This window comes from Streptomyces sp. NPDC006393 (genome assembly GCF_040628575.1).
Lineage (GTDB): Bacteria > Actinomycetota > Actinomycetes > Streptomycetales > Streptomycetaceae > Streptomyces.
Genome location: NZ_JBEXZD010000029.1, coordinates 1 through 57009, shown reverse-complemented (window position 1 = coordinate 57009; position 57009 = coordinate 1). Strand labels below are relative to the sequence as shown.

Sequence of the window (57009 nt, the reverse complement as noted above, 5' to 3'; positions counted from 1 at the left end):
CCGCCGGCCGAGGCCGAGGAGGAGCCCGGGTGCGTCGCGGTCCCGCCCGGGGCGGTGGCGGTGTCGCTCGGCGCGCTGCCCGGTGCGGTGCTCGTGGCGGGCGTGCCGGTCGTCGGGCCGCCGGTCGCGGGCGCGGCGGTGCCGGGCACCTTCTGCGGAGGACTCGCCGTACCGGTGCCGTTGCCGCAGGCGGTCAGCAGGCCCAGCACGGCGACCGAGCCCGCGAGCAGCGCCGTGCGGTGGCGGGAGGGGGAGGTGTACGCCATGTTCCACGCTCCTGGAGTTCGTCGCACGCGGTCGGGCGTGCGTCCGGCGCCTGGTGCGCCGACATGGTGTCCGATGCACGGTCGCGGCGGAAAGTTCGCGGTGTGCCGCGCATTTCCCCCGTGGACCCGACTCCTGCGCCGGGCACCTGATGCATTCCCGTTTCCGTGCCGGGTGGCGTTCACCCGTATGGGGGTCAGGTAGCCGCCGGACTCCCTATGGTGCCGGACTCCCTATGGTGCCGGAGACCCGCCGGACCCCTGCGGTGCGGGGGACCCGCGGGACCCCAGCGGTGAGGGGGACCCGCCGGACCACAGCGGGGGGATGTGCCGGGCTCCCCTGCGGTGCCGGGTGCCCCGCACGCCCGTCCGGCAGTCAGGTGACCCGCAGGGAGCGGAGGACGCGGTCGGTGGCGTCGCCGCCGCCGTGCTGACGGATCTGCACGTACACCTCGGGCTGCCGGGCGCCGGAGCCGGCCGGGACCAGGGCGGTCTCGGTGAGCCGGCCGCCGCCGGGGCAGCCGGTCCAGGTACGGATCCGGCCGTCCCAGCGCGGGCTGCTCCAGGCGCGGCTGCCGTCGTAGTGGCAGCCGGGGTGGTCCACGGCGTTCACCCGGGCCGTGACGTCGCCGTGCTCGCTCAGGCCGACGAACACGCCGCGCACGTCGGCGCCGAGGTCCTGCCACCGGGACAGGTCGTCGGCGACGGCGAGCCCCGGCTCGTGCCCGGCGGGCAGCCCCAGGGCGCGCGGGTCCCAGCCCGAGTCCCGCAGCTCCCGCCCCCAGCCGTCGGGCACCTCCACAGCGACCCGGCCGGTGGCGTCCGCGACCCGCACGCTCGAGGCCGGGGACGGCCACAGGGTCAGCGCCAGCGCCACACCCGCCGCGGCGACCACCGCCACCGCCGCCGCTGCCGCGACCCCCCTGCCGCGCCGGCGGGGCCGGACGCCGGACGGCCCGGCGGCGGCCAGCCGCTCCAGCTCCTCGGCGAACGCCTCCGCGCTGGGCCAGCGCCGCTCGCGCTCCGGTTCCAGCGCGCGCATCAGCGCCCGCGCCACGCCGGGGTCCACATCCGGCCGCAGCCGCTGAAGCGGCACGACCCTGCCCGGCGCGGCCGGGACGGTGCCCGTGACCAGCTGGTAGCCGACCGCGCCCAGGCTGTAGACGTCGGCCCGCGCGTCGATGCCCGCGCCCGGCTCGGCCTGCTCCGGCGGCCGGTACCCGGCCGAGCCCGCGGCCAGCGTCAGCCCCGAGGCCTCCGCCAGGCTCTTGGCGAGCCCGAGGTCGGCGAGCAGCACCCGCCGGGTGCCGTCCGGCGCCGTGCGCAGCAGGATGTTGCTCGGCTTGACGTCCCGGTGCACGACGCCGGCCTCGTGCAGGGCCTGCGCGCCGCGGGCGGCGAGCGCGGTCAGCCGCAGCGCCTCCGGCACGGGCGGCGGATCCGCGGCGAGCAGGTCGGCGAGGGTGCCGCCGTCGGCGTACTCCATGACGAAGTAGGGTCTGCCGTCGGGCAGTCCACCGATGTCGTGGACCTGCGCCACCAGCGGCGAGCCCGCCTTGCGCAGCAGCCGCGCCTCGGACAGGAACCGCTCCCGCACGTCGAGGCGGTGCGACCAGTTCTCGGCGAGGACCTTGACGGCCACCGGGGCCTGGAGCTCGTCGTCGTGGGCCAGCCACACCGTGCCGAAGGCCCCGGTGCCCAGGCGTCGTTCGACCCGGTAGCGGCCGATCCGCTCGACGGAGTGCATGCGACTATCATGCCTGCCCTGAGATCGACTCCAAGGGGGCCTGCCGTGCCGGACCCGGCGGTGACCGACGACCTCGCCCGGCGCGCCGCCGCGGGCGATGCCACGGCGCTGGAGGAACTGCTTCAGGAGATCCGTCCCGAGGTGCTGCGGCGCTGCGGACGCTTCCTGCCCTGCCGGGAGGACGCGGAGGAGGCCGCACAGGACGTCCTGCTCCAGGTCGCGCGGCGGATCTCCACGTTCCAGGGCCGCAGCCGCTTCTCCACATGGCTCTACACGGTCGTCGCCAACTGCTGTCGCCAGAAGTACCGGGAGCTGAAGCGGCGCGCCGCGGAGCAGCCCGCCCCGATCGAGCCCGCGCAGTTCGCCGACCCGCGCACCACCAGCGTCATCGCGGGCTCCCGCGTCGATCTCCTGGAGGCGCTGGACCGGCTGGAGCGGGAGCATCCGCACCTGGTGGCGCCGCTGGTGTACCGGGACATCTGCCAGCTGGAGTACGTGGAGGCCGCCGAGCGGGCCGGTGTGCCGCTGGGCACGTTCAAGTCGCGGCTGCACGAGGCGCGCCGCCAGGTCAGGCCCTGGCTGACCGGCGCGCCGTGAGCGCGAGTGAGCCCCTCACACCCCAGTGAGCCCTCACTCCTCCTCCAGCAGGCTCAGCTCCGCCCAGATGGTCTTGCCCTCGGCGGTGTGCCTGCTGCCCCACCGCTGGGTGAGCTGGGCGACCAGCAGCAGTCCGCGGCCGCCCTCGTCCCAGGTCCGGGCGCGGCGCAGGTGCGGGGCGGTGCTGCTGGTGTCGGACACCTCGCAGATCAGATGGGCGTCGTCGTGGATCAGACGCAGCCGTATGGGCGGGGTCCCGTACCGGATGGCGTTGGTGACCAGCTCGCTGACCACCAGTTCCGTGGTGAACGCCGCCAGGCTCAGACGCCAGTCGTCGAGCTGGTCGAGGACCTGCTTGCGGATCGGGGCCACCAGCGAGGGATCGGCGGGAATGTCCCAGGTGGACACCTGGGAGGCGGGCAGTCCACGGGTGCGGGCGAGCAGCAGGGCCACGTCGTCGGCGAAGCCGCCCGTCGGCACCACCGAGTGCAGCACGCGGTCGCAGGCCGCGTCCAGCGAGCCCGCACGCTCGGCCAGCGCCTCGCACAGCAGCCGGTGACCGGCGTCGGCGTCGCGCGCGCGGTTCTCGATCAGCCCGTCGGTGTAGAAGGCGAGCACACTGCCCTCGCGCAGGTCGAGCTCGGCCGACTCGAACGGCAGTCCGCCCAGGCCCAGCGGCGGACCCGGCGGCAGCTCGATCCGGCGCGGCGGGCCGTCGGGCGGGAGCAGCACGGGGGAGGGGTGTCCGGCGCGGGCGAGGACGCAGCGCCGTGAGACGGGGTCGTACACCGCGTACAGGCAGCTCGCGCCGACCTCGGCGGGGCGGCCCTCGCCCTCGGCGTCCGCCTCGCCCGACATCCGGGCGACGACGTCGTCGAGGTGGGTGAGCAGCTCGTCGGGGGCGAGGTCGATGTCGGCGAGGGTGCGCACGGCGGTGCGCAGCCGGCCCATGGTGGCCGAGGCCCGCACGCCGTGCCCGAGGACGTCCCCGACGACCAGCGCGACCCGCATCCCGGACAGCGGGATCACGTCGAACCAGTCGCCGCCCACCCCGGCGCCCGCCGCCGGAAGGTAGCGGGAGGCCGCCCGCACGGCGGCCGTGCGCGGCAGGGTGCGCGGCAGCAGGCTGCGCTGAAGGGCGAGGGCGGTCTCCCGCTCGCGCGAGTAGCGGCGGGCGTTGTCGATGCAGACGGCGGCCCGCGCCGTGACCTCCTCGGCCAGCAGCACGTCGTCCGGCATGAAGGCGGCGGGCTGGTCGAACCGGGTGAAGACGGCCACCCCGAGGGTCACACCCCGGGCGCGGATCGGCACGGACATGACGGCGTGGATGCCGAGCCGCTCCACGCGCCGGCCGAGCTCCGGATGCCAGGCGAGCCATTTCCCCAGGTCGCCCGAGGCCTTGGCGACGACGATCGGCTGCCCCGACAGCAGGGACGCGCCCTGGGGCGAGGCCGCCGGGTAGACCTCGCACTGCCCGGCCGGGATCACCGGGTCGGGGTCGCCCGGCCGTACGGAGCGGTGGGCGACGCGGCGCAGGGCGGCCGGCACGGTGAGCGGCCCGATGGGCAGTTCGCCGCCGTCCTCGGGCGGGTCCACCAGGTCGACGCTGACGAAGTCGGCGAGGGCCGGGACGCAGACGTCGGCGAGTTCCTGAGCCGTCACGGTGACGTCCAGGGTGGTGCCGATGCGCACGCTGGCCTCGTTGACCAGTTGCAGCCGCTCCCGCGCCCGGTACTGCTCGGTGAAGTCGTGGGCGGCGACGCACACCCCGCGCACCCGTCCCTCGTCGTCGGTGATCGGGGAGATCCGGGCCAGCCACGCGTGCCTGCGGCCGTCGCCGCCCATCGGGATGTACGACTGCACGTCCTGTTCCCGGCCGGTTCTGAGCACCCGGAGCATGCGCGCCTCGATGTCCGCGCTCTGCGGCCGCCCGCCGATCTCGGACGGGCGCAGGCCCCGCGGCGGCTCCTTGGGGACGCCGAGCGCCTCGGCCATGGCGTCGTTCATCGAGTGCAGGCGCAGCCGCTCGTCGTAGATCGCGACCGCACAGGGGGACTGGGTGAGCAGCACCCGGTCCAGCGGGGCGTCGTCCTGGGCCGGGGGAGGGCCACCCCGCACCGGCGTGACCAGGAGCCAGTCGCCGTCCTCCTCCGGGCGACGGCGGTGCGCAAGGACCCAGACGGAGACGGTGTGCCCGTCGCGGTGGCGCAGGGCGACTGTGCCGCCGGAGCGGTCGTCCCCGGGGAGGGCGAGGCGCGCGCCGCCCGCGAGCAGGGTCGCGGCGGGCTTGGACACGACCTCTTCCGGCGCCCAGCCGAGCAGTCGGCGCGCGCCCTCGTTCCACTCGACGAGGACGCCGTGCGCGTCGACGACCGCCCGTGCCGTGGCGGCCTCGTCGAACGGATACGCCGGACTCATCGTCGCCACTCCATCGCGCACACTCACGGTGATCAGGTGTGTCACTCGCGTTCCAGCCTAGTGCGTACCGGCTCCGCGTGGTCGGGCGACCCCGGCCGGAACGGGCGGGGGCCGCCTGCCGGGTGCCCGGGGAGCGCGCGATGGGTGCGCGTTGAGTGCGCGGCGAGCGCACAAGCGCTTTCCACACCCCTTGACGAGCGCATGTGCCGTCACGTCAGAATCTGTTCGTTCACGAGCAATTCTGAGTGCTTCTGAGTCCCGTGTGGGGAATGAAGGAGAGCCGCCATGACGGTCACGCGCAGATCGGTCCTGATCGCCGGTACGGCGGCCCCGGCCGCGGGAGGGCTGCTGGGCGGTCCCGCCGCCCTCGGCGCCCACGCCGCGGACACCGCGGGACACATCCCCGGGCGCCGCACCGTGGCCCTGCGCGACGGCTGGCGCTTCGCGCTGGTCGACCCGGACGGCAGCACCGACGACCCCACCGGCGCCTACGCCGACGCCGCCGCCCCCGGCTTCGACGACTCCGCCTGGCGCCAGGTGGCCGTCCCGCACGACTGGAGCATCGAGCAGACGCCCACCACCGAGCACTCCACCACCGGCGGCACCGGCTTCCTCCCCGGCGGCCTCGGCTGGTACCGCCTCGCGCTCACCCTGCCGGCCGCCTGCACCGGCAAGCGGATCTCGATCGAGTTCGACGGCGTCTACATGGACTCCCACGTCTACTGCAACGGCACCGAGGCCGGCCGTCACCCCTACGGCTACACCGGTTTCGCCTTCGACCTCACCGACCTGCTGCACACCGACGGCACGACCGAGAACGTCATCGCGGTCCAGGTGCGCAACCGGCTCCCCAGCAGCCGCTGGTACTCCGGCAGCGGCATCTACCGCGAGGCCCGCCTGGTGATCACCGAGCCGGTGCACGTGGCCCGCTGGGGCACGTACGTCACCACGCCGGAGGTCACCGCCGAGCGGGCGGTGGTCCGGGTGCGCACCTCGGTGGCCAACGACTCCGGCGCGCCCGCCGAGGTGGAGGTCGCCTCCAGCGTCGTCGACCCCGACGGCCGCACCGTCGCCCGGACCGCCTCCACGGTCACGGCCGGCCCGCAGGGCGGCACCGAGACCCACGAACTGCCGGTCACCCGCCCCCGGCTGTGGGATTTCACCACCCCGCACCACCGCTACACGCTCCGCACCGAACTGCGCGTAGGCGGCAGGACCGTGGACACCCACGACACCGGCTTCGGCATCCGCACCGTCCGCTTCGACCCGGACGAGGGCTTCTTCCTCAACGGCACCCACGCCAAGATCAAGGGCGTCGACCTGCACCACGACCAGGGCGCGCTCGGCGCCGCGGTCAGCGTCGACGCCGTGCGCCGGCAGATGACCATCATGAAGTCGATGGGGGTCAACGCCTTCCGCACCTCCCACAACCCGCCCTCCCCGCAGATGATCCAGGTCTGCGAGGAACTCGGCATCGTGATGATGGTGGAGGCCTTCGACTGCTGGCGCACCGGCAAGACGACGTACGACTACGGCCGGTTCTTCGACGAGTGGTGCGAGAAGGACGCCACCGAGATGGTGCTCGCCGCCCGCAACTCGCCCGCCGTCGTCCTGTGGTCCATCGGCAACGAGATCCCCGACTCGACCTCCACCGCGGGACTCGCCATGGCCGACCGGATCATCGCCGCCGTCAGGGCCGCCGACGACACCCGCCCGCTCGTCATCGGCTCCGACAAGTACCGCGGCCTGCCGAAGAAGGGCTCCGCGGCCGACCTGATGCTCGCCAAGCTCGACGGGCTGGGCCTGAACTACAACACCGCCAAGTCCGTCGACGCCCTGCACGCCGCCTACCCGCACCTGTTCCTGTTCGAGTCCGAGTCGTCCTCGGAGACCTCCACGCGCGGCGCCTACCAGGAGCCGGAGCACCTGAACACGGGCGAGAACCACACCCCGGGCCGGCGGGAGACCTCCTCGTACGACAACAACCTCGCCTCCTGGACCATGAGCGGCGAGTACGGCCTCAAGAAGGACCGCGACCGCCCGTGGTTCGCCGGGCAGTTCCTGTGGTCGGGCATCGACTACATCGGGGAGCCCACGCCGTACAACGTGTTCCCGGTGAAGGCGTCCTTCTTCGGCGCCGTCGACACCGCCGGCTTCCCCAAGGACATGTACCACCTGTTCCGGAGCCAGTGGACGGCCGAACCCATGGTCCACCTGGTGCCCATGACCTGGAACCACGAGGAGGGCGACGTCGTCGAGGTCTGGGCCTACGCCAACGTCGAGTCGGTCGAGCTGTTCCTCGACGGAGAGTCCCTGGGCATACGGACGTTCGACGTGAAGAGGACCACCGACGGCCGCGCCTACCTGGAGACCACCGAGGCCCCCGGCGACGACAAGACCTTCACCGACGGGCCCTACCCCGGCAGTTACACGAGCCCCAACGGCAGCGCCGGCAAGCTCCATCTGACCTGGAAGGTGCCGTACCGGCCGGGTGAGCTGAAGGCGGTGGCCCGGCGGGACGGCAAGGTGGTGGCCACCGACGTCCTGCGTACCGCCGGCGCGCCGCACGCGGTGCGGCTCACGCCCGACCGCCGCTCGCTCGCGGCGGACGGCCGGTCACTGGTCTTCGTCACGGCCGACGTCGTCGACGCCCACGGCGTGATCGTGCCCGACGCGCAGCACCTGATCTCCTTCGACGTGCGGGGCGGCTCGCTCGCCGGTGTCGACAACGGACGGCAGGAGAGCGCCGAGCGCTACCAGGCGAGCACCCGCACCGCCTTCCACGGCAAGGCGCTCGCGATCGTCCGCTCCGGCACGAAGGCGGGCACGCTGCGGGTGACCGCCCGCGCCGACGGCCTGCGCACCGGCACGGCGACGGTACGCACCACAGCGGCCGGCCCGGCCGCGACCACGCCGCCCGCCGGCTTCGCGCCGGACCTGCCGGCCCCGCCCGCCCTCCCGTACGCGGACGCGAGCTACTCCGGCCGCCCCGACACGCTGCCCGCCGCCATGCTCGACGGCGACCCGGCCACCGGCTGGTCCAACGCCTTCAGCAAGGCGGCCACCGCCCTGCTGCCCGCCTTCTCCGGGGCCCGCCCGAAGGACTGGGTGTCCCTGGACTGGGGCCGGACCCGCACCGTCGACCGCGTCACCGTCTCCTTCACCGTGGACGCCACGCACAGCCTCCCGGCCGCGGTCGAGGTGGCGGTCTTCCGCGACGGCGCCTGGACACCGGTGCGCGGTGCGCGCACCGCCTGGGCCGACACCTCCGACGCCCCCACCGTGATCACCTTCGACGCGGTGCGCGGCTCCCGGATCCGGCTCACCCTGACCAGCAGCCGCCCCGGACAGGCGCAGGGGGCGGTCCGCATCAGCAAGCTGGAGGCGTAGCGGCGTCAGTGGCGTCCGTGGCGTCCTCCGTGTCGTCGGGCCGCACGTGCCGCAGTTTGTCGGGGTTGGTGACGATGTAGACCCCGGACACCTGGTCGCCCTCGGGTGTGAGGTCCATGACCATCACCGCGAAGGGGGCGTCGCCCTGGAACAGCACCGCCGCGTCGTCGCCGTTGACGCGGCGGTGGCGGATCTCCAGCTCACGCGGAGTTCGCTGGGCGGCGTAGGAGGTGAGGAGACGGACGGCCTTGTCGCGCCCGTGCACCGGGCGGAGGCCGGCCTGCCGGCGCAGGCCGCCGCCGTCCGTCCACACCGTCACGTCCGGGGCGAGGATCTCCATCAGGGCGGCGATGTCCCCGCCGAGCGCGGCCCGCACGAACCGCTCGGTCGCCTCCCGCCGCACCCGCGGATGCGCCGGGTAGCGCGGGCGCCGGGCGTGCACATGGGCTCGAGCCCGGTGCGCGAGCTGGCGCACGGCGGCCGGCGTACGGCCGATGATCCCGGCGATCTCCCGGTGCGGGTACCCGAACACCTCGCCCAGCACGAACACCGCGCGCTCCAGCGGGGTCAGCGACTCCAGGACCACGAGCATCGCCATGGACACCGACTCGGCCCGCAGCGCCGGATCGCCGGCGTCCGAGGCCTGGTCCTCGACCAGCGGCTCGGGCAGCCACGGGCCGACGTACGTCTCACGGCGGCGGCTGATCGCGGCACGCCGCGCCAGCGCGTGGTTCACCGCGATCCGCACCAGGTACGCGCGCGGGTTGGCGACCCGCTCCACCGGGGCGCCGGTGCCCCGGGCGGTCCACGACAGCCAGGTCTCCTGGAGGACGTCCTCGGTGTCGGCGACGCTGCCGAGCATGGTGTAGACGACGCCGAACAGCAGCTCCCGGTGAGCGAGGAAGAGCTCGGTCGCCCGCTGCCGCGGGTCCTCGACGGATGTCTCCTCGGGGGTGTCCCCGGCGGGCGCGGGGGTGCTGTCGGACATGTGTGGGCCTCCCGGTGACGTGCTCACCACTGTGAGGAGGGTGAGGGGCCGGGGTGTGACACGGCACGGGTGAATGTGACATGAGTCACACATGGCTGGGTGTCCGGAGCGTGCACCCGCCGGGCCGTCCACCTGCCCGTGCGGCAGCCTTGCGTGTCCTGCTCGGCGGTACCGTCCCCTCACCCCTGTGACCTGCGGATATTTACGTGCAAGTACCCGAGCGGTACCGTATTGGTCATGCCAGCGCTCAATGTGGAGTTCAGCGACCGCGAGCTAGAGGACCTGCGGCAGATCGCCAAGGAACGCGGTACGTCGATGAAGGCGCTCGTGCGGGAGGCCGCCGCCGCCGACATAGCCAGGCACCGGGCCCTCCAGGAGGGTGCCGAGGCCTTCCGCCGGTTCTTCGCCGCCCACGCCGACGAGTTCGCCGCCGCCTTCCCCGACGACGAGCCGCCCACCAAGGGAGAGGGACGGGCCGCCTGACCGATGAGCCCCGTCATCCATATCGACGTGCCCTGGCTGCTCCAGCGCCATGAGGAAGTGCTGCCGGACCAGCCCACGGTCAACGACTTCTCGGCCCTGGTGGCCGCAGTGGCCCGCCATCGGGTGGACCCGCCGCGCCTGGGCGTGGACTCCGACCCCGCCTGGCGTGCCGCCGCGCTGCTGCACACCCTCGCCCTGCTCAAGCCCCTGCCCTCCGCCAACGCCCGCTTCGCCTGCGCGACGGCCGTGGCCTACATGTTCGTCAGCGGCGTGGGCATCGACCCGCCCTACGGCGCGCTCGTCGACCTCGCCCGCGATCTGATGAACGGCAAGACCGACGTCTACGGTGCCGCCGACCGGCTGCGCTCCTGGGAGATCTGACGGCGCGACCGCCCGCGTCATGCCCTCGGTCACCGTGGGGCCGCCCCCGGGCCGCCGACCGAGGGCGGGAGAAACGGGGTCGGCGGCCGTCGCGCGCAGGAGAGCCGCCGTCCTGCGCGGGGCCCCGGGCGACGGGGCCTGTTCCGAGGAGCCGACTCCAGTGCACCGCCCGGACGGCCGCGCCGGGAGCGTGCGCGGCCCGCCGATGCGTGCGCGTCCTTCACACGGGGGCGTGTCTTTCACACAGGCTCGCCTCGTTCACACGCCGGCGCGTCCTTCCCGCAGCGGCGCGGCCATCCTGCACGGCGCACGAACCGCACCGGCACCACCGGACGTCCCGGGCCCTCCCGTGCAGGCGACGGTCAGGCGGTGTCCTCCACCAGATCGGCGGCGCCGACGGTGGCCGGGCCGGCGTGCCCTGACAGGGCCAGAGTGAGGTCGAACTCCGCCAGCAGACAGCGGATCACGTGCTCCACGCCCGCCTGACCGTCCAGGCCGAGACCGTAGGCGTACGGCCGGCCCAGCAGCACCGCCCGGGCGCCCAGTGCGAGCGCCTTGAAGACGTCGTCGCCGGTGCGCACACCGCTGTCGAACAGTACGGTCAGCCGGTCACCGACCGCGTCCACCACCCCCGGCAGCGCGTCGGCGGCGGCGATGGAACCGGCCACCTGGCGGCCGCCGTGGTTGGACACCACCACGCCGTCCATCCCGGCCTGGGCCGCGCGGCGGGCGTCGTCCGGGTGCAGGACACCCTTCAGGACGATGGGGCCGTCCCAGTTCTCCCGCAGGAACGCCAGATCCGGCCAGGTCTTGCCGGGGTCGGCGAACATGCCGACGAAGTGCAGCACCGCCGCGTTCGGGTCCTCGTGCACCGGCTTGGCCAGGCCCGCGAGGAAGGCCGGATCGGAGAAGTAGTTGGCGGTGCCCACCCCGTGCAGGAAGGGCAGGTAGGCCTGGTCCAGGTCCCGGGGCCGCCACGCCAGCAGCGGGGTGTCCAGGGTGACCACCAGGACGGTGAACCCGGACGCCTTGGCCCGCTGGAGAAAACTCCGCGTCACCTCGCGATCCTTGGCCCAGTACAGCTGGAACCAGCGCTCGGCGTCCCCCATCGCCTCGGCGACCTGCTCCATGGGGGTGCTGGAGGCCGACGACAGGATGAACGGCACACCCTGCGCCGCGGCGGCCCGCGCGGCCGCCGGCTCCGCGTCCGGATGCATGATCGACAGCACCCCGACCGGCGCCAGGGCCAGCGGTGCGGGCAGCGTGCGGCCCAGCACCTCGACCGACAGATCGCGCTCGTGCACGTCCCGCAGCATCCGCGGGACGATCCGGCGCCGGTCCAGGGCCGCCCGGTTGGCGCGGGCCGTACTGCCGTTGCCCGCGCTCCCCGCCACGTAGCCCACCGGGCCCGGGCCGAGCCGCTGCTCCGTCAGCTCCTCCAGCCGGGTCAGATCGGTGGGCAGTCGCGGTACCGCGCCCGTCATCCCGTTCAGATAGATCTCGTACTGGAAGTCCGCCCAGTGCTTCGCCATCCGTGCCCTCCCGCGTCCCGCCACCGGTCCGGTCCTGCGCTGCACGCCGACCATACTGGCCGGTAGGCGCGGGCCGGCAGCCGGGGGAGGCCCGCGGGCCGCCTCCGTCCGGGCCTCGCGGGTGCGCTCCCGGATGTCCGGGAACTCCTGGAAGATGAACACAAGGGGTCGCGCAGGGGTCTGTCCGGAGCGGAAGCGGAGTGTTTCAGGCCGATTGACGAACGCAGGGAATTCGGCCAACCGGCCGGATTCCGTGATCGGCGGGCCCGTGGTTCGGGGGTTGGAACGTTCGAATTCCGTGACTTCGCGCCACTGATTCAATACGCAAGGTTACTGAAACACGTGGGTCCGATTGGGAGTTCGGCGGCGGACTCGGCAGACTCCCGCTCGCCGGTCCGGCTCCCGTCCGAGTCGGACACGGCGTCTCTCATCGAAACCTGCGGAAGGAAGCACACAATGCGGAACACCGCGCGCTGGGCCGCCACCCTCGGCCTGACGGCCACCGCCGTCTGCGGACCCCTCACCGGGGCCGCCCTCGCCACCCCGGCCGGCGCCACTGCCTCCCTGTACGCGCCGTCGGCCCTGGTGCTCACCGTGGGCCACGGGGACAGCGCCGCCACCGCGACGCCGGAACGTGCGGTCACCCTCGCCTGCGCCCCCTCGGCCTCCGGCACGCACCCGGCGGCCGTCGAGGCGTGCGCCGAACTGCGCGGCGCGAGCGGCGACTTCGACGCCCTGACGGCGGGCGGTGACGCGCTGTGCACCAAGGAGTACAACCCCGTGGTGGTCACCGCCGCCGGCGTCTGGCAGGGCAAGCGTGTCTCCTACGAGCGCACCTTCGCCAACGAGTGCGTGAAGAACGCTTCGGTCACCAGCGTCTTCGCGTTCTGACAGACCGGGATCGCGCGGTCCCCGCGCAGCGCTGAAGGGTCCCGTGACTGGGGAGTGCGGGCCCCGGCGCGGGGATCCGCGGCGATCTCGCACCAGGGGCCGGACGGGCGGAGTGGGGCCGCCCGCCGGCCCCTGGCATCTTCGGGACGGAACGTCGCGAGTGTGCTACGCCCGCTCGCGGTGGCTGGTGTCGCACCAGGGCCAGCGGCGGCTGCGGCGGCAGGTGCACAGCGCGACCCGGAACCGGTCGGAGCGGACCGTGGTGCCGTCCTCCAGCTCCACCTCGACCGGGCCCTCGACGAGGATCGGACCGCACCGCTGCATCGTCACCCGGCGAGGCGGGCGGGAGCGCCGCTCACCTCGCGGGGCCTCAGAGGGGACGTTCGGCACGGATGACCACCAGCTCTTCCTTCGCGTCGGCCGCGCCCAGCAGGCCCCGCTCCCGCAGCCATCCCTGCCGGGAGCGCAGCACCGGGCCGAACGCGATCCAGCGACGGCTCACCACGGCGGCCTTCAGGCCGGCCGCGCGCAGCAGCCACAGGCTGCGGCCGGGGCCGCTCAGCGCGGACTGGACGAGCAGCAGCACACCGCCGGGCCGCAGGAGTTCGGGTCCGTCCCGGCAGATCCTGTCCAGCACGAGACGCCCGTCGTCTCCGGCGTCCCAGGAGCGGGACCTGCCGTGGGGTGCGCGCCGGGCGCCGGGGGCCGGCACGTACGGCGGATTGGCGAGGACCATGTCGAAGGACAGCCCCCGCACCGGACCGAAGAGATTCCCCCTGAGGGTGCGGATGCGGACCCTCGCCCGCCAGGCGTTGAGGCGGGCCGTCCACACCGCCCGCCAGGACACGTCCACCGCGGTCACCTCGGCTCCCCGCCGCGCGGCCGCCAGCGCCAGCGCGCCGCTCCCGGTGCCCACGTCCAGGACCTGGGCGCCCGGCCGGAACGGCTCACCGGACAGAACCTCGGCCAGCAGCGCGGTGTCGTCCTGCGGGGCGTAGACACCGGGAAGCACCAGTTCACTCACGTCCCGCGAATACCCCGGGACTCAAGAGATATGGGCTCATTCACGAGAAATGAGCGACATGTTCCATCTGTGTGTCGAGCGCGACGCGCAGCGACGACCGGCCCGCCCGCCAGTCGGCGAGCAGCCGGCCGCCGAAGCGGTCCTCCAGGTGTCCCGTCGCATCGATACCGAAGGTGACGTCCGGTGCCAGCTGCGGTTCCTCCTCGAGCAGCCCGGCGATCACCTCGTGGCGTACGACCTGCTCGTGCACGGCGTCGGCCTCGACGTGCTCGGTGTAGAAGAACTCGGCGGCCGGACCCGCGCCCGTGCGGCGCATCGCCTCGGCCAGCCGCCGGGAGCCGGGGGAGGAGGTGATCTCGACCGCGGCGAAGTGGCCCACCAGGGCGCCGCGCAGCTCGCGGTGCAGACCGAACAGGGACATCAGGTTCACGGTGGCCAGGGCCTCGGCCGTGGCCGCGTCCAGATAGCGGCCGTACGTCGTCTCCAGGCCCAGGTCGGCCATCAGGTCGGCGAACAGCCGGGCGTGCACCCCCTCGGCCCGACCGCCCCCGTACTCGTCGAACTCCACCGCCGCCATGGCCGCCTTGGCCCGGCCCCACAGCCGCGGCAGCACCCAGGCGTGCGGGTCCGCCTCCTTGAGGTGGTACAGGGAGCGCTGGGCCGCGTACTCGCGCAGCTGCCACAGCTCGCCCTCGTCCCGCAGGTAGTGCGAGACACCCGTGCCCCGGACCGGCTCCACCAGCAGTTCGGCGAGGGCGTCGTCGAGGCGGTCGTGCCCGGGGGTGTCCGCGTACAGGGCGGTGAGGAAGCGCTGCTCCATCGCCGCCCGCACCCGCAGCAGATCGGGGTCCCACTCGCGGTCCGGGGCGACGTCCGCGAAGCCGCGGTAGTGCAGCTCGTAACACAGGTACAGGGCGAGCTGGAGGTCGTCACCGTACGCCCGCGCGCCGGCGACGTCCTCGGCGCGGGGCGGCGGTCCGGCGCCCCGCAGGTACGCCGTCACGGCCGCGGAGAGCGGTCCCCGGCACGGCGGCAGTGCGGGCCCTCGGTGATCGTGCTGCATGTGACGCGGGTACCCCGGGGATTCCCCGCCATCCACCGCCGTCCACCGTGCCGGGTGCGGTGTCTACCGCTCTCGGTCGTCCCCGGCTTCCGCCAAGGACTCCTCCTGGGCGCGCTCGTTCGGAGTGATCGCCTCCGCGGCCTCGCCCGCATGCCGCCGCTTCCGGGAGCCGTCGACGTCCGTCTCGGCGTCCTCGATCTCGTGCAGGATCTCACCGGCCGCGCTGTCGGAGCGGTCCTGACGCCGCCCGCCGTGGTGCTCACCCATGACGCTCTCGTCTCCCTTCCGCCGTCTCCTGCGCACCGTGCCGGTGCGCACGGGCCGGTGGGTACCCGCTGCGGGATCGTCCACGCCATGCCGGGCTGAGCGGCCCCCGGCAGGGCTCAGGCGAACCTGCCGGGCGGGCCTCACGCCAGCTGCCGCCGCACCAGCTCGTGCAGCCGGCCTCCGGTGTCCGCGAGCAGTTGGGCGGGCGTGCCCTGCTGGACGACCCGGCCGTCCTCCATGACGACGACCCGGTCCGCGTCCAGCACCGTGGACAGGCGGTGCGCGATGACGACGCGCGTGGCGTTGAGCTTGCGGGTGCTCTCGATCACCGTGCGCTGCGTGTCGTTGTCCAGGGCACTGGTCGCCTCGTCGAGGAAGAGGATCCGGGGACGCCGTACCAGCGCCTGGGCGATCATCAGGCGCTGCCGCTGGCCGCCGGAGACCGCCGAGCCGCCCGAGACGATGGTGTGCAGACCCATCGGCATCCGACTGATGTCCTCGGCCAGCCCCGCCATCTCCGCCGCCGCCATCGCCTCCTCGGGCGAGCACGGCTCGGTGCCCCGGATGACGTCCAGGATCGAGCCGGTGAAGGGCTGGGCGTGCTGGAGCACCACCCCGCACTGCCGGCGCACCGCCGACTGGTCGAGCGCCCCCAGGTCCTGGCCGTCGTACAGCACACTGCCCGACAGCGGCCGGTCGAAGCCGATCAGCAGCCGCAGCAGCGTCGACTTGCCGCAGCCGCTGGGCCCCACGATCGCCACGAACTCGCCCGGCCGTACCTGGAACGACACGTCGTCCAGGACCAGCGGACCGTCGTCGGCGTACCGGAACGACAGCCGCCGCGCCTCGATCGCCCCGGACAGCGGCCCCGGCCGGGTGCTCGCCGTGCGCACCTCCGGTGCGGCGTCGAGCACCGGCCGGATCTCCTCGAACAGCGGCAGCGCGGCCACCGCCGAGACGAACGCGCCGGTCAGCTGGGTGACCGAGGTCAGCAGCATCGTCACCGAGGTGTTGAAGGTCAGGAAGGCCGCCGCCGACATGGAGCCGCGCGCCGGACCGGCCAGCAGCATGAACATCAGCAGGGTGCACACCGGCAGGTACACGGCGCCCAGCACCGTGGTGAGGTTCTTGATCCGGCCCACCTTCTGCTGGAGTTCGCGGCTGTCCGCGAACCGTTCGGCCCAGGCCGCGTACGCGTAGTTCTCGGCCGCCGCCACCCGCAGCTTCGGCAGCCCGCGCAGGGTCTGGAAGGCCTGGTTGTTCAGCTTGTTGCTGAGCACCACCAGCCGGCGCTGCCAGCGCACCTGCCACAGCCCGAGGCCCAGGAACACGGCCGCGATCACCACGAGCATGCCGATCGCCGCCAGCGCCATCGACGCGCTGTACCAGAACAGCAGCGCCAGGTTCATGGCGCCGACGGTCACCGACTGGGCGACGACCGGACCGACCCCCGCCAGCAGCCTGCGGATGGCGCTGATGCCCATGGCGGCACTGGCCAGCTCACCGGTGGACCGCTCGGTGAAGAACTTCGTCGGCAGCCGCAGCAGCCGGTCCCACACGGCCGGCTGGAGGGTCGCCTCGATCCGCCCCTCCAGCCGCAGGACGGTCAGGTTCTCCAGCAGCATGAAGGCCGCCGCCACCAGACCGCTGACCATCACCGCCAGACACACCCGTGTGATCGGACCCTGCTCGGCCCGCGGCACGAACTCACCCAGCACCTTGCCGGTCGCGATCGGCACCAGCGCCCCGATCGCGACCGTCACCAGCCCGCTGACCAGCAGGTTCAGTAGGTCACCGCGGGTGCCGCGCAGACTGAAGCGGAGCAGCCCGACGGGGCCGAGCCCGCCCTCGGGCAGCGGCCGGTAGAACATCACCGCACGCGGTTCGAACTCCTCCGCGTTCGCCTTCTCGATCGGCGTCTCCCGCCCGGTCGCGGGGTGCACGGCGACGTAGCCGCCGCGCCGCCACAGCAGTGCGACCGGCGCGCCCGACAGCGCACGGTGGCCCAGCAGTGGGCCGACGTTCTCCCGCCACCAGCTGCCGTGCAGACGTACGGCCCTGGTGCGCACCCGCGAGGCCAGGGCGACCCGCTCCACCGGATCCAGCCGGTCGCCGCCGGTGCCGGGCTGCGGCGGAGCGGCGAGCCGGATCCCGGCGGTGCGCGCGACCAGCTCGCAGGCCGCGTACGTGGCGTCCGCGTCCGCGGCCGTGACGCGCTTGCCCGAGGACCGGCCGATGGAGGCCAGCAGGGTCCGGTCGGCCTGGGCGCGGACCGCCTCACCGGCCTTGATGCCCGCCGCCGTCCGGGTCTCGTGGGTGCGCTCCAGCTCCTCGATCCAGCGGTCCAGCGAGGTCAGCAGCCGGTACTGCTGGTCCACCATGGACTGCCACAGGGCCGGATCCATCAGCAGGTCGGCCGCCGCCTCGGCGCCGTACAGCGCCCCGTACTGCACGCTGCCCGGCGGCACCTGCATCCAGAACACGTCGTCGTCCGCGGGCGCCGCCGACCGGTCCTCGGCCATCGGGGCCTGGAAGAGGACGGACAGGCTGCGGCCCACGCCCAGCGCGAGCGCGTACTCCAGCGGGCTGGTCGTGGGCGGCACGTACTGGGGGTTGCCGTACTCGTCGTACGACCAGGTCTGGGTGGCGGCCGGCTGGTACAGCTCGCGCAGCCCGATGCGGTGCACCACGCAGTCCCTGAGCGGGCGCGCCACCAGGGTGTGCCGGGGGCCCGCGACCGGCCCGAGGAGCAGCGAGCCCGCCTCCAGCCGGCCCAGGTGGTGCCAGTGGCCCTGCTGCGCCGCGTCCACCGCGAACAGGTCCACCGCGCCGGACGCGACCAGCCACAGCACCTGCGGCCCTTCCAGGTCGAGCCGGTTCAGGCCGGTGCAGTCCACCGGCGTGCCCAGGGACGCGAGCGCCCCGAGGACGAAATCGCCTTCGCCGACGGCCGTCATCTCACCGCTCCCTGACCAGTGCCGCGTACGCGCCGCCGCGCGCCACCAGCTCCTCGTGCCGTCCGCGTTCGACGACCGTGCCGTGCTGGAGCACCACGATCTCGTCGCTGTCGCGCACGGTGGACAGCCGGTGCGCGATCACCACGCAGGCGCAGCCGCGCCGCCGCAGATTGTCCATGACCACCTGCTCGGTCTCGGCGTCCAGCGCGCTCGTCACCTCGTCCAGCACGAGGATGCTGGGCCGGCGCACCAGCGCCCGCGCGATCTCCAGGCGCTGGCGCTGCCCGCCGGAGAAGTTCCGGCCGTCCTGCTCGACCCGGCTGTGGATGCCGCCGGGGCGGCGCACCACCACGTCGTACAGGGCGGCGTCGCGCAGCGCCTCCACCACGGCGTCGTCCGGGATCGACGGATCCCACAGGGCCACGTTGTCGCGGACGGTGCCCTCGAAGAGGAACACGTCCTGGTCGACGAAGGACACGGAGGCGGCCAGGGCGCCCCGGGGAATGTCCTCCAGCCGCTGCCCGTCGATGCGGATCACACCCTCCCACGGCGTGTACAGACCCGAGATCAGCCGCGACACCGTCGACTTGCCGCTGCCCGAACCGCCCACCAGCGCCACCTGCTGCCCCGGACCGACGGCCAGGTCGAAGCCCGTCAGCAGCGGCTTGTCCAGCGGGCTGTAGCCGAAGGAGATGTTCTGCAACTCCACATGGCCGTGCAGCCGGCGGGTGGAGTCGCCGCCGCCGGGACGGGCGTAGAGCGGGTCCGTGCGGAAGTTCTCCACGTCCTTGAGGCGGGCCACGTCGGCCGCGAAGTCCTGGATGCGGCCCGCGACACCGTTGAGGCGGGTCAGCGGCGCGGTGAACCGGGTCACCAGCGCCTGGAACGCGACCAGCAGACCGACCGAGATGTGTCCCTCGATCGCCCGCATGCCGCCGATCCACAGGATCAGCGCGCTGTTCAGCGTGGCCAGCGTCGGCGCGACCACGCCCAGCCAGGCGCTCGGCACCCCCAGCCGCTGCTGCTCCTCCAGCGTGGTGGCGTGCTGCCCGGCCCAGGTGCGGAAGTAGCCGTCCTCACCGCCGGTCGCCTTCATGGTCTCGATCAGCTGAAGGCCGGTGTAGGCGGTGTTCGTCAGCCGCGCCGTGTCCGCCCGCAGCTTCGCCGTACGGGTCGCGCGCAGCCGTACGACCACCCGCATCGCCACGATGTTCAGCAGCGCCACACCGATGCCGACGAAGGTCAGCTGCGGGTCGTAGGTGTAGAGGAGCACCGCGTACAGCACCACGACCACCGCGTCCACGCCCGCCGCCGCCAGGTCGCGCGCCAGCGTCTCGGCGACCTGGTCGTTGGACTGCAGGCGTTGCACCAGGTCGGCCGGGCTGCGCTGGGCGAAGAACGTGACCGGCAGCCGCAGCAGATGGCGCAGGAAGCGGGCCCCGGCGAGGGTGGAGGAGATCACCCGGCCGTGCAGCAGATTGGCCTGCTGGAGCCAGGTCAGCACGACGGTGAGCAGGACGCACGCGCCCATCGACGCGAACAGCACGCCCAGCAGCGACGTCTGCCCGCCGATGAGGTAGGTGTCGATGTAGGTGCGGCTGAGCGCGGGCACCGCCGCGCCGACCGCGACCAGCAGCAGGCTCGCCAGCATCGCCGCCGGCAGCGCGCCCGCGGTGCCGCGCAGCCGGGCCGGCATGGCACCAAGGATCCCGGGCCTGCGCCCGCCCCGGGTGAAGCCCTCGCCCGGCTCCAGCACCAGCACCACACCGGTGAAGCTGGTGTCGAAGTCCTCCATGGGGACGAAACGCCGGCCCTTGGCGGGGTCGTTGACGAACACGCCGCGCCGGCCCAGGCGGCGGCCCATGCCGTCGTAGACGACGTAGTGGTTGAACTCCCAGAACAGGATGGCCGGCGCCTGCACCTCGGCGAGGGCGGCGGTGTCCATCTGCATGCCCTTGGCCGTCAGGCCGTAACTCCGCGCCGCCTTCAGCAGGTTGCTGGCGCGCGAGCCGTCGCGGGAGACACCGCAGGCGATGCGCAGCTCCTCCAGCGGGACATGGCGGCCGTAGTGGCCGAGCACCATGGCGAGCGAGGCGGCGCCGCACTCCACGGCCTCCATCTGGAGCACCGTGGGCGTACGGACGGCGCGGCCCCGCCCCTTGGGGACCGGGCGCCTGGGCGGGGCGGCGCGGCGGCGGCCCCGGGTCTCGGGAGCGGTGGTGGTCACGGCAGCAGCCAATCGACGGGACGCTGGTCGGCCAGGCGGATCGAGGCCGTGGCCAGGGTCATGGAGTCCGGCCGGAACGGCGGGCCGTCCGCGGACGACCACCGGTAGCCGCTCTTCGTCGTGGACGCCACATCGAGCCGTACGAGCACGGCGACCGGGCGTCCCTTCCGGCTGAACTGCTCGCCCAGCTGGCTGTCCCCGAGGTACGCGGCGATCTGCTGGGCCGACTGCGCCGAGCGGTCCACCGACTTCACATGGCCGCGCAGCACGCCGTAGCGCTGGGCCGGCACGGAGGAGACGGTCAGGTCGACGGCGGCGTCGGCGGGGATGGCGGCGGCGTTCTGGGCGGGGACGTAGACGGTGGCGTACAGCGGGTCGGAGGCGTGGGCGACCTTCTCGACGGCGGCGACGTTCGCACCGGTGGAGATGATCTGCCCGATGGTGGCGGCGAGCGCGGTGATCCGGCCCGCGGCGACGGTGCGGACGACCGACTCGCCCTGAGCCGTCCGCACCTTCAGCACGGGCGCGTTCGCGGGCAGCCGCTCGCCCTGCTCGGCGAGCACCGCGGTGACCTGTCCGGCGACCGGGCTCTGCAGGACGTAGCTGCCCTGCCCGTGGGTGAGGACGGCCGGCGCGGAGACAGTGGAGGCCACGGACCCGGTCACGGCCCACACGCAGGCGGCGGCCATCGCCACGAGCGTGACGGACAGCACGAGCCAGCCCTGCGGGCGGGCGAGCCGCACCGGAAGGTCGAGTTCTTCGGGTGACTGGAGCTTGGCGAGGGCCTGTTGGCGGAACTGCACGGAACCTTCCCTCACCTGGGAGAGACGTCTCAGGGGATGTTTCAGAGGGTGTTTCGGGGAGCGTCACGCGGGACGTCTCAGGACGCCCGAGAGTCCCGGAACCGGGGGGCGGCTCCGGGACTCAGGGACGACGCGGTGCGATCAGAGACCGGCGACCAGGTTGGTGACCGGGGCGGTGTTGAGGCCGGTCACACCCTCGACGGTGCCGACGGCGGTGTCGATCAGACCGGACACCGGGGCAACGCCGTCCACCAGGCCGGTGGCGGTGCCGAGAGCGTTCACAGCCAGACCGCCGGAGACGTTGTCGAGCTCGGCGTCGGAGATCTCGACGGTCTCAACCTGGGGGGTGGAGTTCATGATGGAACGTCCCTTCCTATGGGGATTCACAAGGGGGAAGCGGCCCCTTCTGGGGACAGACGGACGGCCGCGACCGCGGGTGCCGGACACCGGAGTCAGGTGCGACCGGCGGGCCCCGCGGTGCGATGGATCAAAGCACGCCGGCACCCGTGGCTTCCACTCAACCAGGCCTCTCACCTGGGAACTTGTCGATTCGTCCACCCCATCCGTGCATGTGCGGACACGACTTGTCGGCCACTTCTTCACATGCCTCACGGCATCGGTGCGTTCAGGCCCTTGCTCCGGTCGTGACGAATCCGGCACTCCGCGCCAATGCCGCCTCCGGGGGTGTGCGGTTGTGCAGATCCGCCGCGCCCGGTGACGTGGTTGGGCATTGGCTGTGCAGATTCGCTGAAGCCATGGTTCCGCTCTTGATCGGCGGCGGTTCGTCGACGGAACGTTGTTGATCGATCGCTTGGCGTAGTCCGTCCGCCGTGAGCGTGTGCGGTCCGTCCCGCCGGCGAGTCGCCGATTCCGACGCCGATTCCCTGCGTCACGGGGCCAGTTGGGAAGCGCACCACGGGGCCGGCCGGGAAACGGAATTGAACGCCCCGCCCGAGTCGTGCGTACCAACAGCCATCCAGGCGCCCCCCAACCCACTGCCGGACGGCGGTCCCGGCCCCGTCCCCAGGAGGTCGAGAAGTTTGAGTCACAAGCGAATTCCGAAGCGCAAGGCCGCGATAGCGGCGGGCGGCGTGGTGGCGCTCGGCGCGGCGGCGATGCTGCTTCCCCACGCCAACGCCTCCCAGGACGGCGCGGCGGACGACGCCTCCCCGAGAACCCTCAAGGCGACGGACGCCTCGGACCTCGCCACCCGACTGGCCGCGTCACTCGGCGACGCCCTCGCGGGCTCCTACTACGACAGTGCCAGGCGGCAGCTGGTCGTGAACGTGGTGAGCGGCGACGACAACGTCGTCGTCCAGGCGGAGAAGGCGGGCGCGGCCGTCCGCCGGGTCGACAACAGCACCGCCGAGCTGAAGTCGGCCGCGCGGACCCTGAAGGCCAGGGCCACCATTGCGGGCACCTCATGGGCCGTCGACCCGCGGACGAACAAGGTCGTGGTCACCGCCGACAGCACGGTCACCGGCGCCCGGTGGGACCGGCTCCGGTCCACCGTCCAGAGCCTCGGCTCCGGCATGGCGACCCTCAAGAAGTCCGCCGGCACCTTCAAGACCTTCGCCTCCGGCGGCGACGCCATCTTCGCCCAGGCGCAGGGCGGCACCGTCCGCTGCTCCCTCGGCTTCAACGTCACCGCCTCCGACGGCAGTCCGGCGTTCCTGACCGCCGGTCACTGCGGTGTCGCGGCCAAGCAGTGGGCCGACTCCCAGAACGGGCAGCCGATCGCCACGGTGGACCAGGCCACCTTCCCCGGCAACGACTTCTCCCTGGTCAAGTACGACGACCCCGGCACCCAGGCACCGAGCGACGTCGACGTCGGCAACGGGCAGAGCGTCCAGATCACCCAGGCCGCCGACGCCACCGTCGGCGAGACCGTCTTCCGCATGGGCAGCACCACCGGCCTGCACGACGGGACCGTCACCGGCCTCGACGCCACCGTGAACTTCCAGAGCGAGACCGACCCGAACGGCGTCGACACCGTCAATGGCCTGATCCAGACGAACGTCTGCGCCGAACCCGGCGACAGCGGCGGCTCGCTGTTCACCCAGGACGGGGGCGCGGTCGGCCTCACCTCGGGCGGCAGCGGCGACTGCACCCAGGGCGGCGAGACCTTCTTCCAGCCGGTCACCGCGGCCCTTCAGGCGACCGGCGCGACCCTCGGCGCCGGCAGTGGCAGCGGCAGCGGCAGCGGTGCGGGCGACGGTGCCGGGCAGCAGGGTGCCGGGGACCAGGGCGCCGGCGCGCAGGGCGGCGGGGACCAGCAGGCCGGTGGAGACCAGTCCGGCACCGGCTCGGAGACCGCGCCCGGCGACCCGTCGGGCACCGGGGACGGCTCCGGCGCGGCGGACGACTCCGGCGCGGCCGACGGCTCCGGGACGGCCGACGGCTCCGGGACGGCCGACGGCTCCGGGATGGCCCAGAGCCACTGACCGGTACACCCGGCGGTTCCCCACCGGTCAGTGGATCGGTCCGGCCCTCCGGCGGGACGGCCGGACCGATCCGTACTCCCCGGGCACTCGCTCGGCCCTTCCCCCGCCGCGCCGTCGGCCGCCTTGGCGTCAGCGGTTCCCGCGCGCCCGCAGCAGCAGTACCGCCACGTCGTCGATCCGCTCCCGTACCACCGCCGACTGCTCCACCAGGACGTGGGCCAGCTGGCTCAGCGGCACGTCCCCGGCCGCGCCGAGCCGCTGTCCCAGCTCGGCGAGCGCGTCCTCGATGTCCGTCCCGGGCGTCTCGACGAGCCCGTCGGTGTAAAGGACGAGCACCGAGCCGGGGGCGAGGTCGACGCGTGTCGTCGGATAGGTGGCGGCCGGGTCGATGCCCAGCAGCGGGCCGCCGGCCAGGTCGAGCACGCGCACCCGCCCGTCCGGCCGTCTCAGCAGCGGCGGCGGGTGCCCCGCCCGGGACATCACCGCGGAGCCGTCGGCCGCGTCGAGCCGCAGGTACAGACAGCTCGCGAACAGCTCGACCCCGAGGTCCATCAGCAGCCCGTTGGTGCTCCGCATGACCTCCTGCGGCTCCTGCCCGACCGTCGTGTAGGCGCGTACGGCCGTACGCAGCTGTCCCATCAGACCGGCGGCGGTCACGTTGTGCCCCTGCACGTCCCCGATCACGGCGGCGGCCGTCGGCCGGGCGGGCACCAGGTCGTAGAAGTCCCCGCCGATCTCCATGCCCTGAGTGGCCGGCAGATAGCGGGCCGCCGCGTCGAAACCCGGCAGCCGCGGCAGCGAGTGCGGCAGCAGCGCCTGCTGGAGACCGTGGGCCAGCCGGTGCTTGGCGTCGTAGAGCCGGGCCCGCTCCAGCGCCTGCGCGATCAGCCCGCCCAGGCTCGTCAGCACGGCCCGCTCCTCCGCGGGGAAGGGATGCGGGTCGGCGTAGGCCAGCACACAGGTGCCCACCGGGCGCCCGGACGCGATGAGCGGCAGATACGCCCAGGCGGCGAAGCCGTCCCGGACCGCCTGCCGGACCGGGTACAGCCGCTCCAGCTGCTGCCGGGAGTCGAAGAACGCGGGCGCCCCGGTCGTCAGCACCCGTGTGCCCGGCGTCGGCGCGGACAGCGGAGTCCCGTGGAACTGCTCGACGGCCCGCGCGTCCCGGTAGCCGCGCTGCCCCAGCACGTGCAGCCGCCCCGACTGCGAACCGAGGATCATCAGGCCCTGGCTGCCGACCGCCGGGACGATCTCGTCCGCGACCAGCTGCACCACGTCCTGCACGCCCACGGCCTCGGTCAGCGCCCCGGCCAGGCTCAAAACCTGCGAGATGGTCACCAGACTGGGCGGTGCGGAGGCCTCGCCGGGCGGGGGCGTGGCGCGGCCGAGCTCCGCCACCGCCCGGGCCCGGCTGATCCGGACGCTCAGCCCGGTGGTGTCGGGGTACATCCGGAACGACAGCCAGTCCCCGGGCGGGCGCAGCGCCACGAAGGACGTGACGTGCTGACTGAGCAGCGCGCCCCGGTAGCGGTCCTCGTACATCGGGTCGTTCAGCCACGGCACCGACGCCCACAGCCGGGTGCCGAGCAGCTCGCTGACGGGCAGGCCGAGCAGCTCGGCCGCGGCGGCGTTGGCGTAGGACACCCGGCCGTGCAGATCGAGCGAGGCGAGTCCGTAGGGCAGGCGGTGCACCAGCCGGGCCGCCTCGACCGAGCCCAGCCCCCCGGCCGCCCCGCCTCCCGGCGGGACGGCGAGGAGATCCGGCTCCGGAGGCAGCGTGCGGCGCTCGGCCGCCGCCCGCTCCAGACGCAGCGCCAGCCGGTCGCAGGCGCCGGTCAGATGCTCCCGCTCCCAGTCGCCCAGCGCCGGAGGGTGCTCGGCGGGCCAGGTCACGAAGACGGCGCCGTACACGGCGGACGGGGTGGCCAGGGGCAGTGCCGCCAGCGCGAACGGGTAGGGCAGGACCACGGCGATCCGCGGGAAGCAGCGGGCCATCTCCTCCTCCCCACCGACCCAGACCAGCCCCCGCTCGCGCACCGCCTGGGCGACCGGCACCGGCGCGCTCAGCCCGACCCGCTCCCAGGGCGCGACGAACGCGCGGGGCATGCCCGCCATCACGGCCATCTCCAGCACCGGCTGGTCGGGCGCGAGCAGATACACGGCACCCGAGTGCGCGTGGACCTCGTCCATCATGGCGGCCAGCGCCAGGGACAGCAGCGGTCGCCCGACCGCTCCGCTGTCGGTCGGCGGCGCCAGTCCGGACGGTCGGCCCTCGGCCACGCCGACCACCTCCTCGTACACGCACGGCCGCGCGACGGGTCCCCCGGATCAAGGCTCCCTCGTGAACGCCCGCGGCGCACGGCGAGCGGTGCCCGCGAGCCCCGTTGTCCCGGCTGCGCCCGGTCCCGTCCGTGCCGCGGTCCGCGCCACCCGCCACGGGATGCCCCCGGTGCGGCAGGCGCGGGCGCCGGACGCCCCGCTCCCCGCGCCCGCAGGGACTTCACGGAACCGTCACAGGGGCTGCGCGACGAGCCGATACGCGCTGTAATGGCCAACGTGGTCAGTGAGGGCGCTACGACACGCAGAACAAGGTCTCTGCGGGCCGAACTTGCCCTCAGGACGGTCGCCGCCACCACCGCCCCGGGCGACCGGCCGCGCCGCGTCCTGGAACAGGCCCTCGTCTTCACCTCGGCCGCCTTCGCCGGCGTCTACACGCGTGCGGAGACCGGTGACGTGCTGTGCCTGTCGGAGTCCGTCGGCGTCCCGCGGACCCTGTACGGGCTGCGCGACGCCTACCCCTTGGCCGGGCGGTCCCCGATGGCCGAGGCCCGTCGCACCGGGCGGGCCCTGTGGCTCGGTCCGGCGGAGGTCGCCGACTGCTCCGACGCCCGGCGGATGCCCGAGTGCGACGCCTTCATGGCCGCGCTGCCGCTGCCCGGGCGCGGCTGTCTGCTCGCGGTCACCGAGAGCCCCGGCGGCTTCGACAGCGAGGACCGGGAGTGCCTGGAGCTGGTCGCCGAGGCCGTCGCATGCCCCGCGCCCGATGAGGCCGCCCCGGGCGAGGAACTGCCGCCCAACTCGTTCAGCCTCGCCATGGACACCGGCCGCGTCGAGGTCGGCGACGACCTCCTGGCCCTGTTCGGCATCGGCCGCGCCGACTTCGACGGCAAGGTCGAGACCCTGCTCGCGCTGACCGTGCCGGAGGACCTGCCCGCGCTGATGTCCGTGGTGGAGGCCGACCACATGACCATCGGCGAGCGCGAACTGGAGTTCCGCGTGCTGCAGCCGGACGGGCCGCCCAGGTGGCTGCGGCTGCGCGGCCGGCTGCTGGCCGGCGGCGAGGGCCGCCCGGCCCGCCTGGTCGGCACCGTCGCCGACGCCTCCACCCTGCGTCCCGGGGTCACCGACGTGACCCGCGTCCAGCGCCTGGCCGCCGCCCTGGCGACCGCGGGCACCGTCCGGGACGTCAGCCAGGCCGTGGTCACCGCCCTGCGCAAGCCGCTGCGCGCCGACCGGATCGCGCTCGCCGAACTGGAGAACGACCGGCTGGTCGTCACCGTCCTCGACCCGCCCGAACCGGAGGCCTGGCCCGAACTGTGGCGCCAGGAGTGGCGCACCGAGTGGCCGGACGCACCGGTACGGGCCATGCCCACCCTGGGCGCCGCCCTCAGCGAGGGCCGCGCCCAGATATGGCCCGCCGGAACCGCGCTGGAGCCCGCCCTCGCCGACGTCGGCCCCGGCGGCCTCGCGGTGCTGCCGCTGCCCGCGGCCGGCCGGATGGCCGGCGCCTGCCTGATCGGCTGGGACGAACCGCACGACTTCGGCCCCGACGAACGCGCCCTGCTCACCGCCTCGGCCGGCCTCGCCGGCCAGGCCCTGATGCGCGCCCACGCCTTCGACGCCGAGCACGAGCTCGTCGGCATGCTCCAGCGGACCCTGCTGCCCCGCCGGCTGCCGAAACTGCCCGGCGCGGAGGCGGTGGCCCGCTATCTGCCCGCTACGGCCGGCCTGGAGCTCGGCGGCGACTGGTACGACGTGATCCCGCTGCCCGACAACCACGTCGCCCTCGTCATCGGCGACGTCCAGGGCCACAGCGCGGGCGCGGCCACCCTGATGGGCCAGATGCGCACCGCGCTGCGCGCCTACGCCGCCGAGGGCCACCCGCCGGACGTCGTCGTCTCCCACGCCAACCGGCTCCTGCTGGACATGGAGACCGACCTGTTCGCCACCTGCGCCTACGTCGACGTGGACATGGAGGCCGGCACGGCCTGGTGCGTACGCGCCGGGCATCTGCCCCCCGTGCTGCGCTACCCCGACGGCCGCGTGGAGATCGCGGAGGCGGAGGGCGGGCCGCCGCTCGGAGTGCTCACCCAGGCCGACTTCCCGATGAACCCGCTCCGCCTCCAGCCCGGTACGGTGCTCGCCCTGACCACGGACGGCCTCGTGGAGTCACCGGCCTCCGACATCGACCAGGGCATGGCCTGCTTCGCCGGCCGCCTGGCCGCCGCCGACCCCGGCCACCTCGGACTGGTCGCCGACGCCCTGCTCACCGACGCCGGCCGGAGCGACGACATCGCGCTGCTGCTGATGCGCTACGAGGGCCTGGCCGTGCGCCCGCTCCGGGAGACCTGGACGGTGTGGCGGGTGCCCGAGGCGGTCAGCCACGCGCGCCGCTTCACCCGGCGCACCCTGCGCGCCTGGGAGGTGACCGCCGACGCCGACGCCGCCCTCCTCGTCGTCTCCGAACTGGTCACCAACGCCCTCGTGCACACCGACGGACAGGTGCGCCTGGACCTCACCCTCGTCAACGACCGGCTGCGCATCGCGGTCGCCGACACCTCGCCGCGTACGCCCGTCAAACCGACCCGCATCGGCTGGGAGGCCACCGGCGGCCGGGGCATCCTCCTCGTCGAGGCCGTGTCGGCCACCTGGGGCACCTTGCCGGTCAGCGGCGGCAAGCAGGTGTGGAGCGAGCTGGTCCTTGGGGAGTGACCGTCACCTCCTGGGGGAGTGACCGTCACCGCGACCGGCGGGCCCGACCGGCAGCCGCGACCGGCACCCCTGCCCGGATCCCGCGCTGTGCCGGGACGTGGGCGGGTCGTGGGCGGGCCGCACGGACCGCCACACGGGTGTGCCGCACCCGGACCACGGCAGGTCTGAGCAGCCGTGCGGCCCGGCCCTGTCTAGGGTCCTGGGCTGTGTCACACACCTTCGAAGAGCTTGTCGCGAAGCAGCGCGCGGCCGACGAGGCGCACACCCGGGTCGAGCAACTGCGGCAGAACTACGGGCCGCCCGCGCAGGAGCGGTGGACCGGGCTGCAGAGCGAGACGTACGAGACGGCCTGGCGCGCCTGGCGCGACCTCGCGCGCGATCTGCAGGCCGCCCTGAACGAGTACGCGAGCGACGAGGGAAGGCCCCGCACCGAGGTGGAGGCCGACGTGGAGCGGGCCGCGCGGCCGGCCGGGGAAGACGGCGGCGCCGGGCCGCGGGAGCCGTGAACCGGGGTCCGGCCCGGCCGCCGGGTATCCGCAGGCCGAGGCCGGGTACCCGGCGTCCATGGACACCACTGGATATGAAATGGCCGCGGCGAGCCCGGGCTTCGGGGTCGCCGCCTTCGTCGTCGGGGGTCTGGTCGTCGTCGGCGTGCTGATCTGGGCCGTGCGGCTCGGGATCAGAGTGATGCGGAGCGAGTCGAGGACCCCCCGTGGCGGCGAACACCCCACGTTGCCGGAGTCCGGGCCCGTCCACGAGATCCGGCAGCGGCGCGAAGCCGACGAGGTCCCGCGCGCCGAGGAGACCGGCCGCCGCCTGACCCCGCACGAACTGGGTTCGTCCGGCAGCAGGCGCAGCGAGGACCAGAGCCGCCCCCGCTGGAACGCCGGATCCAGCGGCTCCTTCGGCGGCGGAGGCCCGGGCGCCACATGAGCCGGCGGGTTTGCCCCGGAGACGCCCGGGGACCCGAAGACCCCAGGCCCGCGGGGTTGCTGTCGCCGACCGAACCGCCGGGGCGACTGGAACGGACCGGACAGGACCGGACGCAGAAGGAAGATGAGCGTCGTGACCGCGCACACCACGGACAAGCCGGTGACCCACCGTCCCGAGGAGACAGGTTGGGCGGAGGCCCGCCGACGCCGGGAGAACGGCGTGCGCACCTGCCTGCCGGCGGTCGACGACCGCGGCGGCCCGCGGTCGGACCACGGCGGTGCCGACTGGAACATCGTGCGGGGTGAGGACTGACCGGCGAGACACCCCCCCCACGGGGACCGACCGACGTCGTGCGGGGCGAGGACCGACCCGTCCGCCCTTGTCCTCGCCCCGCACCGCCCCGCCCCGCCGTCCTGGTCAGCCGTGGGTCTTGGCCAGCAGCTCCAGGATCTCCGCGGTGCTGCCCGTCTCGCCCAGACGCGGGAAGATCCGCGCCAGGCTGTTCGCGTGGGCGTCCGCGTCCAGGTCGCTCATGGCGTCGGTGGCCAGCGTGACGTGGTAGCCGTGCTCATGGGCGGCGCGCGCGGTGGACTCCACGCCGATGCTGGTCGCGATGCCGGTCAGCACGATCTGGGTCACCCCCCGCCGGCGCAGCTGCACATCGAGGTCGGTGCCGTGAAAGGCGCCCCAGTTGTGCTTGGTGACGCTGATGTCGCCGGAGTGGCCCGCCAGTTCGGGCACGATCACGTCCCAGCCCTCGGGACGGGCCCGGCCGGAGCCGGCCGCCTCGGTGCGGCCGGGCGGCACGTCCCCGAAGTCCGGGGCGAAGGAGACGCGGACCAGTACCACGGGCAGGTCACGGGCGCGGAAGGCGTCGGCGAGCTCCACGGTGCGCGCGACCACGTCGGCACCGGAGTGGGGAGCGGTCGGCGCGGCGGCGATGCCTGCCTGGAGATCGATCACGACGAGGGCGGTACGCGGGTCGAGGGCGGTGACTGCCATGGGTCTGAGGCCTTTCGGGTCTTGCCGGGGGTTTCGGTATTGCCAGGGGTTCCGGTATTGCCGAGGGTCTCGGCATTGCCGGGGATTCCGGTGTTGCGGTGGACGAGATGTGCGAGTGACCGGCCGGGCACGGCGCTCACCAGGAGCAACGCCGATCCGGCGATCATGAACAGGGCCAGGCCGTGCAGCCCGGCCGTGTCGGCGCGGTGCGGGAAGAACCCCGCGGTGGCGGCGGACGCCGCCAGCGCGCCGAGGTACATGAAGGTGCGCAGCAGCCCGGCGGCCGACGCGATCCGCGCCGGATCGGCCTGCCGGTAGAGCGCGTTCTGGTTGGCGAGGCCGATGAGCCCCTGCGGGACGCCCATCACGACCCCCGCCATGAGGAGCAGCCACACCGGGCTGCCGGAGCCGACCAGCAGCAGGACGGCACAGGCGACGACCTGGACGGCGGCCCCGACGACGAGCTTCGCCCGTACGGCCTCGCGGCGCCCGGTCAGCGCGGAGACGGTGAGCGCGGCGGCCGACAGCGGAAGCAGCACCAGTCCGGCCGTCGTGGCACCGAGCCCGCGCCCCTCCTCCAGCCACTGCGTGTAGCCGTACATGAAGGCGTAGGAGGTGGTGTAGCCGAGCAGCTGGCGCACATACGTGGCCAGCAGCGGCACATTGCCGCCCAGCACCCGCAGGTCGACGAAGGGCCGCGCGACCCGCAGCTCCCGCACCGCGAACGCGGCGCCCGTGGCGGCGGCGAGCAGCGGCAGGTACCAGTGGTCCGCCCGCGGTTCCATCAGGAACAGCATCAGCGCCACGAGCATGCCCGCGAACAGCACCATGCCGGGCAGATCCACGTCCCGGCGGGCGGTCGCGGTGCGCCGCTCCCTCGGCAGCCGCGACACGCCGAGGACCAGACAGGCCGCGGACAGCGGCACGTTGACCGTGAACACGGCGCGCCAGCCACCGATACCGATCAGCAGGCCGCCGAGCGCCGGGCCCACCACGGCCACCGTCTGGTTGGCCACGGCCAGGGCCGTCAGCACGCCCGTCGGGCTGTCCCGTCCCGTCCGCTCGGCCTCGCGCCGGGTGAGCTGCATGGCCGCCGGGTACGCCGCCGAGGTCCCGAACCCCAGCAGCACCCGGGCGCCGATGAGCGCGCCCAGCGTCGGGGCGAGGGCGCCCAGCAGGCCCGCCGCCCCCACCAGGGCCGTACCGATGAGGTAGAGCCGGCGAGGCCCGTACATGTCGACGAGCCGCCCGATGACGGGCTGGCCCACGGCGGTCGCCAGGTAGAGCGCCGAGACCAGCCAGACCGTGTGGGCCGGCGGTGCCCCGAAGGCGGTGCCGATCGGGACGAGGGCCACCGCGATCATCGAGGAGTTGATCGGGTTGAGGACCGACCCCAGGACCATCGGGGCGATCAGGCGGCGGTCGAAGGAGTCGGGGGGTGGGGGCGCCGCGTCCCTGGTGGTGCCGGGGTGGCCGGTGGTGCGGGTCGGACCGCCTCTCACGGCCGCGTCAGCCGTTCCAGCAGCGTCAGCGCCTCCACGAGCGTCTGCCGCTCGTCCTCGGTGTACCGGTCCTCCAGGGCCCGGGCCAGCCACTCCGCGCGGACCTGCCGGTTGCCCTCGATGCGCTCGCGGCCGCCGTCGGTGAGGGTGACGAGCTGCCGCCTGCCGTCCTCGGGGTCGGGGCTGCGCCGGATGAGGCCGTGCTGCTCGAGGGCGGCGAGGGTGGCGGCCATCGACTGTGGCCGGACCCCCTCGGCGGCGGCCAGGGCGCTGGCCGTGGCGGCGCCGTGCTTGCCGACCAGGGTGAGCGCCGACACCTGGGAGGGCGTGAGGTCGTCGTCCTGTGCCACCTCGCGGATCCGGCGCCGCAGCCGGCTGAACACCACCCGCAGGTCGCGCGCGGCCAGGGCGGCGGACACGGAGATGCCCTCGGGTACCTCGGTGGTCTGGTGATCCATACCGTCACCGTAGAACCATCAGGTGAAACTGTCCAGTCTGGACTGAACAGTTTCACCTGGAGACCTTGCCCGGAGATGCTGCTCGGCGATGTCGCCCGGAGATGCTGCTCGGCGATGTCGCCCGGAGATGCTGCTCGGCGATGTCACCCGGAGATCTCGCCGGAATTCTCGTTGGAGATCTCCGCCCGGTCCGGGACGCGCCTCCGGCGGTGCCGCACTACGCTGACCGCGTGCGCCTGCTCCTGACGTCCGACACCCATCTGCCCAAGCGGGCCAAGGAGCTGCCCGCGCCGCTCCTCGCCGAACTCCCGCGGGCCGACGTCGTCGTGCACGCCGGGGACTGGGTCGACACCGCCACGCTGGACCTGCTGGAGAGCCGCAGCCCCCGGCTGATCGGCGTGTACGGCAACAACGACGGTCCAGAACTGCGCGCCCGCCTGCCGGAGGTGGCCCGCGCCGAGCTGGGCGGGCTGCGCTTCGGCGTCGTCCACGAGACGGGGCCGGCCGAGGGCCGCGAGCGCCGTTGCGCCGACCGCTTCCCCGACCTGGACGTGCTGGTCTTCGGCCACAGCCACATCCCCTGGGACACCACCGCCCCGTCCGGACTGCGGCTGCTCAACCCCGGTTCGCCGACCGACCGCCGTCGCCAGCCCCACTGCACCTATATGACGGCGGAGGTCGCCGACGGTCGCCTCGCGGAGGTGGAGCTGCACCGGCTGCCACTTCGATGAGGGTGCCGTCACCCTGGCGAGCCGGGCGAACGCGGGGAGTGGTGGGAGCCGGGCGCTAGGAGGGCGGCCCGATCGCGGGCCGCCCCGGGGTCACTCTTCCCTTTCTCGTTTCCGACTTCTCGGCGAGATCCGGGCCGCTCCATGCGCGGTGGCGGCCCGGGAGCTGCGAATATGCGCTCTCACGGACCTCCTTCCAGCGAGGATGTGCTGCACATGTGCTGCGAGGCGTGCATGCGTGCCTCATCCGTTTACGGCCGCCTACCCCTCCTGGCCGGAACCCAACCATCGAATCCGGCAAACCTGGGAAATTTCGCAAACTCGCAGGCCACAGAGGCAACAACGGGCGGATGGCTCACTCCGTCCCCATGAGGCACAGCCGCCGCTGTCAGTGGCGCCGCAGCCGCCGTACGCCGACCACGACCAGCGTCACCAGTGCGGCCGCCCCGGCCACCGCCGCCGCGCGCTTGGCGACCGGCACCCCGGCAGCGCGCAGCAGGTCCAGCGGCTCCGCCTCCTCGGGGCCCGCCGCGGGTTCCGCCTCGCCGGCCGCGGGAGCGCCGCCGCCCTTCGCGGGGTGGGCGGCCTGCCGGGCGGGTCCGGGTCCTGGCTCCTCGGGAACCCGTGGCGCCGCCCCGGCCAGCCGCTGCGACAGACAGTCCGCGAACTGTCCCACCAGCCGGTCGCCCACCTCCGCCAGCACCCCGCGCCCGAACTGCGCCGGGCGCCCGGTCACCGTCAGATCGGTCCGCACCGACACCGCCGTGGCGCCGTCGCGCTCCTCCAGCGTGCCCGTGACGGTGGCCCGTGCCGTGCCCTGCCCGCGGGCCTCCCGGCCGCTCGCCACGAGGACCATGCGCCGGGCCGCCTCGTCCTGCTCCTCGAAGACCGCCGTGCCCTTGTACGTCACGGTGATCGGCCCCAGCTTCACCTTGACCGACCCGGTCACCGTCTTGCCGTCGTACTCCTCCACGGCGGCCCCCGGCAGGCACGGCGCGATGCGCTCGATGTCGAGAAGCGCCCGCCAGGCGTCGTCGACCGGTACGGGCACCGTGAACGCGTGGTGCAGTTCCATGACGTCCTCCAGTTTCAGGCGAAGCCGGTCGCGTGGATGGCTCCGGCGGTCGCGGTCAGGGGCGCCCCCGTGCCGCCCCAGCGCAGGGAGATGATCTCGGCCGCGACGGACACGGCCACCTCCTCCGGCGTACGGGCGCCCAGATCGAGGCCGACCGGGGAACGCAGCCGGGACAGCTCGTCCTCGGTCAGCCCGGCCTCGATCAGCCGCTCCATCCGCTCGTGATGGGTGCGGCGGCTGCCCATCGCCCCGATGTACGCCGCCGGCCGGCGCAGCGCCTCCTCCAGCAGCGGCACGTCGAACTTCGGATCGTGGGTGAGCACGCAGATCACCGTGCGCTCGTCGGTGTCCGTGGCGTGCAGATAGCGGTGCGGCCAGTCCACGACGACCTCCACGGGCTCCGGGAACCGCTTGGGCGTGGCGAAGACCGGCCGGGCGTCGCACACCGTGACCCGGTAGCCGAGGAAGGAGCCGATCCGGGCCACCGCGGCGGCGTAGTCGATCGCACCGAACACCAGCATGCGCGGTGGCGGGGCGAAGGAGTGCAGGAACACCGTGACGGTGTCCTCGCGCCGCTCGCCGCGGGGCCCGTAGTGTCTCAGCCCCGTCGCTCCGCGAGCGAGTTCGCCGCGGGCGTCCGCGGTGACCGCCACGTCCAGCCCGGACGCGCCGAGCGTCCCGGCCACCGTCGTGGGCCAGACCGCGAGCGTCGCCCCGCGCGGCGCCGGCCCGTCGACGACGGTCGCCGCGGTCACCGGCTCGCCGGCGGCCACCGACGCCGCCACCGCGCCGAAGGCGGGGTCCGACTCGGGCGTCACGGGCCTGACCAGCACGGTGATCTCGCCCCCGCAGGTCAGCCCGACCGCGAACGCGTCCTCGTCGCTGTAGCCGAAGGTCTCCAGGCGCGCCTCGCCGCTCGCCACCACCTCCTGGGCCAGCTCGAAGACCGCGCCCTCCACACACCCCCCGGACACACTGCCCACCACCTCGTCGTCCGGGCCGACGGCCATCGACGCGCCGGGCTCGCGCGGCGCGCTGCGGCTGACCGAGACGACCGTGGCGAGCCCGAACGGCACCCGCGCCGCGTACCAGCGCTCGAGCGCCGGAAGAATGTCACGCACGCTCCGCTCCTCTCCTGCGGGCCGTTCCGCCAAGGGGTCTCACTGCACGGTACGGCGCTTTCCCGCCAGGACGCCCGTACCCGGCCGAGTCCGTGCCGAGGCCGCCCCTCCCCGCGGCGCTCGGAACCCATCCCCGCCCGGGACCTGCCGGCCGTGTCCCTGCCGAGGCCCTCCTCACGGCGGTCGCTCCCGCCCACCACGGGCGGTGGCGGGTGACGGCGGGGCGGCGCCCGGCGCCGATGCCGCGCCGCCGGACGTGTTCGTGTCGACGCCCCGTACCACCGTCGCCAGGTGCTCCAGTGCGGCGAGGCTGTGGCCCTCGACGAAGGCGTCCACGTGCGGCAGGGCCGCGGCCATGCCCGCGGCGAGCGGTGCGTAGCCGGGGCGGGCCTTGCGGGGGTTGGCCCAGATCACCCGGTGCGCCAGCCGGTGCAGCCGGGCCATCTGGGCGGCGAGCAGCCCCGGATCACCCCGCTCCCAGCCGTCGGACAGCAGCACCACGACGGCACCGCGCGCCATGCCCCGCTGCCCCCACCGGTCGAGGTACTCCCGCAGCAGCTCACCCAGCCGGGTGCCGCCGCGCCAGTCGGGAACGGCTTCGGCGACCGCGGCCATCGCCAGGTCCGGGTCCCGGTGGGACAGCTCCCGCGTCACCCGGGTCAGCCGGGTGCCGATGGTGAACACCTCGGTCCGCCGCCCCCGGGCCGCCGCGTGCGCGAACCGCAGCAGCGCGTCGGCGTACGGCGCCATGGAGCCGCTGACGTCGACGAGCAGCACCACCCGCCTCGGCCGCTCCACGCGCGCGTGCCGCCGCAGCAGCGCGGGCTCGCCGCCCCGCCGCAGCAGCTCCCGTACGGTGCGGTGCGGATCGACGGGACCGCGCCGGGCCGGCCGCCGCCGTGCGCTGCGCCGCGACTGCCCGCGCAGCGCGAACGCGGCCAGCAGCCGGCGTACCTGCGCCCGTTCGGCCGGATCCAGCTCCGCGACGTCGCGGTGGCGCAGCACCTCCACCGGACTGGCGAGCGAGGTGACGGGCGGGCCCTGCGGCTCGTCGTCCGGGCCGCCGGTGCGCGACCGGGCGTCCGCCTCCCGCACGGTCGCCCGGAGCCGGGGCCGGGGAGCGGTCCGTACCGACCGGGGCGGGGGCCCGCCGGAACCCTGACCGAAGTACGCGCCGAACACCCGCTCGTAGCGCTCCAGGTCGTCCCGGTCCCCGCACAGCGTCAGCCGTCCCGCCCAGTACACGTCCGCCCGCACGCCGGGCCGCAGCGCGTCCACCGCCCGCAGGAAGGCGTGCACCCGCTCGGCGCTCACCCCGACCCCCGCCGCGCGCAGCGCCCGCGCGAAGCCCAGCAGCACGGCGTCGGCGCCGGGCCCTGGGAGCGTGCCCGTACCCGTCATGCCCCTTCCGCCCCCCGCCCCGCGAGGATCGCGGCGAAGTCCAGGCCCCGGGCCCGGTCCGTGTCCTCGCGGTACTTCAGCACCGACCCGAGCGTGGCCGCTGCCAGTTCCGCGTCGGCCTCGGTCGCGCCGAGCGCGTCCAGCGCGGCGGCCCAGTCGAGCGTCTCGGCCACCCCCGGCGGCTTGAGCAGGTCCTCCGCGCGCAGCGCCTGCACCAGCGCGGTCACCTGCTCGGCCAGCCGCGCCGACACCCGCGGCAACCGGCGGCGGACGATGGCCAGTTCACGGGCGAAGCCGGGATGGTCGAACCAGTGGTACAGGCAGCGCCGCTTCAGCGCGTCGTGCACCTCCCGGGTCCGGTTGGAGGTGAGGACGACCACCGGCGGCACCTCGGCCCGCACGGTGCCCAGCTCGGGGATCGTCACCTGGAACTCCGACAGCACCTCCAGCAGGAACGCCTCGAACTCGTCGTCCGCCCGGTCGATCTCGTCCACCAGCAGCACCGACGGCTGCGTCTGCAACGCCTTCAGCAGCGGCCGGGCGAGCAGGAACCGCCGGTCGTACAGCTCGTGCTCCAGCCGGTCGGCGTCGGTGACGCCGGCCGCCTCGGCGGCCCGCAGATGCAGCAGCTGACGGGGGAAGTCCCAGTCGTACAGCGCCTGCGAGGCGTCGATCCCCTCGTGGCACTGGAGCCGGATCAGCGGGGCGCCGAACGCCTCGGCGAGGGCGGACGCGAGCGCCGTCTTGCCGACGCCCGCGTCGCCCTCGCAGAAGACCGGCCGGTGCAGCCGCAGCGCCAGGAAGCAGGCGACGGCGAGCCCTTCGTCGACGAGGTAGCCGGTCGCCTCCAGGCGGGAACGCACCTGCTCGGGGCTGTCGACGGTGATGATCGGCGCTCACCCCATCCCGGCCGCGGCCAGCACCGCCCGCTTGGTGAGGACCCGTGCGAGATGCGCCCGGTACTCGGGCGAGGCCGAGGCGTCCCGCGAGGGCCGGGTGCCCTCCGCCGCGGACTGGGCGGCCAGCGCCACCGCCGCGGCGTCCCCGGCCCCGGCCAGCGCCTCCTCGGCCGCCGGGGCCCGCAGCGGGGTCGCGCCCATGTTGGTCAGCGCGATCCGCGCCTCGGCGATGTGTCCGTCGCCCCGTCGCACCAGCGTGGCCACACCGACCATCGCCCAGGACTGGGCGACCCGGTGGAACTTCTCGTAGTGGAAGCCCCAGCCGTCCCGCTTCGGCACCCGGATCTCCACCAGCAGTTCGTCGGGTGCCAGCGTGGACTGGAGATAGTCGGCGAAGAACTCGCGCGCCGGGATGGTGCGCCGGCCGCCCGGTCCCACGGCCACCAGCTCCGCGTCCAGCGCCAGCACCACCGCGGGCAGGTCCCCGGCCGGGTCGGCGTGGGCGAGCGAGCCGCCGAGGGTGCCCCGGTGGCGTACGGCGGGATCGGCCACCGTCTCGGTGGCCTGGGCCAGCAGGCCCGCGTGCCGCCGCACCAGCGGGTCGTGGACCACCTCGTGGTGGGTGGTCAGCGCGCCGATGACCAGCGTGTCGCCGTCCTCGCGGATCCCGCGCAGGCCGGGGATCCGCCCGACGTCGACGACGAGTTCGGGGAAGGCCAGGCGCAGCCGGAGCAGCGGCAGCAGGCTCTGCCCGCCGGCCAGCACCTTGGCGTCCTCGCCCGCCTCGGCGAGGGTGCGCACCGCCTCGTCCAGGCTGGTGGGCCGGGCGTAGTCGAATGCGGGGGGAATCATGCCGAGGCCTCCTTCCGCGGGGAACCGGTCGGCTGCTCCGGCTGCGCGGAGCGCACCGCCTCCCAGACCCGTTCCGGTGTGCACGGCATCCGTACGTCGTGCACGCCCAGCTGGCGCAGCGCGTCCACGACGGCGTTGACGACGGCCGGTGTGGAGGCGATCGTGCCCGCCTCGCCGACGCCCTTGACACCGAGCGGGTTGGAGACCGCGGGTGTCTCCGTCCGGTCGGTGACGAAGTCGGGCAGGTCCGCCGCCGACGGCACCAGGTAGTCGGCCAGGGTGCCGGAGACCAGGTTGCCCTCGTCGTCGTACACGGCCTCCTCGTACAGCGCCTGGGCGATGCCCTGGGCGAGGCCGCCGTGCACCTGCCCCTCGACGATCATCGGGTTGATCACCCGGCCGACGTCGTCGACGCAGACGTAGGAGCGGATGCGGGTCTGCCCGGTCTCGGTGTCGACCTCGACCGCGCACAGATGGGTGCCGTGCGGGTAGGAGAAGTTCTCCGGGTCGAGCACGTGGTCGGAGTTCAGGGTGGGCTCCATGCCGTCGGGGACGTCGTGCGAGGTGAACGTCTCGAAGGCGATCTCCTGGATGGACTTGCGTGCCTCGGGCGATCCCTTCACCGAGAACACGCCGTCCCTGAACTCCAGGTCCTGCTCGCTGGCCTCGAGCAGATGGGCGGCCACCTTCCGCGCCTTCTCCACCACCTTCTCGGCCGCCCGGTGCACCGCCGACCCGCCCACGACCAGCGAGCGCGAGCCGTAGGTGTCCATCCCCTGCGGGGCCACCTTGGTGTCGCCGTGCACCACCTCGACGTCCTCGAACGGCACGCCGAGGACGTCCGCGGCGATCTGGCTCCAGCAGGTCACATGCCCCTGCCCGTGCGGGCTGGTGCCGGTGACCACCTCGACCTTGCCGGTGGGCAGCATGCGGATGCTCGCCGCCTCCCAGCCGCCGGCCGCGTACCTCAGGTCGCGCAGCACCCGGCTCGGGGCGAGCCCGCACATCTCCGTGTACGTCGACACGCCGATGCCCAGGCGCACGGTGTCGCCGCGCTCGTTGCGCTTGTGCTGCTCGGCGCGCAGGTCGTCGTACCCGAACAGGGCGAGCGCCTTCTCGGTCGCGGCCTCGTAGTTGCCGCTGTCGTAGGTCAGGCCCGCGATCGAGGTGTACGGGAACTCCTCGTGCCGGATCCAGTTGCGGCGCCGCACCTCCACCGGGTCCAGGCCCACCTCGGCGGCCAGTTCGTCCATGGCCCGCTCGATGGCGTACGTGGCCTCCGGGCGCCCGGCTCCCCGGTAGGCGTCGGTCGGGGTCTTCGTGGTGAACACGCCGGTGCAGGTGAACTCGTAGGAGTCCATCTTGTAGATCGCCGGGTACATGAACGCGCCCAGGATCGGGATGCCCGGGGTGACCAGCATCAGATAGGCGCCCATGTCGGCGAGCAGGTCGACCTTGAGGCCGAGCAGCTTCCCCTCGCGGGTCGCGGCGATCTCGACGTCCTGGATCATGCCGCGGCCGTGGTGCGTGGCCAGGTACCCCTCGGAGCGGGACTCGGTCCACTTCACCGGCCGGCCCAGTTTCCGCGCGACGGTCAGCGCGACGGCCTCCTCGCCGTACACCTGGAGCTTGGAGCCGAAGCCGCCGCCCACGTCCGGGGCGATCACCCGCAGCTTGTGCTCGGGCACGCCGGTGACCGTTGACAGCATGATCCGCAGGATGTGCGGGATCTGGGTCGCCGAGTACACCGTGTACTCACCGGAGGCGGCGAGCGGGGTGACGACGACCGCGCGCGGCTCCATCGCGTTGGGGATGAGCCGCTGCTGCTCGTAGCGCCGCTTCAGCACGACGTCCGCGCGCCCCTTGACCGCCTCGAAGTCCTCGCCGGTCCTCAGTGGCCAGACGTAGGCGCGGTTGGTGCCCTTGTCGGCGTGGACGAGCGGGGCCCGCTCGGCGAGCGCGTCCTCCAGATCGAGCACCGGCGGCAGGGGCTCGTAGTCGACCTCGACCGCCTCCAGGGCGTCGGCGGCGGCGTACCGGTCGCGGGCCACCACGACGGCCACCGGGTCGCCGGCGTGGCGCACCTCGTCGAGGGCGAGCGGCGGGTGGTCGGGCAGCACCATGTCCTCGGTGACGGGCCAGGCGCAGGGCAGCGACCCCAGCCCGTCGGCGAGGTCCCGGCCGCTGAACGCGGCCACCACACCGGGCCGCTGAAGGGCGGGGGAGACGTCGATCCGTTCGATCCGGGCGTGCGCCATGGGGCTGCGCAGGATCGCCAGGTGCAGCAGCCCGGTGACGGAGATGTTGTCGGTCCAGTTGGTCTGCCCGGTGATCAGCCGGGCGTCCTCCTTGCGCAGCCGGGCCCTGCCGACCTCGCGTTCGACGGCCTGGTCGGTCATGCCGTCACCTCCCGCGGGGACGCGGCCTGCCCGGCCGGGGCCGTCTCCCCCTCGGCCACGGCGAGCACCGCGCGGACGATGTTCTGGTAGCCCGTGCACCGGCACAGGTTGCCTTCGAGCCCCTTGCGCACCTCGTCGGAGGTCGGGTGCGGGTTCTCGCGCAGCAGATCCCGCGCGGCCATGATCATCCCGGGGGTGCAGTAGCCGCACTGGAGCGCGTGCCGCTCGTGGAAGGCGCGTTGCAGGGCGGTCCACTCGCCGTCCCGGGCCAGGCCCTGGACGGTGGTCACCTCGGCCCCGTCCGCCTGGACGGCCAGCACCGTGCAGCTCTTGACGCTCGCGCCGTCCAGCTCGACCGTGCAGGCCCCGCAGTTGGAGGTGTCGCAGCCGATCGGGGTGCCGGTCAGGCCGAGCCGGTCACGCAGATAGTGGACCAGCAGCAGACGGGGTTCCACCTCGTCCTCGTACGTCGTGCCGTCCACCGTGACCGAGATATGGGTCATGTGCCCTCCAGAGACCGTATGGGCGTGAGTGAGGGAATTCAGACCAGCGTGGTGTAGGTCACTCTATGGCCGAGCCCCGGGCACGGCGAGTGGTGTGACGGGGTTTGTTGACCGTTAATCCATTGCCGTCCGGGCCGCCGCCCTGCTGCACTGTCCGTGACCGGCTGTCACCCAGCGAGGAGCACCCATGCGCACTGCGTCCCTGTCCGCCCAGAAAGGAATCCCGCCCATGCAGAAGGACATGACGCTCAGTGCACTTGCTCAACCTCGGCATCCTCGCGCACGTAGACGCCGGTAAGACCAGCCTGACCGAGCGGCTGCTGCACTCCGTCGGCGTGATCGACGAGATCGGCAGCGTCGACGCCGGCAGCACACGGACCGACACGCTCGCCCTGGAGCGGCAGCGTGGCATCACCATCAAGTCCGCCGTCGTCTCCTTCCCGGTCGACGACGTCACCGTCAACCTCATCGACACCCCCGGCCACCCCGACTTCATCGCCGAGGTGGAACGGGTCCTCGGCGTGCTCGACGGCGCGGTCCTCGTGATCTCCGCGGTCGAGGGCGTCCAGGCACAGACCCGGGTACTGCTGCGCACCCTCCAGCGGCTGCGCATCCCGACCCTGCTCTTCGTCAACAAGATCGACCGGCGCGGGGCCCAGGACGAGACCCTGCTGCGGGCCATCGCACGCCGGCTCACGCCCGACGCGGTGCCGATGGGGCGCGTCGAGGGGCTCGGCACCCGCGCGGCCCGCTTCGTCCCCGCCCTCGGCCCGGGCGCCGCCGACGTCCTCGCCGACCACGACGACGCCCTGCTGACCGCCTACGTCGAAGGCACCCTCGGCGACGACCTCCTGCACACGGCCCTCGCCGCCCAGACCCGCCAGTCCCTCGCGCACCCGCTGTACTTCGGCTCCGCGATCACCGGAGCGGGCGTGGACGCGCTGATCGGCGGCATCAGGGACCTGCTGCCCGCCGCCGCGGGCGACCCCGGCGGGCCGGTCTCGGCCACCGTGTTCAAGGTCGAGCGGGGACCGGCGGGGGAGAAGGTGGCGTACGCGCGGATGTTCTCCGGCACGCTCCGCGTCCGCGACCGCGTCCCCTACGGCGAGTCCCGCACCGAGGGCCGGGTCACCTCCATCGGCGTCTTCGACCACGGCACGGACGTCCGCGCCGACGCCGTCCCCGCCGGCCGGATCGCCCGGTTGTGGGGCCTGGCCGACATCAGGATCGGCGACGCCGTCGGCGAACCGCTCAAGACACAGGAGCGCTTCTTCGCACCGCCGACCCTGGAGACCGTCGTCGTGCCGGGCCCCGGGACCGGCCGCGGGGCCCTGCACCTCGCGCTCACCCGGCTCGCCGAACAGGACCCCCTGATCGGGCTGCGCCACGACGAGGTGCGCCGCGAGACGTCGGTGTCGTTGTACGGAGAGGTGCAGAAGGAGGTCCTCCAGGCCACGCTCGCCGACGAGTTCGGGCTGGACGTCACCTTCCGCGAGACCACCCCGCTGTGCATCGAACGGCCGGTGGGGACCGGAGCGGCCGTGGAGTTCAACAAGAGGGACGGCAACCCCTTCCTCGCCACCGTCGGGCTGCGCGTCGACCCCGCCCCGGCCGGCTCCGGGGCGGACTTCCGGATGGAGGTGGAGCTGGGCTCGATGCCGTACGCCTTCTTCAAGGCGGTCGAGGACACCGTGCGCGAGGCGCTCGGGCAGGGCCTGCACGGCTGGCAGGTCACCGACTGCACGGTGACCATGACCCACTCCGGCTACTCGCCCCGCCAGAGCCACGCCCACCAGGGCTTCGACAAGAGCATGTCCAGCACCGGCGCCGACTTCCGCGGCCTGACCCCTCTCGTCCTGACCGAGGCGCTGCGGCGCGCGGGCACCCGCGTCCACGAGCCGATGCACCGCTTCCGCGTCGAGGCGCCCGCGGACACCCTCGGTGCGCTGCTGCCGGTGCTGGCCGCGCTGCGGGCCGTGCCCCGCACCACCCGGACCCGTGGCACCGACTGCGTCCTGGACGGCGAGGTCCCGGCCGCCCGCGTGCACGCGCTCGAGCAGCAGCTGCCGGGGCTGACCCGCGGCGAGGGCGAACTGGAGACGGCCTTCGACCACTACGCCCCGGTCACCGGCGGCACGGTTCCCGAGCGCCCGCGCACCGACCACAACCCTCTCGATCGCAAGGAGTACCTGCTGAACCTGACCCGCCGGGTCGGCGGATGAGCCCCGCGATTGACCCTGCCCTCACGTCAGGCTTCAGGCTGTACCCGACGAAAGGGCAGGAGCATGAGCTACTCCGTGGGACAGGTGGCGGCCTTCGCCGGGGTCACGGTCCGGACACTGCACCACTACGACCGGGCCGGGCTGCTGTCACCCAGCGCGCGCAGCCGGGCCGGGTACCGGCTCTACGACGACGGCGACCTCGCACGCCTCCAGCAGGTCCTCTTCTACCGGGAACTCGGCTTCTCGCTCGACGAGATCGCCGCCATCCTCAAGGACCCCCAGGCCAACGCGCTCGAACACCTCCGGGCCCGGCAGCTGCGGCTGGGCGAGGAGATCGCGCGGCTGCAACGGCTGGCCGAGGTCGCCGAACGGGCCATCGAGGTCCAGCAGACCGGCGTGTCCCTCACCCCCGAGGAACGCTTCGAGGTCTTCGGCGAGATCGCCTTCGACCTCAGCTACGCCACCGAGGCCCAGCTGAAATGGGCCGACTCCCAGGGACAGCGGGAGTCCATGGCGCGGGCCGCCGCGCACACCAAGGAGGACTGGCGCCTGCTCATGCGGGAGGCGGCGGCCTGGCGCGCCGAACTGCTCGCCGCCTTCGACGACGGCGAGCCCGCCGGCGGCGAGCGGGCCATGGACCTCGCCGAGGAGCACCGCCTGCACATCTCGCGCTGGTTCACCTCGTGCCCGCCGGACATGCACCGGCGCATCGCGGACGACATGGTCGCCGACCCGCGCGCCTTCGCCCTCGTCGTGCCGCCGTCGCAGCAGCGCCCCGGCCTCGCCGCCTACCTGGGCAAGGCGGTGCACGCCAACGCCTCCCGCCGCACCGACCCCGAGGGGAACCGATGAGGATCCTGATCACCGCCGCCGGTTCGAGGGGGGACGTCGATCCCTACACGGGTCTGGGCGCCGGACTGCGGCGGGCCGGACACGAGGTCGCCGTCGCCGCGCCGGAGCCCTTCGCGCCCCTGGTCCGCCGGGCCGGTTTGGAGTTCCGCGGCCTGCCCGCGCGCCCTGAGGCCCAGGACGGCGCCGCCGGACGGCGCGCCCTGATGCGCAGCGCCGCCGCGTTCGTCACCGAGCTCGGGCGCGGCTTCGCCGACGTCATGGACGACGCCACCGACCTGTTGGTGCTGTCCACGACCACGGCCCCGCTCGGCCGGCACCTCGCCGAGGCCACGGGCACCCCGAGTCTCGGCGCGCATCTCACGCCCACGGAGCCCACCGGGGACTTCCCGCCCGTCGTCACCGGCACCCGTTCCCTGGGCCGCCTCGGCAACCGTACGGCCGGACGGTTCGCCCTGCGCATGGCCGATCGCCTCTACGCCCCGGCGGTCGCCGAACTGCGCGGCCGACTGGGCCTTCCGCCGCTTGGTCCCGCCACCGCCCGCCGTCGGCGGGAGGCGGCGCACGGGACCGTCCTGTACGGCTTCAGCCAGACCCTCGTGCCACGCCCCGCCGACTGGCGGCCCGGCCTGGAGGTCGTCGGCACCTGGTGGCCGTACGTCGATCCGGCCGAACGGCTCCCCGCCGAGCTGGAGGACTTCCTCACGGCCGGGCCGCGACCGGTGTTCATCGGGTTCGGCTCCATGGCGAGCGGCGACGGCGAGCGGCTGAGCGAACTGGCCGTGGCGGCGTTGCGGCGGGCCGGACTGCGCGGCGTGCTCCAGTCCGGCAGCGCCGGGCTCGCCGCCGAGGGGGACGACGTGCTGACCGTCGGTGACGTGCCGCACGCGCTGCTCTTCCCGCGGGTCGCCGCCGTCGTGCACCACGCCGGTGCCGGTACCTCGGCGGCCGCGCTGCGTGCCGGGGTGCCCTCGGTGCCGGTGCCGGTGACGGCGGATCAGCCGTTCTGGGCGGCACGGCTCGCCGCCCTCGGCGCGGCCCCTGACCCGGTGCCGTTCGGGGGGCTCACCGTCGAGCGGCTGGCCGACGCCCTCGGCCGTGCCGCACGGGACGGGCGCCACGCCCGCGCCGCCGCCACCGCGGCCCGCCGCATGGCGGGCGAGGACGCGGTGGGGCGGACGGTGGAGGTCGTCGAGGGGTTGAAGGGCTGCCGGGGAAGGGTGGGCGGTTGAGGGACGAGCGGTTGAGGGACGAGCGGTTGGGAGACGAGCGGTCGGGAGACGAGCGCGTGTACGGCTAGCCGGCGGTCGGCCCCGTCCAGTCGGCCTGGACGTGGCCCAGGCGCACCCGCTGCGGATGGTCGCCGACCGCGACCGAGGCGACCTTGCGGCCGGTGGCGAAGTCGATGGCCGTGACCCGGTCGGCGCCGCTCTCGGAGACGACGCAGTCCTTGCCGTCGCCGCTGACGGTGGCCCAGTACGGCTTGACGGCGGGGACCAGCGGGCCCTCCTGAAGGCTCGAACGGTCCACGACCGTCGCGTAGTCGTCCATGGTCCCGGCGACGCAGAGCCTGGTCCCCTCGGGGTTCATCGCGATGCCGTGGTGGCGGGAGTCCAGGAGCCAGGTGGTGCGGTCGGGGTCGGTCTCGGGGTTGCCCGGCAGGGTCTTCACACGGGTGATCCGGTCGGCGGCGACGTCGTACTCCAGGAAGCCGTTGAAGAACGACACCTGGAAGTACAGCGTGGACCAGTCGGGGGTGAACGCGGCCGGGCGGACCGCGTCGGAGAAGTCCTTCAGCCCGGCCGCGTCCAGCCGGTCCCGCATGTCGATGGTCCTGACCTGTTTGAAGGTGGTGGCGTCGACGACGGTGATGTGCCGGTCGCCCTTCGTCCAGTCCCATCCCGGGCTGTCGAGCGAGGTGGTGACCTCGCCGATCGACATGTTCCAGATGTACCGGCCACCGTCGGTGAAGACGTTCTCGTGCGGCTTGTCGCCGGTGGCGAACTCGCCCACTTCCCTGCCGGTGACGATGTCGAGGACCTGCACCTTGTTCGCGGTGGAGGCGGACACGGCGACCCGGGTTCCGTCGGGGGAGACCGCCATGTGGTCGGCCCGGTAACCGGCCACGGGAAAGCGCCAGTTGACCCGGCCGGTGGCCAGGTCGATGGAGACGACGTCGGCGAAGCTCGGCCGGGAGACCACCACCGATCTGCCGTCCGGCGTGGAGTACATGTCGTCCACGTACTGGTCGTGGCCCTCGCCGACCTGGTCGCGGATGGAGGTGTAGTAGATCCACTTGATCGGGTCGGCGTTGATCTCAGCGATCCGCTGCTGCTTGTCGGGGATCACGTTGACGCGGCCGATCCTCGCGAAGTCGCCGGTGGACCGGATCACGTCGGCGGTCCCGTCCCAGTTGTCGCCGACGAACAGCACCTCGCGCAGCCCGTCGGAGGCGTCGGCCGCGGCGGTCCCGGCGGAAGCGGCGGTCGCCGGCCCGGCGACGGTCAGGACGAGGGCGGCGGCCAGGGAGCACAGGTGCCTGGTTCTGGAGGCAGGCATGACTGCTCTCCTTCCTCGGATTTTTCGGGGGATTCGGAACGCGGGCCCGTCCACAGTGAACTTACTGAAAAGTAAGGATGCTTGGGCCGCTCGACAAGATGTGTTCACGACAAGAGTGGCCATGGGGCCGCCGGTGATTCGCCCGGCTCGAAAGTTTCGGTCAAGGATCGCCCTCTTTGCGGTCGACCTCGGTGAACTCCCGCGCGCGCACCCGAAGTGATCTCCATGCGCTGTCGTGCGCGCGAAACGGCCCTGTGCACACGCCTTGACCCTGATGAGCGGCCACCCTTACATTCCCCCAAGTCATTCGTACTCTTGATGCGCGTTCATGTATGTGACCGCGCATCGGATGGGGTCACCATGCTTCAGGGCGTTCTGTTCTTTCCCGTCACTCCTTTCGCCGCTGATGGGTCGGTCGACACGGCGAAACTTTCGATCCATCTGGAGTCCGGCATCGAAGCCGGCGCGGGCGGGGTGTTCGTCGCCTGCGGAACGGGGGAGTTCCACGCGCTGGGGCTGCGTGAGTTCGCTTCCGTGGTGCGCACCGCCGTGGAGGTGGCCGGCGGCCGGGTCCCGGTCTTCGCCGGCGCGGGCGGTTCGCTGCCCCTCGCCCGACAGTACGCACGGGCGGCGGAGGAGGCCGGCGCCGACGGGCTGCTGCTGATGCCCCCGTACCTGGTGGCCGGACCGCCGGCCGGACTGCTCGCCTATGTGCGCCAGGTGGTGGCCGCCAGTGCGCTGCCGGTGATCGTCTACCAGCGCGGCACGGCCCGGTTCGACGTCGCCTCGGCCCTCGAGGTCGCCCGCCTGCCGCAGGTGGTGGGCCTGAAGGACGGCACCGGCGACCTGGACCTCCTCGGCCGGATCGTGACCGCCGTCCGGGCCGATCCGGCCACCGGCGGCAGCGGCTTCCAGTTCTTCAACGGGATGCCCACCGCCGAGGGCACCGTACTCGCCTACCGGGGCATCGGTGTCGGGCTCTACTCCTCGGCGGTGTTCTGCTTCGCCCCCGAGATCGCGCTGGCCTTCCACCGGGCCGTCACGGCCGGGGACGACGAGGTCGTGCAGCGGCTGCTGGCAGGCTTCTTCCACCCCCTGATCGCGCTGCGCGACCGCGTCCCCGGCTACTCGGTGGCCCTGGTCAAGGCGGGCGTCCGGCTGAGGGGACTGGACGTGGGCGGCGTACGCCCGCCGCTGACCGACCCCGCGCCCGAGGACCTCGCCGAACTGGAGGCGCTCATCGCGAAGGGCTCGGCCCTGCTCACCGGGGCCCGCCCGGCCGGCGACACGGACGCGATCGCCGCGGCCGGGGCGGTGGCCCGATGAGCGAGGCACTGCGGATCGCCCGCGTCGACATCACCCCCGTGGCGTTCAAGGACCCCGCCCTCCTCAACGCGGTCGGCGTCCACGAGCCCTACGCGCTGCGCGCCGTCATCGAGGTGACGACCGATCAGGGCGTCACCGGACTGGGCGAGACCTACGCCGACGAGGGCCACCTGCGCAGACTGCGCACGGCCGCCGACGCGATCACCGGCATGGACGTACACGAACTCGGCCCGATGCACCGGCGGATCGCCCAGGCGCTCGGCGGCGACAGCGGCAGCGACGGCCACGGACTGACCGGCATGATCACCACCAGCAGCACCGTGGACCGGGTCTTCTCCCCGTTCGAGGTGGCCTGCCTGGACATCCGGGGCCGCGCCGCCGGCCGCCCGGTCTGCGACCTGCTCGGCGGGGCCGTCCGCGACCGGGTGCCGTTCAGCGCCTACCTCTTCTACAAGTGGGCCGCGCACCCGGGGCACGAGCCCGACGACTGGGGTGCCGCCCTGACGCCGGAGGGCATCGTGGCGCAGGCCCGGCGCATGGTGGACGAGTACGGCTTCACGGCGATCAAGCTCAAGGGCGGGGTGATGCCGCCCGAGCAGGAGGTGGAGGCGGTGCTGGCCCTGCGGGAGGCCTTCCCCGCCACTCCGCTGCGCCTGGACCCCAACGCCGCCTGGACCGTGGAGACCTCGCTGAAGGTGGCCCGCGACCTCGAAGGGGTCCTGGAGTACCTGGAGGACCCCACGCCCGGCCAGGAGGGCATGGCCCGCGTCGCCCGCGAGGCCGCCATGCCGCTGGCCACCAACATGTGCGTGGTCGCCTTCGACGAACTGCCCTCGGCGGTGCGCGCCGACGCGGTCCAGGTCGTGCTCTCCGACCACCACTACTGGGGCGGTCTGCACCGCTCCAAGCTGCTCGCCGGGATCTGCGACACCTTCGGTCTGGGCCTGTCGATGCACTCCAACTCCCACCTCGGCATCAGCCTGGCCGCGATGACCCACCTGGCCGCCGCCACGGAGAACCTCACCTACGCCTGCGACACGCACTGGCCGTGGAAGGACCCGGCGGAGGACGTGATCGTCCCCGGCGCGCTCGGCTTCCGTGACGGCTCGGTCGCCGTGCCCGTCGGCCCCGGCCTCGGCGTCGAGCTGGACCGCGACGCGCTGGCCCGGCTGCACGAGCAGTACCTGCGCTGCGGCCTGCGCAACCGGGACGACACCGGCTACATGCGCCGGCTGGACCCGACGTACGAGAAGAAGTCCCCGCGCTGGTGACACCGGGCGGCGTCCCGTCCGCCGCCCGGTCCCGAACGCCCCCCACGTCCCCGAACCCCCGTGACAAGAAGGTCCTCCCATGCACTGGCTCGACTGGGCCGCCGTCGGCGCCTACTTCCTGGTGATGCTCCTCATCGGCGTGTGGTCGCACCGGCGTGTCAACGACGTCTCCGACTACTTCACCGGCGGCGGCAAGATGCCCTGGTGGCTGACCGGCATCTCGCACCACATGTCCGGCTACAGCGCCGCCGTGTTCGTCGCCTACGCCGCCGTCGCCTACAACTACGGCATCACCGTCTACGTCTGGGCGTTCCTGCCCCTCGCCCTCGGCACCGGCGTCGGCGCCTGGCTCTTCGCCCCCCGGTGGAACCGGCTGCAACGGCGCTTCAAGGTCGCCTCGCCGCTGGAGTACCTCGCCCGCCGCTACAACATCCCGACCCAGCAGGCACTGGCCTGGAGCGGCGCGCTGCTCAAGGTCTTCGACGTCGCCGCCAAGTGGGCGTCGGTGGCCGTGCTGCTGAAGGTCTTCACCGGCATGTCGATGACCAACGGCATCCTGCTGACCGGCGTCGTCACCCTGCTGTACTGCACGGTCGGCGGGCTGTGGGCGGACGCCCTCACCGAGTTCGGCCAGTTCGTCATCCAGGGCGTGGCGGCGCTGTCGATGATGTGGGTGGTCCTCGACCGGCTCGGCGGCCCCTCGAGCATCGGCACCCTGTGGCACCGGCTGCCGTCCGGGCACACCGACCCGCTCGTCGGCCCCTACACGGCCGGCTTCCTCACCGCGTACGTCGTCGTGAAGCTCTTCGAGTACAACGGCGGCATGTGGAACCTGGCCCAGCGCTACATGGCCACGGACTCCCCGCGCGCCGCCCGCCGCTCGGCGGGGCTCTCGGCCGCCCTGTACCTGGTGTGGCCGGCCGTGCTGCTGCTGCCCGCGGTCGCCGCGCCGGTGCTCATGCCCCACATCGCCGACCCGCAGCAGACGTACGCGCTGATGGCGCAGTCCTACCTGCCCATGGGCCTGGTGGGTCTGACCCTCGCCGGAATGTTCTCCCACACCATGGCCATGGCCTCCTCCGACGCCAACGCCATCTCGGCGGTGGTCACCCGTGACATCCTGCCCGCCCTCTTCCCCGGCTTCCGCGACGCGAGCACCGAGCGGGGTCTGCGGGTGGCGCGGGTGGTCACGGTCGTCTTCATCACCGTCTCCATGGTCGTCGCCATCGAGGCCGACCACTTCGGCGGCGTCCTCGGGATCATCGTCGGCATGGTCGCGGCCGTCATGGGCCCGATCTCCATCCCGATGCTGCTGGGCCTGCTGCCGGCCTTCCGCCGCTGCGGCTCCCGGGCGGCACTGACCTCCTGGGCGCTCGGCCTCGGCGGCTACTTCCTCGTCAAGTACGGCCTGGACGGGGCCTCCCAGACCACCGTGGTCGTCACCCCGCTGGTCACCTCGCTCGTCGTGTACACCGGCCTCGGCCTGCTGCTGCCCGAACCGGACGCGGAGGCCGACGCCGTCGTCGCGGCCGTCTCCGGCCCGGAGCCCGGGCCCGAGGCCGCCACCCTGAACCCGCTGGCGGAGCAGGCCTGATGCGGCCCGGCTCCGGCCACCGGCACAGGCCCACCGAGAACAGACAGCACAGACCGACCGAGAACAGATGGAGGTAATCCGCGGATGAAGAGATCCTCGCTGGTGAGCGTCGCCGTCGCCCTGGTCGTCGGCACGGCGGGCTTCACCACGCACACGGCGTCCGGTGCACGCGACGCCGCACCCCGGCCCGCGCAGGCCGCCGCCGCGACGAGCGACGCCGGCGGCCACTGGGTGGACACCTGGGCGTCCATGCCCCAGTTGACCGAGCCCGGCAACATGCCGCCCGCGCCCTTCACCCAGTCCGACCGCGTGTTCGAGCGCGCCACGCTGCGCCAGACCGTGCACGTCGGAGTGGGCGGGCAGCACCTGCGGCTGCGCTTCTCCAACGCGTTCGGCGGCACCGACCTGCCCGTCACCGGCGTCACCGTGGCACGCCCGGCCGACGGCAAGGCGGGCGTCGACGCGATCGTGCCGGGCAGCGCGAGGACGGTGACGTTCGGCGGGCACCAGGGCATCGACATCCCGATGGGCGCCCAGGCGGTGAGCGACCCGCTGGACCTCGACGTGAGGGCCGGAACCAACCTCACCGTGACCCTCTACCTCGCCGACGGCCAGGCCTCCACCTCCATCACCTCGCACCCCGGCTCGCGCACCACGTCCTACATGCTCGCCGGCGAGCACCTGGACGACACCGCACTGCCCGGCGCCACCACCGCCGACCACTGGTACTTCCTCAGCGGCCTGGAGGTGTGGTCGAAGAACTCCACCTCCGCCACCGTCGTGCTCGGCGACTCGCTCAGCGACGGCCGCGGGTCCACGACCAACGGCAACGACCGCTGGCCGGACCAGCTCCAGGACCGGCTGCGCTCCCGCCCCGGCACGGCGGGCATCGCGGTCGTCAACGAGGCGGCCGGCGGCAACCGGGTCCTCCACGACGGTCTGGGCCCCAACGCCCTGGCCCGCCTCGACCGTGATGTCCTCGCCCAGAGCGGCGTCGACCGGCTCATCGTCTTCGAGGGCGTCAACGACATCGGCACCGCCGACGCGACCGAGCCGGCGATGAAGCAGGTCACGGACGACCTGATCGGCGCCTACCAGCAGATCGTCGCCCGCGCCCACGCCCAGGGCATCCGCGTCTACGGTGCCACCCTCACCCCGTTCGGCGGCAACGGCTACGACGACCCGGCCGGCCTCCGCGAGTCGGCCCGGCAGGCGGTCAACCGGTGGATCCGCACGAGCGGCCGGTTCGACGCCGTCATCGACTTCGACCAGGCGGCCCGTGACCCGCAGAACCCGCGCGCACTGCTGCCCGCCTACGACACCGGCGACCACCTCCACCTCAACCCGGCCGGGTACAAGGTCCTGGCCGACACGGTCCCGGTGCGCCTCTTCCAGCAGCGCCCGCAACCGAGGGACGGGGGCGTCGGCCCGGCCTGAGGTGGCCCGGCGCTCCACAGAGGTGACCAGGTGACCCCGTAGGACTCCGCCGACGGCGTCACGGCACACCCGCCGGCCAGCCACGAGAGGGCCGGGCGAGACGGCCGGCACCGACGAAGGCGGCCGGTCATGGACGAAGGCGGCCGGCCGTCTCGTCCGTGGCCGGCCCGGTCAGCTCGCCAGCCGGTCCACGGCGGCCAGCACCGGTGCGACGCCGTCCTCCCCGCGGATCCGGGCGCCCAGGGCCTCGGCCCGTCGCAGGTGGGCGGCGTCTGCCGTGGCCCGGGCGAGCGCCGCGGAGAGCGCGTCCGCGGTGAGCCCGCGCAGCGGGACGGCGCACGGGGCCACACCGAGACGGACCAGGCGCTGCGCCCAGAAACCCTCGTCGAACTGGACCGGCAGCGGCACCGCGGGCACCCCGGCGCGCAGCCCGGCCGCCGTCGTGCCCGCCCCGGCGTGATGCACCACCGCGGCCATGCGCGGGAACAGCGCCGAGTGCGCGACCTCGTCGATGGTCAGCATGTCGTCACCGGCGGCCGCCAGGCCGGCCCAGCCCCGCTGCACCACCCCGCGCAGTCCCGCCCGGCGCAGCGCGCGCACGATCGTCCCGCTGAGCCGGACCGGATCGGGCACGGTGGCACTGCCGAGCCCGACGAACACCGGGGGCGGCCCCGCGTCCAGGAACTCCCGCAGTTCGTCCGGGAGCCGGTCGTCACGGTCGTACGGCCACCAGTAGCCGCACACCTCCAGACCGGCCCGCCAGTCACGGGGCCGGGGCACCACCAGGGGGCTGAAGCCGTGGTGCACCGGCAGGCGCAGCCCCGCCCGGATGCGGCGGGCGGTGCCGATCCGCGAGGCGGGCAGCCCGAGCCGCGCCCGCACGCCGGGCACGGCCGCCGAGAAGACCCGCTCCACGGCGAGGTTCACCCCGTGCCCGGCGAGGCGGTTCACCGGCGCTCCCCAGTGACCGCCGCCGAGCAGCGGAGGGGCGAACTCCCGGGTGGGTGACAGGGGTTGCAGATGGGTGCCCATGCAGGGCAGGCCCAGCGCCTCGGCGATGGCGTGCCCGACCGGCCCCAGGGAGCCGGACAGCAGCAGCACGTCGCTCTTCTCCGCCGCCGCGATCAGCTCGTCCGTCATGCGCGCGAGGGCCGCCCGCACCAGCCCGACGGCCCGCAGCATCTTGCCCGCGTCGGTCGCGCTGCGGTGCAGGCCCCGCCCGCGCGTGGACTGGAGTTCGGCCCGCGGATCCACCGGCAGCGCGTGGAAGCCGAGTCCCGAGCCCGCGACCAGCGGCTCGAAGCGCCCGTGGGTGACCAGGGTGACCGCATGCCCCGCGCGGGCCAGGCCGTGCCCCAGTCCGGTGAAGGGGGCGACGTCTCCCCGGGAACCCGCCGTCATGATCGCTACGCGCACGACGGCCAGTATGGCCGCGCCGCCGCCCCCCGCCGGTGAACGACCCGTCGGATCGCGGAGCCTTCACCCCGCGCCGTTCACACCCCGAGCTGCCGGGCGGCCGCGTCCACCGTCTGCTCCAGAAGCGTCGCGATGGTCATGGGGCCGACGCCGCCGGGCACCGGCGTGATGAGCGAGGCCCGCTCCACGGCCGAGTCGAAGTCGACGTCGCCGACGTTGCCCTCGTTGTAGCCCGCGTCGATCACGACCGCGCCCGGCTTGATGTCCTGGCCGCGGACGAGCCGCGGCCGGCCCACGGCGGCGACCACGACATCCGCCTCCCGGACCACGGCGGACAGCTCACGTGTCCGCGAGTGGCAGTACGTCACCGTGGCGTCCCGGGCGAGCAGCAGCATGCCCACCGGCTTGCCGAGGATCGCGCTGCGCCCGACGACGACGGCCCGCTTGCCGGACAGGTCGACGTCGTAGGCGTCGAGCAGCCGCAGGATCCCGCCGGGCGTGCAGGAGACGAACCCCGGCAGGCCGAAGCTCATCGTGGCGAAGGAGGAGAAGGTGACGCCGTCGACGTCCTTCTCGGGCGCGATCGCCTCGAACGCGGCCCGCTCGTCGATGTGGTCGCCGACGGGGTGCTGGAGCAGGATGCCGTGGACGGAGGGGTCCTGGGACAGGGACCGCAGCGTGCCGACCAGTTCCTCGGTGCTGGTCCCGGCGGGCAGCGCCACACGGCGGGAGTCGATACCGGCCTTGCGGCAGCGGTTCTGCTTCATCCGGACGTAGGTGACGGAGGCGGGGTCCTCTCCGACCAGCACCGTCGCCAGACAGGGTGCCGTGCCCGTGCGGTCGGTGAGTTCGGCGGCCTTCCGCGCGGTCTCGTCGACGATGCGTCGGGCGAGCGCGGTGCCGTCCATGAGTCGGGCCTGGGACATGGTCCACTCCTGAGCGTTCGACGGAATCGCCCAGGCGCGCGGCTACGACTCTGCGTGGACCGCTCCCCGGTGGTGCTCCACCTCAGCGCCAGTCACGGCCCCTCCCCAGCCTAGCCGAACCCGCCCGCCGCCCCGGCAGTGCCCGCGGCGTACGGGCACGGGCCCGGGGCCGCACCGCGCGCAGCAGGGACCTCACCAGCGCGGCGGACGCCAGCCGCTGCGCCGCGGAGGCGGCCCGCGAGGGCCGCAGCCGGGCGGAGTGGGACCCGCCCACTCCGGCGCGGGCCGAGAAGCTCCACGTCAGCCGGGAGCTGACCTGGACCCGCGCTGCCTTCCTGCCTACGCGTCCCATGTCCGGATCACGATCCGATCGGCGATCCCGCCGTCGCGCGGGTGCCGCTGTCGCAGGCGGGGCGTGCCGTGGTCGCCATGTGACCTCCCACGAAGCCGTGGCCCGGCGGGAGCGGGCCGTCACGGGCCTCTCCTTCGAGCGTCCTCCGCCCGTCCGGGCCCGGCAAGCCGGACCCGGTTCGCACGCAGGGGAGGTGCGGGCGGCCCGGCGGCGTCGGCGGCACGCGTCGGCGGGTGTGCGGCCGGTGCGCGCGGGCGGGGGTGGTGTGCGGCCGCTGCGCGCGGGCGGGGGTGCGCGGGCGGGTTCACGGCCGCTGCGCGCCGTGCCGGGCCCGAGGGTTCGCGGTGAACGTCCGCGTCCTTTCGCCGCGTTCCGTGTGCCGCGTTCTCGTCCTGTCGGGTGAGCGGGTGCCTCAGGCCGTGTCCGGGCGGGGGCCGGCGGCGTTGCTGAGGGCATGATCTCCACTCGACGTATCGTCACCGTCGTCGGTCTCGCCGCCTCCGCCACGGGTCTCGCCGCGCTGCCGGCGAGTGCCGCCGACACCGGGGTCCCGGTCGTCGGCAGGCTGGTGCCGCTCGGCGCGGCCGACTCGCTCGCGCGCACCGGCCTCCCCGCCGAGCAGCGGAACGCGGTCCCCTCGGTCTCCGGGCAGCTCTCCTCCCTCCACCACGTGCGCGACCTCAACCAGCTGAACCAGCTCAGGCAGGTCACCGGCCTCGTCTCCCCGCTGTTCGGGCTGGTGCCCGGCATCCACTGATCCCGCGGGCGCGGCGCCCGGCTCGGGCGCCGCCCTGCCGCGTGGCCGCCGGTAGGGTCGGGACCACGGACATCGGTCGACGGAAGGGACCACCACCATGGCCCAGGAAGTGCGCGGCGTGATCGCACCCGGGAAGGACGAGCCCGTACGGGTCGAGACGATCGTCGTGCCGGACCCCGGGCCCGGGGAGGCCGTCGTGCGGATCCAGGCCTGCGGCGTCTGCCACACCGACCTGCACTACAAACAGGGCGGTATCAACGACGAGTTCCCCTTCCTCCTCGGCCACGAGGCGGCCGGAGTCGTCGAGTCGGTGGGGGAGGGCGTCACGGACGTCGCGCCCGGTGACTTCGTGATCCTCAACTGGCGTGCGGTGTGCGGGCAGTGCCGGGCCTGTCTGCGCGGGCGGCCCTGGTACTGCTTCAACACCCATAACGCCAAGCAGAAGATGACCCTCACCGACGGCACGGAGCTCTCCCCGGCCCTCGGGATCGGCGCGTTCGCCGAGAAGACGCTGGTGGCGGCCGGCCAGTGCACCAAGGTGGACCCGGCCGTATCCCCGGCCGTGGCCGGGCTGCTGGGCTGCGGTGTGATGGCGGGCATCGGCGCGGCGATCAACACGGGGAACGTCGGCCGCGGCGACTCGGTCGCCGTCATCGGCTGCGGCGGAGTCGGCGATGCCGCGATCGCCGGGGCGTACCTGGCGGGCGCGGCGAGGATCATCGCCGTCGACATCGACGACCGCAAGCTCGCCACCGCCCGCACCATGGGCGCCACCCACACGGTCAACTCCAGCGAGGCGGACCCGGTCGAGACGATCCGGGAGCTGACCGGCGGGTTCGGCGCCGACGTGGTCATCGAGGCCGTAGGCCGCCCGGAGACCTACAAGCAGGCGTTCTACGCCCGTGACCTGGCCGGCACGGTGGTCCTGGTCGGCGTGCCGACCCCGGAGATGAAGCTGGA

At 73.7% G+C, this 57009-nt stretch carries 47 protein-coding genes and 1 riboswitch (1 of these 48 only partly in view); of the genes, 20 read left to right on the top strand and 27 right to left on the bottom strand.

Features of this window, described 5'->3' with window-relative positions:
• Together ABZ484_RS15085 and ABZ484_RS15080 are read right to left on the bottom strand one after the other, a co-directional pair.
• Window positions 1-266: the beginning of a DUF4232 domain-containing protein gene (locus tag ABZ484_RS15085; protein ID WP_358866317.1), read on the bottom strand. The gene continues 454 nt to the left of window position 1, outside the view; the window shows 266 of its 720 coding nt (coding positions 1-266); the start codon lies at window positions 264-266; the stop codon falls past the left edge of the window.
• Between the two features lie 373 nt (window positions 267-639).
• Complete coding sequence (locus ABZ484_RS15080) at window positions 640-2010, bottom strand: serine/threonine-protein kinase (protein ID WP_358866316.1); 1371 nt, start codon at window positions 2008-2010, stop codon at window positions 640-642.
• Window positions 2011-2055: 45 nt separating this feature from the next.
• On the opposite strand from ABZ484_RS15080, the gene ABZ484_RS15075 reads away from it, so the two are divergent.
• Entirely contained in the window at window positions 2056-2607 is a 552-nt protein-coding gene (locus ABZ484_RS15075; RefSeq protein WP_358866315.1) for an RNA polymerase sigma factor, read from the top strand.
• Window positions 2608-2640: 33 nt separating this feature from the next.
• Here ABZ484_RS15075 and ABZ484_RS15070 read toward each other — a convergent pair whose 3' ends face one another.
• Entirely contained in the window at window positions 2641-5025 is a 2385-nt protein-coding gene (locus tag ABZ484_RS15070; protein ID WP_358866314.1) for a SpoIIE family protein phosphatase, read from the bottom strand.
• Between the two features lie 285 nt (window positions 5026-5310).
• On the opposite strand from ABZ484_RS15070, the gene ABZ484_RS15065 reads away from it, so the two are divergent.
• A complete protein-coding gene (locus ABZ484_RS15065; RefSeq protein WP_358866313.1) occupies window positions 5311-8415 on the top strand; it encodes a glycoside hydrolase family 2 TIM barrel-domain containing protein in 3105 nt (1034 codons plus the stop codon).
• Here the strand turns inward: ABZ484_RS15065 and sigJ are convergent.
• The gene (gene sigJ / locus ABZ484_RS15060; RefSeq protein WP_358866312.1) at window positions 8396-9403 is read right to left on the bottom strand and encodes an RNA polymerase sigma factor SigJ; all 1008 of its coding nucleotides are present in this window, start codon (window positions 9401-9403) and stop codon (window positions 8396-8398) included. The two genes, ABZ484_RS15065 and sigJ, sit on opposite strands and share 20 nt — an antisense overlap.
• Window positions 9404-9640: 237 nt before the next feature.
• Here sigJ and ABZ484_RS15055 point away from each other — a divergent pair, with 237 nt between their 5' ends.
• Both ABZ484_RS15055 and ABZ484_RS15050 read left to right on the top strand, forming a co-directional pair.
• The gene (locus ABZ484_RS15055; protein WP_030172510.1) at window positions 9641-9886 is read left to right on the top strand and encodes a hypothetical protein; all 246 of its coding nucleotides are present in this window, start codon (window positions 9641-9643) and stop codon (window positions 9884-9886) included.
• A gap of 3 nt (window positions 9887-9889) precedes the next feature.
• Entirely contained in the window at window positions 9890-10267 is a 378-nt protein-coding gene (locus ABZ484_RS15050; protein WP_358866311.1) for a toxin Doc, read from the top strand.
• 362 nt (window positions 10268-10629) lie between these two features.
• Here ABZ484_RS15050 and ABZ484_RS15045 read toward each other — a convergent pair whose 3' ends face one another.
• Complete coding sequence (locus tag ABZ484_RS15045; protein ID WP_358866310.1) at window positions 10630-11799, bottom strand: lactate 2-monooxygenase; 1170 nt, start codon at window positions 11797-11799, stop codon at window positions 10630-10632.
• A 456-nt stretch (window positions 11800-12255) separates the two neighbouring features.
• Here ABZ484_RS15045 and ABZ484_RS15040 point away from each other — a divergent pair, with 456 nt between their 5' ends.
• On the top strand, window positions 12256-12690 hold the full coding sequence (locus tag ABZ484_RS15040; protein WP_358866309.1) for a protease inhibitor: 435 nt from the start codon (window positions 12256-12258) through the stop codon (window positions 12688-12690).
• Between the two features lie 165 nt (window positions 12691-12855).
• Here ABZ484_RS15040 and ABZ484_RS15035 read toward each other — a convergent pair whose 3' ends face one another.
• The 8 genes from ABZ484_RS15035 to ABZ484_RS15000 form a co-directional block, all read right to left on the bottom strand.
• Window positions 12856-13014, bottom strand: a complete 159-nt coding sequence (locus tag ABZ484_RS15035) for a CDGSH iron-sulfur domain-containing protein (RefSeq protein WP_358866339.1) — start codon at window positions 13012-13014, stop codon at window positions 12856-12858.
• 46 nt (window positions 13015-13060) lie between these two features.
• Window positions 13061-13714: a HemK2/MTQ2 family protein methyltransferase gene (locus ABZ484_RS15030; RefSeq protein WP_358866308.1), complete on the bottom strand. Its 654-nt coding sequence runs from the start codon at window positions 13712-13714 to the stop codon at window positions 13061-13063.
• Between the two features lie 40 nt (window positions 13715-13754).
• On the bottom strand, window positions 13755-14777 hold the full coding sequence (locus ABZ484_RS15025) for an iron-containing redox enzyme family protein (RefSeq protein WP_358866307.1): 1023 nt from the start codon (window positions 14775-14777) through the stop codon (window positions 13755-13757).
• A gap of 63 nt (window positions 14778-14840) precedes the next feature.
• Entirely contained in the window at window positions 14841-15044 is a 204-nt protein-coding gene (locus ABZ484_RS15020) for a hypothetical protein (RefSeq protein ID WP_358866306.1), read from the bottom strand.
• A gap of 140 nt (window positions 15045-15184) precedes the next feature.
• The gene (locus tag ABZ484_RS15015) at window positions 15185-18001 is read right to left on the bottom strand and encodes an NHLP bacteriocin export ABC transporter permease/ATPase subunit (RefSeq protein WP_358866305.1); all 2817 of its coding nucleotides are present in this window, start codon (window positions 17999-18001) and stop codon (window positions 15185-15187) included.
• 1 nt (window position 18002) lies between these two features.
• Window positions 18003-20228 carry an NHLP family bacteriocin export ABC transporter peptidase/permease/ATPase subunit gene (locus tag ABZ484_RS15010; protein WP_358866304.1) on the bottom strand — a complete coding sequence of 742 codons (2226 nt, stop codon included), beginning with the start codon at window positions 20226-20228 and terminating at the stop codon, window positions 18003-18005.
• Window positions 20225-21031 carry an HlyD family efflux transporter periplasmic adaptor subunit gene (locus ABZ484_RS15005; protein ID WP_358866303.1) on the bottom strand — a complete coding sequence of 269 codons (807 nt, stop codon included), beginning with the start codon at window positions 21029-21031 and terminating at the stop codon, window positions 20225-20227. The genes ABZ484_RS15010 and ABZ484_RS15005 overlap by 4 nt, the downstream gene beginning before the upstream one ends.
• Before the next feature lie 141 nt (window positions 21032-21172).
• A complete protein-coding gene (locus tag ABZ484_RS15000; RefSeq protein WP_358866302.1) occupies window positions 21173-21388 on the bottom strand; it encodes a type A2 lantipeptide in 216 nt (71 codons plus the stop codon).
• 683 nt (window positions 21389-22071) lie between these two features.
• On the opposite strand from ABZ484_RS15000, the gene ABZ484_RS14995 reads away from it, so the two are divergent.
• Window positions 22072-23475 carry a S1 family peptidase gene (locus tag ABZ484_RS14995; RefSeq protein ID WP_358866301.1) on the top strand — a complete coding sequence of 468 codons (1404 nt, stop codon included), beginning with the start codon at window positions 22072-22074 and terminating at the stop codon, window positions 23473-23475.
• A gap of 129 nt (window positions 23476-23604) precedes the next feature.
• Here the strand turns inward: ABZ484_RS14995 and ABZ484_RS14990 are convergent, their stop codons facing one another.
• Window positions 23605-25764, bottom strand: a complete 2160-nt coding sequence (locus tag ABZ484_RS14990) for a SpoIIE family protein phosphatase (RefSeq protein ID WP_358866338.1) — start codon at window positions 25762-25764, stop codon at window positions 23605-23607.
• A 258-nt stretch (window positions 25765-26022) separates the two neighbouring features.
• Here ABZ484_RS14990 and ABZ484_RS14985 point away from each other — a divergent pair, with 258 nt between their 5' ends.
• The 4 genes from ABZ484_RS14985 to ABZ484_RS14970 all read left to right on the top strand — a co-directional run bounded on the left by ABZ484_RS14985 (window position 26023) and on the right by ABZ484_RS14970 (window position 29712).
• Window positions 26023-28467: a SpoIIE family protein phosphatase gene (locus ABZ484_RS14985; RefSeq protein ID WP_358866300.1), complete on the top strand. Its 2445-nt coding sequence runs from the start codon at window positions 26023-26025 to the stop codon at window positions 28465-28467.
• 206 nt (window positions 28468-28673) lie between these two features.
• Window positions 28674-28973: a hypothetical protein gene (locus ABZ484_RS14980; RefSeq protein WP_358866299.1), complete on the top strand. Its 300-nt coding sequence runs from the start codon at window positions 28674-28676 to the stop codon at window positions 28971-28973.
• A 58-nt stretch (window positions 28974-29031) separates the two neighbouring features.
• Entirely contained in the window at window positions 29032-29400 is a 369-nt protein-coding gene (locus ABZ484_RS14975) for a DUF6479 family protein (protein ID WP_358866298.1), read from the top strand.
• A gap of 132 nt (window positions 29401-29532) precedes the next feature.
• A complete protein-coding gene (locus ABZ484_RS14970) occupies window positions 29533-29712 on the top strand; it encodes a hypothetical protein (protein ID WP_358866337.1) in 180 nt (59 codons plus the stop codon).
• A 105-nt stretch (window positions 29713-29817) separates the two neighbouring features.
• Here ABZ484_RS14970 and ABZ484_RS14965 read toward each other — a convergent pair whose 3' ends face one another.
• Genes ABZ484_RS14965 through ABZ484_RS14955 form a run of 3 tightly spaced genes read right to left on the bottom strand, consistent with a single transcriptional unit; the run spans window position 29818 to window position 32362 of the window.
• Window positions 29818-30402 (bottom strand): hydrolase, encoded by a 585-nt coding sequence (locus ABZ484_RS14965; protein WP_358866297.1) that lies wholly within the window; start codon window positions 30400-30402, stop codon window positions 29818-29820.
• On the bottom strand, window positions 30360-31904 hold the full coding sequence (locus ABZ484_RS14960; protein WP_358866296.1) for an MFS transporter: 1545 nt from the start codon (window positions 31902-31904) through the stop codon (window positions 30360-30362). The genes ABZ484_RS14965 and ABZ484_RS14960 overlap by 43 nt, the downstream gene beginning before the upstream one ends.
• Complete coding sequence (locus ABZ484_RS14955) at window positions 31901-32362, bottom strand: MarR family transcriptional regulator (RefSeq protein WP_358866295.1); 462 nt, start codon at window positions 32360-32362, stop codon at window positions 31901-31903. The genes ABZ484_RS14960 and ABZ484_RS14955 overlap by 4 nt, the downstream gene beginning before the upstream one ends.
• A gap of 230 nt (window positions 32363-32592) precedes the next feature.
• Here ABZ484_RS14955 and ABZ484_RS14950 point away from each other — a divergent pair, with 230 nt between their 5' ends.
• Entirely contained in the window at window positions 32593-33093 is a 501-nt protein-coding gene (locus ABZ484_RS14950; protein ID WP_358866294.1) for a metallophosphoesterase, read from the top strand.
• 385 nt (window positions 33094-33478) lie between these two features.
• Here the strand turns inward: ABZ484_RS14950 and ABZ484_RS14945 are convergent, their stop codons facing one another.
• The 7 genes from ABZ484_RS14945 to ABZ484_RS14915 all read right to left on the bottom strand — a co-directional run bounded on the left by ABZ484_RS14945 (window position 33479) and on the right by ABZ484_RS14915 (window position 41340).
• Window positions 33479-34165 (bottom strand): SRPBCC family protein, encoded by a 687-nt coding sequence (locus tag ABZ484_RS14945; protein WP_358866293.1) that lies wholly within the window; start codon window positions 34163-34165, stop codon window positions 33479-33481.
• A gap of 14 nt (window positions 34166-34179) precedes the next feature.
• Window positions 34180-35286, bottom strand: coding sequence for an XdhC family protein (locus ABZ484_RS14940; RefSeq protein ID WP_358866292.1), 1107 nt, complete (start codon window positions 35284-35286; stop codon window positions 34180-34182).
• A 174-nt stretch (window positions 35287-35460) separates the two neighbouring features.
• Window positions 35461-36687 (bottom strand): VWA domain-containing protein, encoded by a 1227-nt coding sequence (locus ABZ484_RS14935; protein WP_358866291.1) that lies wholly within the window; start codon window positions 36685-36687, stop codon window positions 35461-35463.
• A complete protein-coding gene (locus ABZ484_RS14930) occupies window positions 36684-37574 on the bottom strand; it encodes a MoxR family ATPase (RefSeq protein ID WP_358866336.1) in 891 nt (296 codons plus the stop codon). Before ABZ484_RS14930 ends, ABZ484_RS14935 begins: the two co-directional genes overlap by 4 nt.
• 9 nt (window positions 37575-37583) lie before the next feature.
• The gene (locus ABZ484_RS14925) at window positions 37584-38438 is read right to left on the bottom strand and encodes a xanthine dehydrogenase family protein subunit M (protein WP_358866290.1); all 855 of its coding nucleotides are present in this window, start codon (window positions 38436-38438) and stop codon (window positions 37584-37586) included.
• Window positions 38435-40837 carry a xanthine dehydrogenase family protein molybdopterin-binding subunit gene (locus ABZ484_RS14920; protein ID WP_358866289.1) on the bottom strand — a complete coding sequence of 801 codons (2403 nt, stop codon included), beginning with the start codon at window positions 40835-40837 and terminating at the stop codon, window positions 38435-38437. Before ABZ484_RS14920 ends, ABZ484_RS14925 begins: the two co-directional genes overlap by 4 nt.
• On the bottom strand, window positions 40834-41340 hold the full coding sequence (locus ABZ484_RS14915) for a (2Fe-2S)-binding protein (RefSeq protein WP_358866288.1): 507 nt from the start codon (window positions 41338-41340) through the stop codon (window positions 40834-40836). The genes ABZ484_RS14920 and ABZ484_RS14915 overlap by 4 nt, the downstream gene beginning before the upstream one ends.
• A 251-nt stretch (window positions 41341-41591) precedes the next feature.
• Here ABZ484_RS14915 and ABZ484_RS14910 point away from each other — a divergent pair, with 251 nt between their 5' ends.
• The 3 genes from ABZ484_RS14910 to ABZ484_RS14900 all read left to right on the top strand — a co-directional run bounded on the left by ABZ484_RS14910 (window position 41592) and on the right by ABZ484_RS14900 (window position 45643).
• Window positions 41592-43562 carry a translation factor GTPase family protein gene (locus ABZ484_RS14910; protein WP_358866287.1) on the top strand — a complete coding sequence of 657 codons (1971 nt, stop codon included), beginning with the start codon at window positions 41592-41594 and terminating at the stop codon, window positions 43560-43562.
• 63 nt (window positions 43563-43625) lie between these two features.
• Window positions 43626-44414 (top strand): MerR family transcriptional regulator, encoded by a 789-nt coding sequence (locus tag ABZ484_RS14905; protein ID WP_358866286.1) that lies wholly within the window; start codon window positions 43626-43628, stop codon window positions 44412-44414.
• Window positions 44411-45643 (top strand): glycosyltransferase, encoded by a 1233-nt coding sequence (locus tag ABZ484_RS14900; RefSeq protein ID WP_358866285.1) that lies wholly within the window; start codon window positions 44411-44413, stop codon window positions 45641-45643. The genes ABZ484_RS14905 and ABZ484_RS14900 overlap by 4 nt, the downstream gene beginning before the upstream one ends.
• A gap of 64 nt (window positions 45644-45707) precedes the next feature.
• Here the strand turns inward: ABZ484_RS14900 and ABZ484_RS14895 are convergent, their stop codons facing one another.
• On the bottom strand, window positions 45708-46970 hold the full coding sequence (locus ABZ484_RS14895; RefSeq protein WP_358866284.1) for a YncE family protein: 1263 nt from the start codon (window positions 46968-46970) through the stop codon (window positions 45708-45710).
• Window positions 46971-47330: 360 nt separating this feature from the next.
• Between ABZ484_RS14895 and ABZ484_RS14890 the strand changes: the two genes are divergently transcribed.
• The 4 genes from ABZ484_RS14890 (at window position 47331) to ABZ484_RS14875 (ending at window position 52598) form a co-directional block, all read left to right on the top strand.
• Window positions 47331-48296: a 5-dehydro-4-deoxyglucarate dehydratase gene (locus ABZ484_RS14890; RefSeq protein ID WP_358866283.1), complete on the top strand. Its 966-nt coding sequence runs from the start codon at window positions 47331-47333 to the stop codon at window positions 48294-48296.
• Window positions 48293-49567, top strand: a complete 1275-nt coding sequence (locus ABZ484_RS14885) for a glucarate dehydratase family protein (protein WP_358866282.1) — start codon at window positions 48293-48295, stop codon at window positions 49565-49567. Before ABZ484_RS14890 ends, ABZ484_RS14885 begins: the two co-directional genes overlap by 4 nt.
• Window positions 49568-49646: 79 nt before the next feature.
• Entirely contained in the window at window positions 49647-51161 is a 1515-nt protein-coding gene (locus ABZ484_RS14880) for a sodium:solute symporter family protein (RefSeq protein WP_358866281.1), read from the top strand.
• Between the two features lie 84 nt (window positions 51162-51245).
• Complete coding sequence (locus ABZ484_RS14875) at window positions 51246-52598, top strand: SGNH/GDSL hydrolase family protein (protein ID WP_358866280.1); 1353 nt, start codon at window positions 51246-51248, stop codon at window positions 52596-52598.
• Between the two features lie 171 nt (window positions 52599-52769).
• Here the strand turns inward: ABZ484_RS14875 and ABZ484_RS14870 are convergent, their stop codons facing one another.
• Both ABZ484_RS14870 and ABZ484_RS14865 read right to left on the bottom strand, forming a co-directional pair.
• On the bottom strand, window positions 52770-53999 hold the full coding sequence (locus ABZ484_RS14870; protein ID WP_358866335.1) for a glycosyltransferase: 1230 nt from the start codon (window positions 53997-53999) through the stop codon (window positions 52770-52772).
• 92 nt (window positions 54000-54091) lie between these two features.
• The gene (locus tag ABZ484_RS14865; RefSeq protein ID WP_358866279.1) at window positions 54092-54940 is read right to left on the bottom strand and encodes a bifunctional 5,10-methylenetetrahydrofolate dehydrogenase/5,10-methenyltetrahydrofolate cyclohydrolase; all 849 of its coding nucleotides are present in this window, start codon (window positions 54938-54940) and stop codon (window positions 54092-54094) included.
• Window positions 54941-54961: 21 nt separating this feature from the next.
• Window positions 54962-55046, bottom strand: a riboswitch (ZMP/ZTP riboswitch).
• A 700-nt stretch (window positions 55047-55746) separates the two neighbouring features.
• On the opposite strand from ABZ484_RS14865, the gene ABZ484_RS14860 reads away from it, so the two are divergent.
• Window positions 55747-56049 carry a hypothetical protein gene (locus ABZ484_RS14860; RefSeq protein ID WP_358866278.1) on the top strand — a complete coding sequence of 101 codons (303 nt, stop codon included), beginning with the start codon at window positions 55747-55749 and terminating at the stop codon, window positions 56047-56049.
• Window positions 56050-56146: 97 nt separating this feature from the next.
• A partial coding sequence (locus tag ABZ484_RS14855) for an S-(hydroxymethyl)mycothiol dehydrogenase (RefSeq protein WP_358866277.1) occupies window positions 56147-57009 on the top strand: 863 nt, incomplete at its 3' end.

Bases quoted from the DNA above. Each gene is read 5' to 3' on its own strand.
- ABZ484_RS15080 (WP_358866316.1), bottom strand. From the start codon at position 2,010: ATGCACTCCGTCGAGCGGATCGGCCGCTACCGGGTCGAACGACGCCTG.
- ABZ484_RS15070 (WP_358866314.1), bottom strand. From the start codon at position 5,025: ATGAGTCCGGCGTATCCGTTCGACGAGGCCGCCACGGCACGGGCGGTC.
- ABZ484_RS15065 (WP_358866313.1), top strand. From the start codon at position 5,311: ATGACGGTCACGCGCAGATCGGTCCTGATCGCCGGTACGGCGGCCCCG.
- sigJ (WP_358866312.1), bottom strand. From the start codon at position 9,403: ATGTCCGACAGCACCCCCGCGCCCGCCGGGGACACCCCCGAGGAGACA.
- ABZ484_RS15055 (WP_030172510.1), top strand. From the start codon at position 9,641: ATGCCAGCGCTCAATGTGGAGTTCAGCGACCGCGAGCTAGAGGACCTG.
- ABZ484_RS15050 (WP_358866311.1), top strand. From the start codon at position 9,890: ATGAGCCCCGTCATCCATATCGACGTGCCCTGGCTGCTCCAGCGCCAT.
- ABZ484_RS15045 (WP_358866310.1), bottom strand. From the start codon at position 11,799: ATGGCGAAGCACTGGGCGGACTTCCAGTACGAGATCTATCTGAACGGG.
- ABZ484_RS15040 (WP_358866309.1), top strand. From the start codon at position 12,256: ATGCGGAACACCGCGCGCTGGGCCGCCACCCTCGGCCTGACGGCCACC.
- ABZ484_RS15035 (WP_358866339.1), bottom strand. From the start codon at position 13,014: ATGCAGCGGTGCGGTCCGATCCTCGTCGAGGGCCCGGTCGAGGTGGAG.
- ABZ484_RS15025 (WP_358866307.1), bottom strand. From the start codon at position 14,777: ATGCAGCACGATCACCGAGGGCCCGCACTGCCGCCGTGCCGGGGACCG.
- ABZ484_RS15020 (WP_358866306.1), bottom strand. From the start codon at position 15,044: ATGGGTGAGCACCACGGCGGGCGGCGTCAGGACCGCTCCGACAGCGCG.
- ABZ484_RS15015 (WP_358866305.1), bottom strand. From the start codon at position 18,001: ATGACGGCCGTCGGCGAAGGCGATTTCGTCCTCGGGGCGCTCGCGTCC.
- ABZ484_RS15000 (WP_358866302.1), bottom strand. From the start codon at position 21,388: ATGAACTCCACCCCCCAGGTTGAGACCGTCGAGATCTCCGACGCCGAG.
- ABZ484_RS14985 (WP_358866300.1), top strand. From the start codon at position 26,023: ATGGCCAACGTGGTCAGTGAGGGCGCTACGACACGCAGAACAAGGTCT.
- ABZ484_RS14975 (WP_358866298.1), top strand. From the start codon at position 29,032: ATGGACACCACTGGATATGAAATGGCCGCGGCGAGCCCGGGCTTCGGG.
- ABZ484_RS14965 (WP_358866297.1), bottom strand. From the start codon at position 30,402: ATGGCAGTCACCGCCCTCGACCCGCGTACCGCCCTCGTCGTGATCGAT.
- ABZ484_RS14955 (WP_358866295.1), bottom strand. From the start codon at position 32,362: ATGGATCACCAGACCACCGAGGTACCCGAGGGCATCTCCGTGTCCGCC.
- ABZ484_RS14945 (WP_358866293.1), bottom strand. From the start codon at position 34,165: ATGGAACTGCACCACGCGTTCACGGTGCCCGTACCGGTCGACGACGCC.
- ABZ484_RS14935 (WP_358866291.1), bottom strand. From the start codon at position 36,687: ATGACGGGTACGGGCACGCTCCCAGGGCCCGGCGCCGACGCCGTGCTG.
- ABZ484_RS14925 (WP_358866290.1), bottom strand. From the start codon at position 38,438: ATGATTCCCCCCGCATTCGACTACGCCCGGCCCACCAGCCTGGACGAG.
- ABZ484_RS14920 (WP_358866289.1), bottom strand. From the start codon at position 40,837: ATGACCGACCAGGCCGTCGAACGCGAGGTCGGCAGGGCCCGGCTGCGC.
- ABZ484_RS14915 (WP_358866288.1), bottom strand. From the start codon at position 41,340: ATGACCCATATCTCGGTCACGGTGGACGGCACGACGTACGAGGACGAG.
- ABZ484_RS14905 (WP_358866286.1), top strand. From the start codon at position 43,626: ATGAGCTACTCCGTGGGACAGGTGGCGGCCTTCGCCGGGGTCACGGTC.
- ABZ484_RS14900 (WP_358866285.1), top strand. From the start codon at position 44,411: ATGAGGATCCTGATCACCGCCGCCGGTTCGAGGGGGGACGTCGATCCC.
- ABZ484_RS14895 (WP_358866284.1), bottom strand. From the start codon at position 46,970: ATGCCTGCCTCCAGAACCAGGCACCTGTGCTCCCTGGCCGCCGCCCTC.
- ABZ484_RS14890 (WP_358866283.1), top strand. From the start codon at position 47,331: ATGCTTCAGGGCGTTCTGTTCTTTCCCGTCACTCCTTTCGCCGCTGAT.
- ABZ484_RS14885 (WP_358866282.1), top strand. From the start codon at position 48,293: ATGAGCGAGGCACTGCGGATCGCCCGCGTCGACATCACCCCCGTGGCG.
- ABZ484_RS14880 (WP_358866281.1), top strand. From the start codon at position 49,647: ATGCACTGGCTCGACTGGGCCGCCGTCGGCGCCTACTTCCTGGTGATG.
- ABZ484_RS14875 (WP_358866280.1), top strand. From the start codon at position 51,246: ATGAAGAGATCCTCGCTGGTGAGCGTCGCCGTCGCCCTGGTCGTCGGC.
- ABZ484_RS14870 (WP_358866335.1), bottom strand. From the start codon at position 53,999: ATGACGGCGGGTTCCCGGGGAGACGTCGCCCCCTTCACCGGACTGGGG.
- ABZ484_RS14865 (WP_358866279.1), bottom strand. From the start codon at position 54,940: ATGTCCCAGGCCCGACTCATGGACGGCACCGCGCTCGCCCGACGCATC.
- ABZ484_RS14860 (WP_358866278.1), top strand. From the start codon at position 55,747: ATGATCTCCACTCGACGTATCGTCACCGTCGTCGGTCTCGCCGCCTCC.